Raw genomic sequence first — 57079 nt, 5'->3', positions numbered from 1 at the left:
AGACGGTGATTTGACGCAAGATGATATCACTGTCAAATCAAAGGATGAAATCAAAGATTTGGCGATGGCTTTCAATAGAATGAAACAGAATTTGCAATCGTTGATCGGCAGCATTTCAAATAATGTAATCCATGTTACTGCCTCTGCTGAAGAATTATCTGCCAGCACGGAAGAAGTGGCAAGAACATCTCAAGAGATGAACAGCAATATGGATATGATTTCTGCCGGTGCCCGGACATCTGCAGTGTCTGCGAGAGAAAGCTCACTTGCGATGGAAGAAACCGCACTTGGTGTTCATCGAATAGCTGAATCTACACAACTTCTGAATGAGAGTGCAGCGGATACAGAAGAATTAGCGCGAGATCGAGGTGAAGCCGTTAAGCTCGCAAGCGATCAGATGGCTATCATCTACGAATCGTCCAACTTAACAAGCGAACTCATCAAACGGTTAAGTGAACAAACGATTGAAATTGAAAAAATGACAAACATCATTACCGATATAACTGAACAAACGAATCTCCTTGCACTAAATGCGGCAATTGAAGCGGCTCGGGCAGGTGAACATGGCAAAGGCTTTGCGGTTGTTGCAGACGAAGTGCGGAAACTGGCGGAGCAATCAAAAGCATCCGCCAATCAAATTGTTACGCTCACTGCAGGCATCCAAGGCGATACGAAAAATGTGGAACAAGCTGTTTCAGACAGCTTAAAAAACGTAGAGCAGGGTGTCAAGGTTATCGATGAAGCGGGAGACGCCTTCAATTCTATTATTGAAGCGGTTCAGTCAATGAGCGCACAAATCGAAGATATTTCTGCTGCGACTGAAGAAATCTCTGCGAGCGCCGAACAAGTTTCAGCGTCCATCCAAGAAATTGCAACAAGTGCTGGTGAAGCATCCGGCCAGACAGGACAAAGCTCCGCAGCTGTGCAAGAACAACTGGCAACCATTGAAGAAATCGACAAGGTTGCTCACGAATTAAGCCGACAAGCGATGAGCTTGCAAGAGACGATACAAGAATTTAAAGTGTGAAAAACAAAGGAAAGCCTGTCGAATAACTAGTCGACAGGCTTTTAAAATTGTAAGAATGACTTATCTATCAACAGGACCTAAAAAGGAGCGTGGAATCACAACTCCCTTAGCTCCTCATTCAATTTTGCGGCCTGTTTCCTGAAATACATATAAAAAGAGCACCAAATTACCGTGTAGAATACGAGAAATACACCAAGCATTCCGATAAACCCTTTCATCGTGAACGGAATCCATCCGATGACGAAAGCAACGATGAAATAAAGTATGGCGACACTTAGGAAATGCAAAGTCGTTTGCACGGGCAATGTCAGTTTTTCATTTTCAAACAGTAATGGGGTCACCGTAAAGAACCAGCCGCAGAAAATGGTTCCAATAATATTTTTCATAAGTATTGCGGAGTCGAGCGTTTCGCTCTTACCGAAATAAATAACCGCTATAATCGTAACAACTGCGAGGAAAGAGCCAAAAAAGATGCCTAGTATACTTCTTGTCAAAAACGTTTTCACCCGTTTTTCCTCCTATTCATTTTCAATGCTTCTTTGATGCCGCTCACGTACGTGCGCGACACATACTCCTTCACCCCTGATTTGAAGTGGACGACGAGCGTACCATTGAAAGACGCTTCGAATCGACTTAGTTCATGCAAGTTGGCGATAACCGATTTCGAAAGTCGGATGAATTTCGCAGAAGACAGTATTTCTTCAAGCTCATACAGCTTTTCCTTCAATGAATAGGAGCCTTCAGCAGTTACCGCAATGACGCCTTCCTTCTCGGTATGAAAATAATGAATCTCATCAGGCTTCAAAATATGCTGCATCTCGCCATCTCTTCCAACGAGAAACTCTGTCTTCTTCCCTTTCAAAAAATCAAGGATCTCTTTTATTGAATCATCCACTTCATTACAATGGATGGTCACTTTCGTCTCTACATAATCGCTATCAATGTCCAACGTTACTTTCATTTTGTCCATCCCTCCTGTCCATATAGTACCATTGGAGGCAGCTTACTTTCTTGCTTTATTCAGAAAACGGAGGACGAATAGTGATACGAGCACACAACCGATAATAAAACCAATCGACTGTAAAGTACTGTTATCTATTTGAAACTGGCCGTTCCAGACGGCAATGAATAGTTGATTCATATGATAGAGTGGATTGAAATCCGCAATGACCTGAACGAACTTCGGCATCATGTCGATCGGCATTGTGAATCCGCCAGTGAACATAACGACTTGAAAAATGACGATGGAGAAAACGAGCGCCCCATTCATGCTTGTGAATAACGAGTAGATCGCTGAAGAAATGACGAGCAATGCCGCATTGAATCCTATGAATGTCACAAATGCAAAGATGAAATTAAACGGTTGGAATGAAAGGTCATACGCAATCATCCCGATGAAAAACACTAGGAAATACCCGAAGCTTGTAATGATGATAGACCTTAATATATTTGAGACAAGCAATGTTCTTTTCGAAACGGGCGATAAATTGATCCGCTTTTCTACACCTGTCGTGCGGTTCATCACTTGGTCGAATCCGAATGCGAAAAAGATGACCCCGAATGTGATAAGGAGAATGAAAGAAGGAGTGTACGTTTCAGCATAACTGAGATTTCCAGCGTACATAGCATCTCCAAAAAGTTGCCCCATGAATAAGTAGGTCATCGGGGGAACGATGATGGTAAACACCATATAAAAGATTTCCCGTGAGAACATCAGTAAATCGTACTTCAATTGAGTCGCGAACATTTGAATTCCTCCTTATATGGATACTTTTGAAAGATAAAAGTCATTGATTGATTTATAGCCAGTGGATAAAATTCCTTCTATCGTATCGAAAACTTCGTTGATGCCTTCATTCAAAAGCATCACTTTATTGCAATACAGTTCGACTTCATCCATATTATGTGTCGTCAAAATGACCGTCCCACCTGTGCGTTTGTTGTATTCGGTAATATACGTCCAAAGCAGATTCCGCATATGCGGATCGAGACCGGTCGTCGGTTCATCCAAAATGAGCATTTTCGGCTCGGATAAGAAGGCAATTGCCAAACTGACAATTTGCTTCCAGCCACCGGACAGCTTATCGAAATATTTTTTTCGATGCGGTTGTAAGTTAAAGTCTGTAATGATCTGCTCGATTGGGACCTGGGAGTTATAATACGCTTTGAATAGTTTCAGGAGTTCGACGACTTTCAATGTTTTATAAAAATGTGTTGGCTGCAGGACAACTGAGATGTCTTTTCTCGTATCCTCAAGCTGACCCGTGGATAAATCAGTAAGTTCTTTATTGAACAATAAAACATTCCCATTGTCATATGGTTTCAATGTCATTAAGATTTCTAGAAATGTCGATTTGCCCGCACCATTTTTACCGATGACCCCGATAATTTCACCGGCTTGCGCTTTGAAATCGATGCCTCGTAAGACTTGATTTTCCCCGTATGCCTTTTGAAGATTAGAGACTTGAATAATTTCCATCTGGCTTCCCTCCGATGTTTTTCTTATTACGTTTACTATATCCGGAGAAACGCAGACAGTCCGCCGTTTCTCGATGACCGGCAGTATTTCTACTGTCAGTTGCAGAAAAACGGTGGTATGTTGCATCCGACTGCTGCTATTTTGTACAAAGGTTCATTCTTTCACGGAAGGAGCCAGTAATGAAGGAGAATAGAGAAACTTTGTTGAATTAAGATTAGGTTGGAGGTGGATTTATGGTTTCACTAAAACCGATCAGACGAAGCAAACTAAGGATATTGATAGGGAAAAAAGTATATAGATTAAAACGCTATAGTGAATGGTTGTTTGACGGAAAAAAATATGCGCAAAAAAGGCTCGATGAAAAATTGCCCTATTGTATCAAAAAACATCGGACCCCTTTGCTAAGACGATTGAAAGACGTCGATATGCAATTGCAAAGGAATAAAATAAAAAATCTTCAACTCGCCGCAAAACGATTGCATCATATCGTCATCGAGCCAGGGGAAACTTTTTCATACTGGCGACTCATCGGCAGTACGACGAAGCGGAAAGGGTATGTGGACGGCATGATTCTTCATTACGGAAAAGTAACTGTTGGAACAGGCGGTGGGCTTTGCCAATTGTCGAACCTCATCTATTGGATCACGGTACATACGCCATTGACCGTGACGGAGCGCTATCGTCATAGCTATGACGTCTTCCCCGATTCCAATCGCAGTCAACCATTCGGCAGCGGGGCGACATGTGCTTATAACTATTTGGATTTGCAAATTAAGAACGAAACCCACACGCCGTATCAATTGATGATCTATTTAACGGATACACATCTCAACGGCGAATGGCGTTCAATTGCGCCAGCGACACGAACATATGAAATTTACGAAAAAGAGCATCATTTCACGAGGGAGTTATGGGGTGGATATATCCGCCATAATTTGATTTTTCGGAAAGTGTTTGACGCCGAAGGGAACCAGGTCGATGATGAATTCGTCACAGAGAATCATGCGATAACAATGTATGAGCCATTTCTTACATATGAGGGGGACGGGAAATGATTGTCATGATCAATGGGGCATTTGGTGTCGGAAAGACGTCTGTGGCGAATGAATTACTTCGTAAGCTTGATGGGGCGATGCTATTTGATCCGGAAGAGGTTGGTTTTATGCAAAAGCATATCGTACCGGAAGACGTGAAATTGAAACACGAGCGAACTGGGGATTTTCAGGATTTGGATATGTGGAAGCCATTGACGGTCTACGTTGCTAAACAGATTCGTGAGACTTACGGCAAGGACTTGATCGTGCCAATGACGATTTATAATAAGGATTACTTTAAGACAATCTATAATGGGTTTTTACAAGTGGACCCTGAAACATATCATTTTTGTTTAACCGCAAAAAAGGAAACAATCCATCAGCGGCTCATCGAACGCGGTGAAGAGGAAGGTAATTGGTGCTTCGCGCAGACGGATAAATGTCTAGCAGGATTTGAAAGTTCACGATTTGCACAATTCATTTCCACGGAAGGTGTCTGTGTCGATGAGATTGTGGAATTCATTTGCAACGAAATCGGGGTGAAATCAAAGTGTTAGGTTTGAATAAAGACGTAGTCGCACTATCTTCATATCGCCAAGAATGGAAGGAGCTTTTCTCACACGAGAAAGCTTTGTTGGAATCACTGATTGGCGAGTATGTGGTGGACATTCAGCATATCGGAAGCACTGCAATTGAGGGGATTGCAGCAAAGCCTATGCTTGATATTTTGATTGGCCTCAGGTCAATGGATGATGTAAAGAAATTCGATAAATATAAATTGAAAGATGCAGATATTTATCATTTAGGAAGGGTGGAAATCGAAGGAAAGGCAGTGTTTGCCAAGTTCTCTGATTTGGAGGAATTAACGAAGACGCATGTTTATCATGTTGTGGAATACGGGGGAGATTGGTGGAAACAGCATACACTTTTTAGGGATTACTTGAATGCACATTCCGACGTTGCAAGAGAATACGAGACATTGAAGAAGGAGCTGGCAGTCAAATATCCTACGAATGAGCGTAATTATGCTGACGCGAAAAAGAAGTTTGTGGATGAAGTGTTGAGCTTAGCGGATTGCAACATTGAATCCGGGAAAAACAAAAAACTTTGAGCCTTGTTTGTAATCTTAACAAACACTTTACATCATACTTTATCCCTATGACCTATAATCGTAATTGACTATAGATCATTAAGGGGATGCTATGATTTGAAAATGACAGTCGGGAAAAAGTTATGGGTTGGTTTTTTAGCGATTCTAGCAATTGTGCTGCTAGTTGGAGCATCCGGATTATGGGGTCTCACCAAATTGGATGCGGAATACCGTTACTTAATTGACGACAAAATTAACAATGTCGTGCTGCTGGAACAATTGTTATCAGCCCAACATGCCGATGCGAAAAACATCCGAGGCTATATCATTTACAAAGACCAATCCTATGTCGAACAGCGACAAGATATTGTGGATGCTGTTAAGGAGAAAATAAAAGCACTAGATACGTCGATACATACGCCAACAGCACGTGAGATTATGAAAGACGTGAAAGAAACATCTAAAAGTGCCGAACAAATTAGTGAACTGATTATTCGGGATGTACAGGCAGGCAATATAGAAAGCGCAATGGACTTGGCGAATGAAGTCTCGTTTTATCAAGATGAGGTATCAGCAAATCTTCAGCAGCTTATTCAACTACAAGAAATAGAACAGAAAAATACTGAAGAACAGCTCCAAAACGTTTTGAATTGGATATATGTATGTATTGGAGGCTTAATCGTTATTGCGATTGTAACAAGTATCCTTATTGCTCAAATCATTAGCCGTAGTATCGCCCAGCCAGTTAGGAAGATGACAGCTTCCCTTGCACAAATAGCAAATGGCGATTTCATAGCGGGGCCGATTATTGTACGAAACAAAGATGAAATTGGAGAAATGGCGGATGCTTTGAATGGAATGACGGAGGATTTAAGAGGAATTCTTTCAATCGTCAAAGAATCCGCTGTTCAACTTGCAACCCATGCTGAAGAATTATCCGCAAGCTCGGAAGAAAGTCTTGCCGCCTCGGAAACCGTTGCAGAAATAACAGAACGGAATTTAATGGCGAGTGATGCACAAGTTTCGAAAGTGGATGAATCCAATCGTTCTTTGAATGAAGTGCTGAAAGGAGTTAATAAAATCAGCAATGATAATGAGAGAATGCAACATGCATCTACAGAAGTGACTGACCTTGTTAATCAAGGAGCGACACGGATGAAAGAAGTGACAGAACAAATGGGGAAAATCAGCTTGTCTATTCTGAAGTCATCCAATACAATTGGCCAACTGGCGACACATTCAGAAAGAATCCGTGAAGTGACGTCGGTCATTACGAGGATGGCGGAGCAGACGAACTTATTGGCGTTGAATGCTGCAATTGAAGCGGCACGAGCGGGGGAACATGGCAAAGGATTCGCTGTAGTGGCAGAAGAGGTTCGTCAACTTGCAGACCAATCGAAGCGGTCTGCAGGACATATTGGCAAAATGATCGATGAGATGGTGCAGAACGTTGAGAGAACGATCGTGACTGCAGAAGAAGGCAATTTATTTATTGCAAGAGGCAGGGAATTGGCGGGAAGTACAGGGGATGTGTTTAAGCAGATTGAAAGTGCAACAGGAATGATGAACAGTGCCATGAATGCTGTCTCCGAAACTATTATGGAAGTTCGGTCAATGACTGATATCATATCCGCAGAATCGCAAAGCGTACAAGACTTTGCTATGCAAACTTCAGCAGAAGCCCAATCAGCAAGTGCCGCAACAGAAGAACAGCTTTCCGCAAATGCAGAAATATCCTTGAATGCGCAGACGTTAGCAAGTCTAGCGGATCGTCTGCTTGGAGATGTGAATCGGTTTAGGATCACTGAGTGATAAGACATAGAGGGAGTTAATGTGATACTTGATTGATTTGTTCACATGTTCTGTAGACAGTTATTAATAAACTAGTAGTGTTAGGAGAATGATTATGGCCATAGATCTACATGCATTCATCCCTCATTTGAATGATGAAATCTTGTCCGGCTTCTGGCCGGATTTTCAGGTTGGCGCGTATGCGTTATATACAAATGAAACTGTGTATTTGTTTCATCATCCTGCATTTCCAGAGACCAAAAACTCCTTTCTACAGCTTCCCTGGAGTAAGGAGTTTGCTGGGAATACCTCGATTTTGTTTCACGATTACCCGACTGCGATTGTCCAACTGGATAGCGGTTTAGATGCAGACCGCCTGTACTCAGTGCTTGCGCATGAATTATTCCATGGATTGCAGTATATGAAAGGGGAATCAAGATTCCCTGATGAAGTGTTAGGGATCACGTATCCGATTATTGCTGAAAACGTGGAGTTGCGCGAACAGGAGCGGCTGCATTTATACAACGCTGTGATGGCTGTAGATGCTACCACGAAAAAACAGCATCTGAACCAATTCATCCTATATCGGGAGAAAAGATCATCGGTTATTGGTCCATTTATAAAGTATGAACAGTTGATCGAGACGGTTGAGGGGCCAGCATTTTATATTGAATTGAATGCGTATACTGTAAAAAGCGATTCGCGAAAGGATGAGGAAATCCAGTCCTATGGGGAACCGTTGCTTGATATAGCAGATTCTACGAGACATTTACGCAGAAGTTGTTACAGTGCAGGATTGTTCCTTTGTTCACTGTTGGATGAACTTTCTCCAGGATGGCAAGTGGATTTCATGCAAACCAAGAAGACGTTATATGAGTATTTCAGAGAGTTTACCGAACCCATACAGGAACAGCCAATAGTGTTTGATTCATTGGTAAATGCCAATGAGCTCGTCCATTCTATAACGAACGAGCGAGATAAAAAGATCGAAGAAGCTTTCCGACAGGCAAAATATGTACTCAACATTCAGGGAGATATCAAAGTTGCAGGTATTGACCCGATGAATATCATCGCAAGCGGAGATAAATTGTTGCATCAGAATTTCGTTCGTTTAAAGATGAATGAACAGGATTATCTATTTCAGCAACCAGTCATTGTTTTGGGTAAAGGAAGCGTTTTCCAGTGCAAACATGTTCAAGTCCTGTTGAACGAAAAGCCGAGCATGAAAGAAACTCAAATTTTCATTCCCAATATTGGGATGATTGAAGGCCGATTTGATGAAGTGGAATCGACTTTATGGTTATAGAAAAGCCGGTTTGCGTGTCTGGCACGAAATAGCCAAGCGCATATTCCACCACCAGTAGAATCCGTATTCAACCAATAGTTGATAGGCGCGTTGAAGGCAGTATGCTACGCTAAACGTACAGTGCGCGCTGAAACTATTTGGGGAGGTTGTTTGGATGTTAGATACATTGAAGGTTGGGAGTTTTATTTCAAAGCTTCGAAAAGAAAAAGACTGGACGCAAATGGGATTGGCGGATCGCCTAAACGTAAGTCATCAAGCTGTTTCGAAATGGGAGCGTGGCGATTCGTTGCCGGATATTGGAACATTGATGCAGATCGGGCAAGTTTTTGGAGTCTCAGTGGATGAATTGATGAATGGCGGAGCCGATAAGGAAAGCTCGACTTATATCCATAATCTTGGCCAAATCATGACGGGAATTTCAGAAAATCGTCGAGAGGAAGTTGCTGAAATGATCAATACAGGGGAAGCGGATATGGAAGGGCTCATTGAAGTGGCGCCTTTACTAAAGGCGAGCGAGTTGGCAGATGTGACGGAACGGGTCGACAAGCGGTTGTTCAATCAGGATTTAATTGTGCGGTTGGCTCCGTTTGTGGAAACCGACTTATTGGATGGATTGGTGACAGGATCGATGGGAGACAATGTCGATATGAAATTTGTTCAAAGACTTGCACCGTTCGTCAGCAGGGAAACGTTACGGCGTTTAGTTGATAAAGCGAATAAAGATGGAATGGATTTGAATGTTGTTGTTCGATTGGCGCCGTTTATTGGGAAGGAAACGGTGGATGAATTGATTGAACAAGCAATAGATGAAGGGATTGAATGGAAGCTCATTGTCCGCTTGGCACCGTTTTGCACCAAAGGAAAATTAAGTAGTTTAGCAGATCGGGCAATGGATGACGAGTTGGATTCAAGATGCCTAGTATCACTTGCACCTTTTCTTGGAAGGGAGTACTTGAAACGGCTTGTTGATGAAAAGGAAATCGGCAATCTGGACCCAGAGACAATTGCGCGGCTAGCACCTTTTGTTGACAAGGCGACGCTGAGCGGATGGATTCAAGCATTATTGGTAAAGTGAGAGGTGAAGCAGCACTGTCAAACGGTGCTGTTTTTTGCATTGTCGGAGTATGAATTATCTGGTAAGTGAGAACAAATGTATAGTATAATGTTAGAATAATAGCATAGTTTTCAAGGGCGGTCAGCATCCCGAACATTCCAGTCTTTTTCACAGACGGAAGGGGTGCTGTAAAGTGACTACATTACAAGCAATCATCGTCATGATTAGTTTTTCCACACTAATCGTAGCAGTAATTGCACTAGTATTGTCACAAAAGAAATAATCCACCCTTGAGTTTTAGCCGACTCGGGTGGATTATTCACCGTGGACGCTGATTCCAGTAATGGAAACCATGTCTATTGAAGTTCCGCAATGATGCTCCAACATCGTTGCGGTCCTTTTTACTATATCCCAATTTATATAAACTATAACAAATCGGAATTACAAGGTCTATTAATTGAAAATAATCAAAGAGGTGTATAGATGTTTATTCAACATGATCGTGTGGCTATTCGGGAACTGATTGTTGACGATAAAATACTAATGGCCAAATGGCTGTCCGATCCTGAGGTTCTCCAGTTTTATGAGGGACGGGATCGTCCATTGGATTTAGCGCAAGTTGAAGAGGATTTTTACGGGGATGCGGATGATGAAACAAGGTGTCTCATTCAGTACGATGAATTGCCAATTGGCTATGTGCAGTTTTATCCAGTTGGGGATGAGGAAAGAAGAGCCTATGGATATTCCGATCCGTCAGAGGTCATTTACGGCATGGATCAGTTCATCGGCGAACCAGTCTATTGGAATAAAGGAATCGGTACACAACTTGTCGAAATGGTTGCTACCTATTTATTGAACGAAAGGAAAGCGGACCGCATCGTCATGGATCCTCAAACGTGGAATGAGCGGGCGATACGTTGCTATGAGAAATGCGGGTTCAAGAAAGTGAAGCTTTTGCCGAAGCATGAATGGCATGAAGGGGAGTACCGGGACTGCTGGTTGATTGAATATGTTAGGACATGAAGGCGTGAATCGAAGAAATCGAGGGTCCGCGGTACTTATTAATGAGGACAAGGTTGCCCTCATTAAGAGAACACGTGATGGAGAGGAATATTACGTCTTTCCAGGCGGCGGAATTGAAAAGGGGGAAAGCCCTGAACAAGCAACAATTCGGGAAGCGTTCGAGGAGTTAGGTGTGAAGATTGATATAAAAGAGCAACTTGGAATTGTTGAATTCAAGGGAGAGCAACACTATTTTATTGCAGAGATGGTTGGTGGAATATTTGGAACAGGAGAAGGCGAGGAATATGGAAAAGATCGTAACCGTGGCCGGTATGAACCGATGTGGATTCCGGTTGCGAAGCTCGACTCATTAGACGTTCGACCTATGGAAATTGCGAAAAGATTGATTGAAAGAATGGAAATCTGAAAAGTAGTTGGAGGAACCAGGAATGAAACGAATGAAAAGAATGAAAGCACCATTTGCAGCCAAACGATTTGTCGATGAATACTTCCCTCATTGCCAAGCTGCGCTTCTTGCGGGAAGTGTCATTAGAGGGGAAGATACTTCTACATCAGATCTGGATATTGTAATTTTTGATAGTCGAATCGAAATAGCCTATCGTGAAACCCATATCGAAAACGGATGGCCAATCGAAGTATTTGTACATTCTTTAACCTCCTACAAAACCTACTTTCGAAGTGATGCTGAAAGAGCACGTCCTTCTTTGCCCCGCATGGTGGCGGAAGGAATCGTATTAAAAGATTCTGGAGTCCTTTCAATCATTAAAAACGAAGCCGTGGGACTGTTAAAAGAAGGGCCGGCTCCTTGGTCGGAACAGACTTTAATGACAAAACGGTATATGCTGACAGACGCGCTTGGGGACTTGATAGGCACTCAAAACGAGGCGGAAGCGTTATTCATCGCCAATACACTTGCCGAAGCAATTCATGAATTTGTACTGCGGACGAATGGGCAGTGGATTGGTGCTTCTAAATGGATTGTGCGGGCGCTGAAACAATACGATGAGGACTTTGCAGATAGATTTGTGACGGCCTTTCAATCATTTTATAAGACTGGCAATCGGGAAGGGATCATAACAATTACAGATGAAGTGCTGGCTCCATTTGGCGGAAGATTATTTGAAGGGTATTCCATGGGGAAATGAGGGATGGATGATGGCGGGAATATACGTAGATTGGGGCGGCCATAAACTGAAGCTAACATGGATGGAGGAGGTAATGCCTGAACGGGAATTGATCACAAGCGTTCATGCGTTTTGTTTCCATGAGGGCCAGCTGCTCATGGTTAACTTGAATGATCGTGGTTGGGATTTTCCGGGAGGGCATATTGAGACTGGTGAAACAGTGGAAGCATGTGTCTGCCGCGAAGTGATGGAAGAAGCTTATGTAATGGGCGACTGTACGTTGCTTGGCGCCATTGAAGTAAATCATGAAGAAAATCCGTTATGGAATCCATCCAGCCCCTATCCAGAAGTGGGCTATCAAGTGTTTTACCGGATGGACATTACGGAATTTCTGCCGTTTGACGCAGCATTCGAATCGTCGGAGCGGATGTTGATCCGGCCAGAAGAAGCAGCTCACTATCATAAGGGATGGCAGAAGGGCTTTGATGAAATTATGGAGACAGCACTTCGTGTTCGTGGGCTATCTATAAGAAAATTGCAACCTCAAGAAACACCGCCTTATGATCTGCTTCTACTTGCCGATCCTTCACGTGAACTCGTGAATGCATACATAGCAGAAGGAGAATGTTATATCGCAGAGGAACAGAATGACAGTATCGGAGTATTTGTTATGGTACCGCTGACTAACGGAACAGTGGAGATTAAAAACATTGCAGTCCGTGAAGACAAGCAAGGGCACGGGATTGGCAGGAAGTTGCTACAAGAGGCAATCGAGATTGCAAAAAGCAATGGCTATAAAAGTATTGAAATTGGAACAGGGAATTCAAGCATAGATCAGCTTGCGCTCTATCAAAAATGTGGATTTCGCATTTCGGATATTATCAAAGACTTCTTTGTGCAATATTATGATGAGGTTATCATGGAAAACGGCATTCAATGCAAAGATATGATTCTGCTTCGAATGGAAATTTAGCAAACGAAAGAAGGAAAAAATGATGAGAATACCAGAGAAGTTAAAACAGGGAGATGAAATCCGGATCATTGCACCAAGTCGAAGTGCAAGCATTTTATCCGAAGAAGGTGTTCAAACTGCAAAAGAACGGTTAGAGGATTTAGGTTTTGTTGTTTCATTTGGCAAACATGTTTTCGACAAAGACCTTCAAAATTCCACTTCCATTCAGCAAAGGGTGGAGGATCTGCATGAGGCATTTACTGATGAAAATGTAAAAGGCATTTTAACGGTCATCGGCGGGTTCAATTCGAATGAACTCTTGCCCTATATCGATTATGGATTACTAAAAAAGAATCCGAAAGTTTTCTGTGGATACAGCGATATTACAGCAATCGGAACGGCAATTTCAACGCAAACCGGAATAGTTACCTACTCAGGGCCGCATTTCTCGAGCTTTCAAATGAAAAAGGCGCAGGAATATCAGACTCATTTCTTTACGCAATGTCTTATGCAAAGTGATCCATTTGAGTTGAAGCCATCTGAACAATGGAGCGATGATGCTTGGTATTTGGATCAGGAAGACCGCGTATTTGAGAAGACGGTTTGGAAGACGTATAACGAAGGGACGGTAAGCGGCAAGCTATGGGGAGGCAATTTGTGTACATTGAATTTGCTGCAAGGAACAAAGTACATGCCAAGTATCAATAATGCAATTCTTTTTATCGAAGATGATGAAATGACGATTCCTGAAACGTTCGCAAGAGATTTGACGTCTTTGTTGCAAAATGCACAGTTCGTAAAGGCTCTCGTCATTGGAAGATTTCAAAGAGCGTCTAAAATGACCGAAGAGCAATTGCTGTTCATTCTTGATAAACATCCATCATTGAAGGAGATTCCAGTTCTATACGACGTGGATTTCGGTCATACGCAGCCGATGTTTACATTTCCGCTAGGTGGAGAGGTGCAAGTGGACGCTTCGAGGGGGGTACTGAAACTGGAGAAGTTTTAAGGGAGTAAGGGGGCGTGTTATTGAATATAAATAAATGGTCATTTATAGGTGCATTGATTTGTATTCCTTTATTTTTATTTACGATATTTACTCCTGCTCTCTTTAAATTTTTTCAAATGACAGGCGCTCATCCATTACATATCATATTTGGTGTAACATTGCTGGTCTTTGTCCTAAATTTCATAGGCTTGAAAGATGTGAGTGAATGGAAATCAATGACGAGAAGTATAACGTCACTCATCCTTACGGGGGTACTGATGGTGGTAATTGGCTTTATTGTGATTGTTGGCAGCTTGCTAAGTTAACTGGAACGACCTTTCGTTTTCCAATTGTCACAAATACTCCATTCGACTTTGTACAGTTTTCCTATTACGCTAAAGGTAACTAATGTGAAGTTTCCGTGAGGGGGTTGCTGTGGTGAAGCGAATGTTACTACCGATGCTGCTGTTTGCCGCTGTGATAATGACGGGTTGTGCGTATGAATATGTGGAAGAGGACGGCTATCGGATGGCGGTCATCAATGAAGGCTTTCCGGTCCCCAAAAATGCTTATGAATTGAAGCCGGAAGACTGTACGACGGAGATTGCAAAGTCAGCGAAGTACAAGTTGAAAGGAATCGGGGATGAAGAGGGTACTCCACCTGAAGACTATTTGGAGGAAATTCAAAGTTGGGGATGGACGGAGCTGGAAGAGAAGCGGGTCGGCCATGTTCATTACTTTGAAAAAGAGGGGAAAATCATGTCGCTCATCATTCAGAAAAATGTGTTTGATGTGTTTGAGATGAGTGATGGTTTAGAGTTGTAATAAAAAACATCCCTATACCTTCCGAGCGGATGGTATTAGTGTTATGATATACATACAAAGGAAGGGGATGGTAGGGATGGCTGAATCGGAAAAGATGACAATCAATATGAACGTTGTTGATTTGGGGAAAGTTGATTTGTTGGTGGAGCAAGGGTTTTATTCGAACAGGACGGATTTCATCCGAACTGCAATTCGCAGTCAATTAGAGGCGCATTCAGATGAAGTCAAGGAAATTGTCATCAGGAAGTCGTATGTTGTAGGGGTAGTCCGATATGGAAGGAAAGAGTTAGAAAAACTTCGTGATTCCAGGACGAAAATTGATGTGAAAGTTGTGGGACTGCTAGTGTTTGCTGAGGATGTCGATGCGGAACTTGTAAAACAAACAGTGGCTTCAGCGCAAATCAGGGGTGTGTTGAAAGCGAATGCTGAGGTGAAATTAGCTATACAGGCATTATGAGAAACGCCTCCCAGTGATATGTGGAACTGGGAGGCGTTTCTTTGTCATTCAAATAAAGCAACCTCAGGGTCTTTCCCAACACAATGCACAAGCATGGCATGCAGCTGACCGCGGTGGTGATAGAGGTGGGAAGAAATTTCTAACAGCCATTCAAACCGTGTATAGGAAACGCCCCAGTATGAAGTTGTCGTTTGCATTAGTTCTTCCTTGGTATATTCCAGATAACGATTTTCCAATAAATTATAATTGGCCAGCAAAGTTTCTTTCATTTCAAGTATGGTTTGAAGATGGTTAGAGGAATAAAAGATGCTCATCTGTTCCTCAGAGGCTTCGTTTGAAATGAGTAAATCTGCCTGGCATATCAATGATAAATGGGCTGCCAACTGTCCGATGGAAAGCTTGTTTTCCGTTGGCTGGATAGCTAAATCGCTCGTCTCTAATTTGTCCATAATGTCGATGGTCGAGTTTACAGCAATATGAATTTGGTTCAAAACACTTTTTATATATTCATTCATTCCAACACCTCAATTAAAATTCCCTTAATACCCTTAAATTATCAAGCGTCAGCACACCGCTCCATTCCTGCTTTGCGGTTTCCCAAACGTCTTCATATCTCCCCCATGACCATGCTGGCTTCCAGCTGCCGTCTTCCGCTTGGGAAGCTGAGAGATGCTTGATGTTAGCAGGGATAATTTCTTTAAAGTCTTCATAAAGAAAAGACGCTGGGGAAGAGATGACTTGAAGGGGCAGCAGGCAATAGCCATGCCATTTTTCCTGATCTGTCGTCACACTATTAAGAGCGATTTCACGCACTCTAGCATTGATCTGTTCCGCCTTCTCTGCAGGCAATTCTTTTATTAACTTCACCAAACATTGTACTTCATGGAAATCATTTGTCGCCTCTTCATTGATATAGAAAAACGCATGGGTTGTCAGCTTTTCCAGAAATTCTTCCGGAACAAGTTCTTTGTAATGATGAAGCAATCCGGTCATTTCAGCGCTCGGATTTCCCCAAGGCCAATCGCCACCGTAGTTCCACCAAATCGCACGCGGCGCGGTCTCCACTTCCTCCGGCACGATTTCCCAACCCATCTTTTCTGCGTTAAATGTATCGAGTACATATTGAATCGCTTTTTGCACCATGGTCTCCGATTCATCCGTCCCGATGCGGATTAAATGCTGCAGTCCGATTGATGTCGCCAATGCTGAAGAAGCCTCGCATCTGAAATCAGGCTCCAATCCGTTGCCGAAACCACCGTCTTCATTTTGAAAAACTTGGAGCTCTTCTAAAACCCGCTCACGGTTTCCATCTTCAAACTCGAATTCATAAAGAGCCTTCTCCAATGGGCGGGCTTTGCTTTTCAGAAATTCTACTGCGTTTTGACGTTGTTCCGCCAATAACTTTTCCATTTGAATCCCCACTTTCAATAGAATGATTGCTATAGATGTATTCGCTTTTTGCATCAGGGAATCCTTTTGAGAATCGCGATATTTTATTTTCTTGAAAAGCAAATTGGAAGTAAATAAAAAAGATGAAGGAGCAACAACATCCTTCATCCTTATCATTTCATTAAAACTCATATTCCGCGAGTGCTTTCGCAATCGCGTCTTCAATTGGCGTTACAGGTCCGGTGACATAATTATTGATAAGCATCGAAAAGATCAATTCCGTGCCGTCTTTTGCAGTGACGTATCCTGAAAGGGTGGAAACGCCTGTGATCGAGCCGGTTTTCGCTTTTACATTTCCGGCAGCCGAGCTATCGCCCATCCGGTTGCGCAGTGTACCACCGATCATCCGCTCAGGGTTTCCTGCAATTGGCAATGACGCTTCAAAAGCAGGGAACCAGCTTTTCCCCTGGATATTGTACAGTAAAGTCGTAAATTCATCTGCGGAAACAAGGTTTTTATGCGACATGCCGGAGCCGTCGCGAAGAACGACAGTGTCGGTGTTGACACCGAATTCCTTCAATTTTTCCTTCATGACTGCCAACCCTGCGTCCCAACTACCTTCTCCACGTTGAACTTTTCCCATTTCCTTCACCAATGTTTCCGCGTGTCCGTTGTTGCTTAATTTCATGAATGGAATGAAAAGCTCGCTTAGCGGCATTGATTTTTTTGATGTGAGGACAGTTGCATTGCTTGGTGTAACGCCGATTTTCATCCCACCATTACCGACAATTTTGATACCTTCCGCTTTAAGCGATCTATGAAACACATCAAGCGCCAACATGGAAGGATCCCAAACAGCTGACCATGACTGGGAACGTGTGCCGTCGAGCGGTATTTTTCCTTCAATGATGATCCGGTTTGTTCCATGTTCACGTTCGATTGAGATGCTCTTCGCTGCACCTTTTGCTATAGTCGTTGCGTTATTGACGATTTCAACAGAGCTTGTTTCCGGAGTGAGTGTCACTTTCGGGAGATCGCCGGTTTTATTGCCAGGATTCACTTCGACAATGACGGTGCCCGCATCATAGTCCTCGTTTGGAGACAGGGTCAACGCAGAAACTTGCGCACCGACATAATTATGCTCATCCGACCAGTTCAAATCCTGTGAATAGCGGACATCATCATACCAACTGTCATCGGCGATCAGGTTGCCGTTGATTTTATCGATCCCTTTCGCTTTCAAGTCTTTTGCGAATTGGTCTAAATCCTTTTTCAGTAACGTCGGGTCGCCTTTACCTTTCAGATAAAGATTACCGTGAACCATTTTTCCTTTCACTTGTCCGTCGGTCAGCACTTCAGTTAAAAACTGATACTCCGGTCCCAATATGTCCATTGCTGTCGAACCCGTCAGCAACTTCATATTGGATGCAGGGCGGAGGCGGATGTCTCCGTGGTTGGAGTAAATCCTTTCACCGGTATCCGCTTTCCGTACGCTTACTCCAGTAATTCCTCCTTGGAGCTTAGGGTCTTTCAAAATGGAGTCTATTTTCTGCTCTAGAGTTGTCGATTCAGTGGATGCTACGGGAGTTGTTTCCCCGGATGCGGCGACAGATGAATACGTTGCTTCATTTGTAACCGGAAATAAGGCGATTAAAGCAACGACCATTGTTAGCGCTGCCCTCTTGAAAATGAACTGCTGTTTCATAGACTTGCTCACATCCTTTCATCCTTTTGCCTGATTGTACTTCAAAATGTGTAGAGTGAATAGGTCAAGATACAGAAAATTGGCAATTGAAACGTTATACCTAGCACAAGCAGTAGGCTTTCCATAATAGCTTATGCGGTAATTTTTACTTCATTCAAAGGGATTGTAAAAGATCCGGTTACTTATGAACGAGATTCCTGAAGTTTCGGTAAGGGCTCGTTCTTTTGCACAAGGGCTCGTTTATTTCGAGAACGGCTCATTCTTTTGCACAAGGGCTCGTTTATTTCAAGAACGGCTCATTCTTTCGCACAAGGGCTCATTTACTATTAATCTTTACAAAAATAATTTGTAGTTGGTTGCTAATCAGGTAGTTTGCGGTAAAATAATGTATATTCTTAAGACTCAGTAAGGAAGTGTCGGCATGAAATATACATTGTCACCTCTTGGCGATCAAGCAGTCATGATTGAAGTCGATACAATCATCAATCCTTCGGCACAGCGAAAGGTGAAGGCGATTGTTGCTCGACTGGATGAAGTCGCTCCTTCGTGGATGGTCGAATGTATACCGGCTTATACGACAGTAACGGTTGTTTATGCGGTCCGTGCTTTCAGTGGTAAAGGCTCGCCGTTTGAACAGGTTTGTCAGCGGATTCAAGAAATGCTCCTGTGTGTGAATGAAGTGGCAGGTACGGAGCAACGAATTGTGAGGATTCCCGTTTTATATGGTGGTGAATTTGGACCGGATTTGGCTTTTGTCGCGGAGCATAACGGTTTAACACCTGATGAGGTAATTGCAATCCATACGTTGGAAAGTTATACAGTACATATGATTGGCTTCGCACCAGGCTTTCCATTCATTGGCGGGATGTCTGAGAAGATCAGTACACCGCGAAGAGAAACCCCGCGATTAAAGATTCCTGCAAGGTCGGTTGGCATCGCGGGCATGCAAACTGGGGTTTATCCAATTGAAACACCAGGGGGCTGGCAATTGATTGGTCGGACTCCGATTGAGCTATTTCTCCCGGACGAACATCCACCAAGCTTGCTGGCACCCGGGGATAAAATTTATTTTTATGAGATAACGAATGAGGAGTATGAAGACTTGCGAGGTGATGTTGAATGATATCAGTCACGAAACCAGGTCTTCATGACACGGTTCAGGATTTAGGAAGGTATGGATATCAAAAACACGGAGTTGTAGCGGGGGGCGCAATGGATTCGTTCTCACATCGGATTGCAAATATGCTCGTTGGGAATGACGAGACAGCGGCAACATTAGAAATAACACTCATCGGTCCAAGTCTTTTGTTTGAGGAAGATGCAGTGATCGCAATTGGCGGTGGAGATTTGTTGCCGATGATGGCGGACATGCTTGTGCCAATGTGGAGACCGGTATTTATTCGCAAAGGTTGTGAACTGCGGTTTGGAGCAGCAAGAACGGGTTGCCGGGCGTATTTGGCGGTTGCAGGCGGGTTCGCTGTGCCGGTTGTGCTAGGCAGTCGGTCAACGTATGTTAAGGCTGGGCTTGGCGGCGTGGAAGGAAGGGCGCTCAAGAAAGGGGATGTCCTTCATGTAGGAAAGGAAACCAGCTTGGTAAAGAAGTTGAAGAAGAGGCTGCCGTCCAAGGAACCGATATATGCGGCCGGTTGGGGAATTGCTGAGAAGCATCTGCCGGTTTTATCTACCCCCTACGAAATCCGAGTCATGCAAGGCAAGCAATATGAGTGGTTTGATGAGGAAAGCAAGCATCGTTTTTGGAATGAATCGTTTATTGTCAGCTCCCAGTCGGATCGGATGGGTTACCGGATCAATGGACCTTTGCTCAAGTTGAATGAGCCGAGGGAATTGATTTCTGAAGCAGTCACATACGGGTCTATCCAAATTCCGTCGGACGGGAATCCGATTGTCCTCGCAGCGGATCGGCAGACGACGGGAGGTTATCCGAAGATTGGGCAGTTGTCGTCTGTTGATTTCATGAAACTGGCTCAGGCGAAGGCGGGGGATCGACTTTCATTCAAGGAAGTAACGGTTGAGGAATCACAGCGGCTTTTTGAAAAGCGGGAAAGGGATTTAAAGATGCTGCGTGCAGCTATCCGGGTAAGATTAAGATAGGGGTGGATGGAGTGGGATTGGGTGTCGATTTGAATTGTGATATGGGAGAAAGCTTTGGATCGTATACGATGGGCAATGATGAAGCGATTTTGGAGACGATTACGTCGGCCAACATTGCTTGCGGCTTCCATGCGGGAGATCCGGCGACAATGCGGAGGACGGTACGAATGGCGCTGGAGAAAAACGTTGGCATCGGCGTCCATCCGGGATTGCAGGATCTAGTCGGTTTCGGACGCCGAGAAATGGCGATTTCCGCTGAAGAAGCGTTTGATCTAATTGTTTATCAAATAGGTGCTTTGTCTGGATTTGTTAGGGCGGAAGGCGGGCGACTCCAGCATGTGAAGCCGCACGGCGCGCTCTATAATATGGCCGCCGTGAACCGCGGATTATCCGAAGCGATTGCTGAGGCGGTATACAAAGTGAATCCAGAATTGATTCTGTTCGGGCTTGCGGGCAGCGAGTTAGTCAAGTCAGGGGAACGGATTGGGTTGAAAGTGGCGCATGAAGTGTTCGCCGATCGGACTTATCAGGCTGACGGAACATTGACGTCACGTCGGGAGCAAAATGCTTTGATAACCGACCATGATGTAGCCATCAAGCAAATCGTCCGGATGGTCAAGGTAGGAAAAGTGTATGCGACTGACGGTACGGATGTTGCGATTAAAGCTGATACGATTTGTATTCACGGGGATGGAAAGACGGCTGTGGAATTTGCGAGAGTGATACCGGGGGCATTGGAGCGGGAAGGAATTAAAGTAAGAAAGATTCGTTAAAAAAAGGACAAAACATAGAAGTCATATGTTTTGTCCTTTATAAATTTATTTATTCACCTAAATCGACATTGTGATAAACTTGCTGAACGTCTTCTAAGTCATCCAATGCGTCAATCATTTTCTCAAATTGTGCTTGAGCGTCTGCATCTAGTGAGATATCATTTTGTGCCAGCATTGTCAATTCAGCTACAGAGAATTCCGTGATTCCGGCATTTTTTAGTGCTTCTTGGACAGCATGGAATTGGTCAGGTTCTGCATAAACGATGACTGTTTCTTCTTCATCTAAAATGTCACGGACTTCGATGTCTGCTTCCATTAGAAGTTCTAACACTTCATCCGCAGTTTTGTCTTCCAATCCGAATACAGCAGTCGCATCGAACATGTACGCAACGGAACCGCTGACGCCCATGTTACCGCCGTTTTTCCCGAATGCTGCGCGTACTTCAGAAGCGGTACGGTTAACGTTATTTGTCAGTGCATCAACGATAACCATGGAGCCGTTCGGTCCGAAGCCTTCGTAGCGAAGCTCGTCATAATTTTCTTCGGCGCCACCTTTTGCTTTCTCGATTGCACGGTCGATGATGGCTCTTGGCACATTGTATGTCTTCGCGCGTTCAACAACCATTTTCAACGTTTGGTTCAGCTCGGGATCCGGTTCACCTTGTTTTGCTGCCACATATAATTCACGGCCGAACTTTGCGTAAATACGGCTTGTATTCGCATCCTTCGAAGCCTTTTTTTCTTTAATGTTATTCCATTTACGGCCCATTCTCATTCACTCTCTTTCAGTCTGAGCATTAATTTCATCAAGCAATTATACACCCGTTGCATGAATGCTGACAAGTGAAAACCCTGAAAATGGAATAGGAATGAACTTGGAAAGTTCTCATTCTTGAACGAAGAGTTCTCATTGATCCCGGGGGAGTTCTCATTCCTGCGTGTAAAGTTCTCATTGTTTTAGGAGAGTTCTCATTCATCCTGGGACAGTTCTCAATCCCGCTCCATGAGTTCTCATTGTTTCCAGAAGAGTTCTCATTCATCCGAAAAAAGTGCTTACATCTCCCTTAAACAAGCAACAATGCATCCATGTCTAAAATCTCAATCTCCCGTTGGCTCAATTGTCGGATCCATCCAGCTTCTTCGAATTCTGTGAGCTTCCGGCTGATTGTTTCGGGAGAAGTGCCAATATGTGACGCTAAATCTTTCCGGGTCATCGGTAGTTTGACCTGGCTCGAATTTTCCTCCTCCGATAAATCGGCTAGGTACATGGCAATCCGTGTATCGGTCGTTTCCATGGCGATCCGGGCGGCTTGCTTTTCTGTTTTCGCAAGCCGGTTAGAAAATTCACCGAGCACTTTGAGGGAAATGGCAGGGTATTTCACTAAAAACGACTGGAAATCGTCCCGATTCATGACGCAAAGTTCTACTTTTCCCATCGCTTCCGCATACGCATCATGCACCGTTTCATTGAATAAAGAAAGTTCCCCTGTGAAATCACCAGGTTCCAGGATCCTCACCAATTGCTCTTTGCCATTTTCCGAAAGGCGATAGATTTTCACGCGGCCTTTGTGAACGATGTACAAACCGTCCGAAGTATCTCCTTCATGATAGATCGTGTGGCCTCGCGGGTGGCTCACTGAGTTTGTATGTTTAACGATTTCATTCATTTCCGAAGGCTCTAAATGGTTGAAGATCGGAACGATGGAGATGCACATTTTCTGCATCTCGGTCGTTTCCTTGCCATGTCCGCAATGTCCGTTATCTGTCATCCTCATTCACTCCTTATTCCGGTAGTAGTTCCCGTTCCAAGTTTTGCCGTTTTACTGGCTTTCTCTTAGTATAGCGGATTAGCCGAATGGCGTTCAAAATAACGAGCAGGACGCTTAATTCGTGAATTAACATACCGGAAGCGAGGAACACTTTGCCGAGCAGCACGCCAGCGAGCAGCAATGCGACTGTGCCGACTGCGAAGAATGTGTTTTGTTTCATATTGCGGACAGTTGCTTTTGCGAGAGAAAAAGCATGTGAGAACTGGTCAAGACGGTCCGCCATGAGGACGACGTCAGCGGTTTCCATCGAAATGTCGGTACCGCCTTCACCCATTGCGAGGCCGATATCCGCAGTCGCGATTGCCGGAGCATCATTGATGCCGTCGCCTGCCATTGCTACGCGGTGTCCGGTGTCTTTCAGTTTTTGGATCATGGCAACTTTATCTTCTGGTAATAATTCAGCATGGACTTGGTCCAGTCTTAATTGTGCGCCGACAAGTTCCGCTGTATGTCGGTTGTCGCCTGTTAGCATGATGATTTGTTTCACACCGCTTGCCCGTAATTCGCGGAGCGCATCATTCGCTTCAGGACGAATCCGGTCCGCGATTGACAGAACTCCAGCAATCTTGCCGTTGATGCTTGCGAAGATTGCGGTGTTTCCAGCTTTCTCGCGATTAATGGCGTAGTCTTCAATTTCATTAGCAATTTGAATTCCTTCAGCGGTCATCAGTTTCCGATTGCCGATTGCGAGCAGTTTTCCTTCGATTGTTGCACGGATGCCGTTTCCTTTGATCACTTCAGTGTTTTCGGGTTCATTGCGCAGCTCTAGTCCTTGGCTTTTCGCTTCCTTGACGATTGTCTGGCCGAGGTGATGCTCTGAAATCATCTCGGCTTCCGCGACGAGACGAAGAAGATTCGTCTTATCAATACCGATTGCATGGATGTCTGTCACTTCAGGTTTCCCGCGTGTCAATGTGCCGGTCTTGTCAAAGACGACCGTATCGATTTTTGCGAGCTTTTCCATAATATCTCCGCCTTTAATCAAAACACCGTGGCGGGCGCCGTTCCCAATGCCTGCAACAATCGAAACAGGAGCCGAGATGACGAGAGCTCCGGGACAGGCGATGACGAGGAATGTGAGTGTCATTTCGATATTTCTTGTGAATAAATAAACGAGAACAGAAAGCACGACGATTGCAGGTGTGTAAATATTAGCGAAGCGGTCGAGGAATTTCTCTGTTTTCGATTGGGATTCCTGCGCTTCTTCCACAAGTTCGATGATGCGGGCGAATGTCGTGTCATCCCCGACACGCTCCGCAACTACTTCGATGAATCCGTTATCGACGATTGTCCCGCTGAAGACACGGTCGTCAACCGCTTTTGAAGCCGGGACGGATTCGCCTGTAATTGCCGCTTCGTTCAATGTCGCATTCCCTGTCACGATTCTGCCGTCGATGGCGACTTTTTCACCTGACCGGATGATGACGCGGTCGCCTTCTTCAACGTCGTCGACCGAAATTGTCATCGTTTCGCCGTCACGAACGACTGTCGCTTCGAGTGGAGCCATGTCAACAAGCGCTTTAAGCGAAGAACGAGTTTTTTCAAGCGTACGTGCTTCGAGATACGCACCGAATAAAAATAGGAAAGTCACTGCAGCGGATTCAACGTATTCTCCGATGAATAATGCACCTACGACAGCGATTGTCACGAGCAGTTCAATGCTGAATGCTTTCATTTTCAATGCTTTGAACGCTTTATAGGCGATCGGGATGCCGGCAAGGACGGTTGCTGTGATGAGCAAGATTTGCCGCCATTCATGGAATCCTGTTACATGAAGCCCGATTGCCGCTGCGAGCAATAGGCCAGTCGCGGCGGTAATCCGGGAAGTCTGTTTCGCATTCATTTTCCTTCACCCCTTTCATGAAACTTTTTGTGAAATGATCGGATAGCCGAGGCCAGAAACTGTTTTCGCAATCTGCTCAGCCTCGATTTTTTCTTCATCAAATTGCGCGCGTACTTTTCCGGAATTGAACATTACTTTCGCTTGCTCGACGCCGTCTAATTTCTTCAAAGCGCCTTCGATTTTCTTAATGCAAGATGGGCAAGTCAACGGCTCCAAGTTCAATACGATTTTCCTCATTTTCCTCTACCTCCATGTAGTTGTTTTGTTCTTCTTGACTACATCATAAGGCGTTTTCTGGAATGAAACCTTGACCCCCGTCAAGTTTTCGCTTTTTATACGGGGGAAAGTGCCTTATACTATAAGTGAACAAAGAGCTTTGCTAAGACCCTGGACTGAGCGCAGCGAGGGAGATTAAAGGCCGCCTTAATTTCTGCGAAAAACGCAGAAATATGGCAAATCGAACTCTTCGTGGTTCGATTCACTACATTTTCGAATAGAGAGGAAACGTGGGCATGGAACTTGTTTATAAAGGAAAGACGAAAGACGTTTATAAATTGGAAGACGGCAATGTTTTATTGACATTCAAAGATGATGTGACCGGGGAAGACGGCGTGTTCGATCCGGGCGCGAATACAGTAGGATTGACGATTGAAGGCGCGGGACAATCAGGCTTGCGTATGACGAAATTCTTTTTTGAGAAATTGGCAGTTAAAGAGATTCCGACACATTATATGGATGCGGATATTGAGAGCGCGACAATGACTGTGAAGCCGGCAACGGTATTCGGAAAAGGCTTGGAAGTCATTTGCCGTTTCCGTGCGGTCGGAAGTTTCTTGCGTCGGTATGGCGCTTATTGCGAAGAAGGACAACCGTTGGATGCATTTGTTGAAGTGACTATTAAAGACGACGACCGCAATGACCCGCCGATCACGAAAGATGCTTTAGCGCAGCTCGGCATTTTGACGGAGGACGAGTATACGGTTTTAGTGAAATTGACGAAGGAAATCTCTACGGTTGTGAAGGAGGAGCTTGCAGCGAAGGGGCTTGAACTTTACGACATCAAGCTTGAATTCGGACGGGATCCTGAAGGAAACATCATGCTGATCGATGAAATTTCCGGCGGCAATATGCGGGTTTATCAAGATGGTGTTTATGTAACGCCGCTTGATCTTGAGAAATTGGTGTTAGCTTAAATAGGCGAAACCGCCGTTCATTCCAAAGAGGGTAATGGGCGGCGGTTTTTTGTATGTACGGCTACTACAGGGAGTGATGCCGCGTTGCGGTCCACGCTCATAGGCCATGATCCGCGCTCATGGCCCTCTCATCCATACTCATAATTCAATCTTCGCTCAAACCGGGAAAAGTTACCATACATAAAATTCCTCCAACTGGGCATGCTTGGCAAGAGTAAATGTCGAGGAGGAATGTATGTGAACAAAAAAGTAGTCATCTTATTGCTAATGAGCGCCATTCTAGTCGTTGCGGGTTGTAGCAAGTCAAAGAAAACGATGCCTGTCAGCGGTGAACAGATGGAGACCATCATTACGCCTTTGTTGAATACGGAAGGAAATAAAATTGGTGAAGTCACATTGGTCCAAGAGACGGAAGGTGTGATGATCAATGTCGAGGCGAAAGATTTGAAACCCGGATTGCACGGCATTCATATCCACGAAACTGGAGTTTGCACAGCACCTGATTTCACGTCCGCTGGCGCGCATTTCAATCCGACCGGCAAAGAACACGGCTTTGACAATCCGAAAGGCTTCCATTTAGGAGATTTGCCGAATATTGAGGTCCCTGAAGATGGAAAAGTTACGATGAAAATGACGACGGGTGAAATTACATTAAAACCAGGGCAGGAAAACTCCATTTTGGATGGAGACGGCGTTGCACTGGTCATTCATTCAGATCCAGATGACTATAAGACGGATCCAGCTGGAAATTCCGGGGATCGCGTCGCTTGTGCGGCAATCACTTCAAAAAAAGCAAAGAAATAAATGAAACCGGCTCATCATAATGGGCCGGTTTTCACATTTACGGTTTTAAAATCACTTTTATACATTCATCCTCATGCTCATAAAAGTGGTGATAAGCATCTGCTGCTTTCTCAATCGGGACGACATGTGAAATGATTTCGGTCGGATTGAATTCGCCTTTAACAATTTTGTCAAATAGCATCGGCATATAATGGATGACTGGTGCTTGTCCCATTTTCAGCGTGATGTTCCGTTCAAACAAATTACCAAGTGGAAATAGATTGTACAATGAGCCATAAACACCTGTCAGGTGAATCGTCCCGAACTTGCGGACAGCTTGGTGACCGATTTCAAAAGCGCTCAATGTTCCGCCTTGCATCTTCAATTTTTGGCCCACCTTCTCCGCAATATTCTTTTTCCCATCCATTCCGACACAATCAATGACAATGTCAACGCCGCCACTTGTCAACTCTTTAAGATGCGCCCCCATATTGTCATAGTCATCGAAATTAAAGGCCTCCACCTTATTCATCTTCTCAGCATGTTTGAGCCGATAAGGGACATGGTCGATCGCTATAACGCGCTTCGCGCCCTTCATCCAGGCGAATTTCTGCGCCATCAATCCGACAGGTCCGCATCCGAGAACGGCCACAGTATCCCCTTTTTTCACGCCGGAATTTTCGACGCTCCAATAGGCAGTCGGTAGAACGTCCGATAAAAACAACAAAGCCTCGTCAGGAAGCTCGCAAGACTCCGGGACGACAAACGGGGTGAAATTGCCATAAGGAACCCGTAAATATTCTGCCTGTCCGCCGGGATAATCCCCGTATCGTTCAGTGAATCCGAAATAGCCACCCGTATCGACATGCGGATTTCGGTTAGAATGATCACATTGGCTCTCCATCTCATGCTCGCAATAAAAACATTGGCCGCATGAAATATTAAACGGGATGATTACACGATCCCCTTTTTTTACCTTCGTCACATTTGGACCGATTTCCTCGACAATTCCCATCGGTTCATGGCCGATGACATATCCTTTATGTGTCGGCAGTGCACCCAAATAGATATGCAAGTCGGATCCGCAAATGGCGGTAGACGTCACTTTGACGATAATATCATCGGGCTTCTCTATTTTTGGCGCTTCAACTTTCTTCACTTGAATGTCTTTCACACCTTGAAATGTTACAGCTTTCATCGAATCCCTCCTAATCTGTCCAGTTTATATTCCCCTGAATGAACAGATATAGTCCTCTAGGATTCATTTCAAATAGAAATTTTCCGTATAATACGGTTGTGACTTGTCATTGAACGCAACGCCGATGCCGAGGTGACTATAATCATCAACCAAAATATTATCCCGATGCCCTTTTGAATTCATCAGCCCTTCATGTGCAAAAATACTGCTCGACTGGCCGTATGCCAAATTCTCACCAGCTTTGCTGAACTTGATTTGATCCGCTTTCATCCGGTCGAAAGGCGACAATCCTTCTAAATTTTCGTGATTGAAATAATCATTGATGGCCATATCTAAACTATGCTTGCGGGCGGTTTCTGAAATCGCATCATCCCATCTTAAAATTGAGCGTCCATGCCGGACACGGGCGGCGTTCGTCAAATCGAAAAGCTGCTGCTCGAACCCGTTGCGCAGAGAGACATCCCCGCCTGCGTACATCCCGGATTTCCGATGTTCGAGTGCGGTCGTAATGAGCTGGACCGCAGTGACGGTCGTGTTCTGATGAACATCGTAAAACACATACATATACACATCTCCGACTTTAAATAGATCCATGCCCTCGCCATCTTGCAAAACGTAAATATTCAAACCTTTGCGGAGCTCTTTCAATGGTTCGCCATACGCTTTTCGGACTTCCGCTTTTTCGGTGCCATACTGGACACCGGCTTTTGAGGAAATGAGATCATCGTTCGTATAGATTGCATTCACCTTCCATTTTTCATCATATGAAATCATGACGTAATTCTGGTAATCCTCATGGTAGGTGAACCATTCCGTACCATACTCATTCAAAGAATGACTTTGCGGCTCGCCAAGCTCCGCCTTCACCTGTTCTTCTGTAGCGCCAAGTTCTATATTATGAATGGACATTGCGGAATTGTCGGGTGTTGCGAGTTTCGGCTTCGCGACCTTCTCCGGAATCAATCGTTCCATTTCTGATGATTTTGATGAGATGAAAAAGAATACTTTATCAGCTGTATTTTTAATAGAACTCATAGCTGACGTGACCGAATCATTCTCAAGTACGGTTTCAATCTTTTCATCTACCGGATTGAGAAAAGAAAGGTCGATATATTTCGAAACAGGCTCTTCCCATAAAGGTTTTGCAACATAGAGTGCAACGATGAAAATAATAAATAGGAAAATCCGCTTCACGGAAATCGCCTCCTTTCTACCATTGTACCCGCAGAAGGTGAGATAGATACAGTGGAAACCATTCATAGTTTGAGTACAAGTGGAAAGACGGTATACTGATAGAACAACAATGGAACGGAGCAGTGGAAATGAAATTATCGAAGAAAATGCAAAGTGCACAGCTGATGGAAAGGACCGCAGGATTATTCAAATGTCCGATTTGTTCTACGGGAATGGAAATGGTAGAACAGGCGAAGCTCGTTTGTGAGAACATGCACTCGTTTGACTTGGCGAAAAGCGGCTACGTCAATTTAGCGCCGCAAGCGCACACAACGAAATACGATAAATCGCTATTTGAAGCAAGGACAAAAGTGATGGCTAGCGGATTTTTCAAGCCTGTTCTGGACAAGCTTTCGTCTTTAGTCAATGATCATCTCGACGAAAGTGATGAGTCGGTGCTATTGGATGCGGGGTGCGGAGAAGGTACTCATTTAAAGGCCATTCATTCCCGCCTGTCAATGGAAACAGTCGGCATCGGCATCGGCATCGATCTTGCGAAGGAAGGAATTGCAGCCGCGTCGAAGGCTTACCCGGGTTTCATCTGGAGTGTTGCTGATTTGGCCGCGATGCCGTTTCAAGACGATGCGGTTGACGTCATCTTGAATGTTTTATCACCCGCGAATTATGCGGAATTCAACAGACTGCTGAAACAAGGCGGAATCGTAGTAAAAGTCGTGCCGGAAAGCGGGTATTTACAAGAGTTGCGGGAAGCTTTTTACAACGGGAAGCAGCAGAAAGAGGAAACAGATCCAGTGGAACGTTTCAGTGAACATTTTGATGATGTCAAGTCGGAGCGAGTGACGTATATGTTCACTTTACCGGATGGTTTGCTCGCACCATTGATTCGTATGACGCCACTTACTTGGGGTGCGAGTGAGGAACGGGTTCGGGAAGTGCAACAGGAAGGAATGAAGGGGATTTCGATTGATTTGCGGGTGATTGTTGGCGTGAGTCGTTGAAATAAGAGTTGTTAATAACCTTATTGTGAGTGTCAGGAATGTTGAATGATTGTGGATAACTTATTTTTAATTGTTAATAAAATGGATTACTATGTTTATAACTATGTTACTAATGTTGATAAGTTTCCTTTGTTTGTTGATAACTATCGGTGATAAATCGTTATGGAAGGAGAGATTGTGGATGTTTGGCGGACTGAGCGTAATCCCAAGTTGGTTTTATATATTAGCGATTGGTGTTGTTGTATTGCTCGTCATTATTATTGAATGGAAGACGCGATAGGGGGAAATTGAATTGTCAAAGAAAAAAGATAAGCGGGTGAAGCCGAAATTGTCGGCGGAGCATGCGTTAATGCGTCCCGCAGACATTTGGAGCCAGGATGGGTTTATTGCAAAAGCGAGCTTTCAAGGTGGGTCGATGTTAGGTGCAGATGGAGAGCGCATCGTGTTCGATGATTGCGTGTTCAAAGATATATCATTTGCGAACAGTGATTGGAAAGGTGTGGAATTCGTCGATGTTTTGTTCACGGCATGTGATTTTTCAAATGCGCAATTGGAAAATGCAATGTTCCACCGGTGCGAGATTATTAATTCGAAGTTGACCGGCGCTGATCTGGCGAATTCCAAATTGGGGCATTTACTTGTGAAAGAAAGTGATGTTCGCTATGCCAATTTCAATTTTTCGGGCATGAAAGAAGTGGAGTTCGCGGGTTGCAACTTGGTCGATAGCGATTTTTATGAATGCGATTTCAAACAAGTTCGTTTTGAAGAATGCAAGATGGACAATATCAATTTCTCGGAAACGGATTTGAATGGCGTCGATTTATCCAATAATACATATGATCGGATTGAAGTGACGTTGCCAAAGATTGCAGGCTGTATCGTGTCAAAGGAGCAGGCGGTCGGATTTGCGCGTGTGCTGGGCTTAACGGTGAAGGAAGAATAATGTTATACTGGAAAGACATTTGACAAAGAAAGTGTGGCAAAAACATGCTAACATTCGAACAAAAACAACAAATCATTGAGACATTCCCTGAATTGACGCGAAAAGAAGTGTCGATGAAACGGCTCAATTATCATTACGAGGACAGCTTGTATGAAAAGTCGGTTGTTGTGCAGCATTTACATCCGAACGGCAATGGGTTTGTTTACGTCGAAGGAATTCCGGGCTATGAGACGGATGATCGCGGACTTATCAACATCCGTGAAGCAACGGAAGATGAATTGAAGAAAACGATTCGCGATGCCATCCAAGCGCTTGCGACCGAAGAGGCGGAAGTGGAAGAAGAGTCGATTGAAGAATTGTGGATGAATGAGGAAGGGCAGAAACTCACTTTACTTGAGGAAGAGGGCTTTTTCAACATTTACCACGGCTACAATTTGGAAGAGGGCTTCGGCGATTATCAGGAAGCCGTCGACTATTTGAAAGAGGAGAAATTCAAACTAAGCAAGGGGTGACGCCGAATGAAGGGTAGGACACTTGTCATCGGGCTCGTCGTGTTCGTTCTAATTATAGTTGCGGTCATCTACTTTGCGATGACGGCGCAGTTTGAGAAAGATCAGCGGGAAGGCACGCAAGTAGAGATTATTGAGAAAAACTAAAACTGCCTGGACAAACGGGAAATCCGTTGTTCAGGCAGTTTTTTCATCCAGCTCCGGTCGGCAGCCTCTCGGGTCGTTTCGATCTTGAAAGAAAAGGCAAAGACCGCCTTTTTTTCAAGCCCTCCAACGCCTGTCGAGGCTAAACGCCGCCCTCCGCTTTTGTTGTCATCCAGCTCCGGTCGGCAGAGGCTCGGGTCATAAGTCAAAGCTGCTATGTGGCAAAGAGCGCCACTTCGCATCTTCGCCTTATGCCTGTCGCCTCTAAACGCCGCCCTTCGCTTTTGTTTAATGCCAATTTCCAGCCTTATATTTACCTTTTCTAAACGGCATCCACCAGTTCCATTTGCCGAATAACTTCATCAAACTCGGCACTAGCAATAAACGGATAATCGTCGCGTCAATGGCTACCGCGATTGCGATTCCAACACCGATTTGTTTCACCGGCATAACATCCGTGAACGCAAATGCACCAGTCAGAACAATCATGATCAGCGCGGCGGACGTAATGATTTTGCTTGTCGTCGCAAGTCCTTCCACCGTTGAATGATCATTATCGAATGTCTTCGCATACTCCTCCTGCATCCGCGAAATGAGGAACACTTCGTAGTCCATGCTCAATCCGAAGACGAGGCTAAAGACAATGACCGGAATAATAAGGGCAATCGTGCCTGGATGCAATCCGAGATGCCCATATTGGAAGATATAGACGAGAATTCCGAACGTCGCCGACAGCCCGACAATGTTCATCACAATTGCCTTTAGTGGAATCAAGATCGACCGGAATGCAATCATCAAAATAATAAATGTTGATAGAAGGATGATAGCTAGCACAAGCCCGATGTTATCGGCAATCTCATCGAAGATTTCCTGATTGAACTTCGGTTGCCCGCCGACGAGTAGGTTCCATTCTGTCTGATCCGACCAATCCCGCGCCCATTGCTGCGCCCCGTCGGATGTACCTTTTGCCTGGAGCGTTACAGGAATTAATAATTGATCATCCTTCACGAATGAATCAAGTACCGGTTCTAGCTGTGCCTTCATTTCTGGGACTTGCATGGCTTGTTCCCATTCATCGGCAGATTCGACGCCGCTAGTCGTAAAAATCGTCGTCAAACCATTCACTAAGGGATCATCCGACAACTCATCTTCCAATGCTTTCATCGCATTCAAACCATCCGCATCGGACCAACCGCCAACCCGTTCCGCGACAACATACACATTCGACTCATCACCAAGACCGAATGTATCATCCATTAATTCATAGGACGCACGTGTATCATAAGAGGCCGGCAATGAATCGATCTGTGGAATCGTCAAATCCATATTTTTCACAGGAATCACTGCGATGCCCAGTAAAATGAGCGCAACAATCGTAATTAGAATCGGCCGTTTAATGACTCCATTCGCGAATTGCCTCCAACGATCAGAGCCATTTTCCTTCACTTTCAGCACGCGTCCTTTATTCAAACGGTCACCGAGTGCTATTAAAACCGATGGCAATAAAGTAACCGAACTAAGCACCGCCATGCCGACAACAATCATCCCGCCAAGCGCAATATTCTGGAAGATTTCCACTTTAATAATGAACATTGCACCGAGACCGATGAACACACAAAATGCCGAAAAAATAACAGAACGTCCCGCCGTGCGAATCGTCGTCGCGACAGCTTCCAACACCTCGGTTTTCAAACGTTCCTCCCGATATCGGCTAATGAAAAGTAAAGAAAAGTCGATACTCAAGGCAAGCCCTAGCATCGGCACAATATTCAACACGAAAATCGATAAATCGGTTTGCCCACCGACCAGGGCCAAAACTCCAAGCGCAGAAATGACCGTCGCCACACCGACAAGTAACGGTACAACCGAAGCAACGACAGACCCGAATGCAAATAAGAGAACGATGATCGCAATAGGCAACCCGATCGCCTCCGCCTTCACTAAATCACGCTGGCTTGCGGTATTAATATCTTTTGTAATGGCGGATTGTCCCGTCAATACAATTCCTTTTTCGTCACCAATCGCATCACGAATATCCGATACAACTTCAGACATATCCTTCCCGTTCTCCTCAAAATGCAGCAAAGCGTAGGATACATCTTTCGTGTACTGTTCCTCATGATCAAGCGGTGAAACGATTTCTGAAGTAAGGCCAAGCTTCTCAATCTTCGCCAACGTGGAAGCAATTGTTTCATCGTCAGCCTTGTCAAAAACCACAAACATCGTTTCCGCCGGCAAATCAAATTTCTCCGATGCAATCTTCATCACTTGTTCATGCTCCGCATCCATCCTGAAGCCGTCACCTTCCAGTAATCCGGGCAGGCGGATTGCAAAAACGGCCATGACAATGAATATAACAATCCAAGCAATGATAATCGCTTTATAACCTTTTGTAACAAAGCGCGCAAGTGTGCGCATAGCATCGACCTCCCAATGAATCTCCATCTATTCTCTTATCATAACGAAGATGCATAGGATTGTCCTTTTCGAAGTGATGGTTTTGAAGAATCGCGTCATAGGGAGTGAAATGGGTTCCTAGGCGAGTTTACCGCGTCCAACGCACTCAAGGATGTGATGGACGCGCTCAAAGAATCGGGTGCCGCGCTCAAAGAATCGGGTGCCGCGCTCAAGGAATCGGGTTTCGCGCTCAAGGAATCGGGTTTCGCGCTCAAGGAATCGGGTTTCGCGCTCAAGGAATCGGGTCCCGTGCTCAAGGAATCGGGTGCCGCGCTCAAGGAAGCCGGTCCCGCGCTCAAGGAATCGGGTATCTCGCTCAAGGAAGCGGATGCCGCGCTCAAGGAATCGGGTATCTCGCTCAAGGAATCGGGCCCCGCGCTCAAGGAAGTGAGATCCGCGCTCAAGAAAGCGATACCCACGCTCAAACAAGCGTCCATCGCCCTCAAATCCTTTCACAAAATGAAAAAAACCACTCCCCGAAGGAAGTGGTTTTGAAGGGTTAATTCAAATTAGTTTTTTTCAACGTTTGTTGCTTGAAGTCCGCGTTGACCTTGTTCGATTTCGAAAGTCACGTCTTGGCCTTCTTCAAGAGTCTTGAAGCCATCACCTTGGATAGCTGAGAAGTGTACGAATACATCGTCGCCATCTTCACGTTCGATGAAGCCATAACCTTTTTCTGCGTTAAACCATTTTACTTTACCTTGTTCCATGTTTGTTTCCTCCTCGTGTGCCAGGCACACTTGTGTTACTATCCTTGCTCAAGTCTTGAAGCGGTCAAACATAACTGTGACCATCATGCCGAACAAAAATAATTCTCCTTTATCATAACAGAGCCTGTTTGGCAATGCAAGTGAAAGAATTTATTTAGAAGAACAAATTCAAAAATTGATAAATAATCGCAGCCATCGTTGCGGAGATCGGCAAAGTGATGACCCATGTGATGACAATTTTTTTGGCGACTCCCCATTTTACGCCTTTGACGCGTTGCGCAGATCCGACCCCCATGATGGAAGACGAGATGACATGAGTCGTGCTGACTGGCAAGTGAATAAGCGTCGCGCCAAAAATGATTGCGGCGGAGCTCAAATCAGCTGCAATCCCATTGACGGGCCGTATTTTCATAATTTTACCGCCGACTGTCTTAATAATTTTATAACCGCCAATTGATGTCCCAAGACCCATCGCAGTAGCTGCGGCAATCCGGACCCACAGTTGGATGTCATCGCTTGTTTGCAATTCTGCAGCAATTAAAGCCATCGTTATGATACCCATCGCTTTTTGGGCATCGTTTGTACCATGTGTGAACGATTGCAATGCGGCGGTTCCGATTTGCATGTAACGAATCCGTTTATTCGCTTTGAAGAGATTTCGATTTTTTAAAATCACCTTAAATAGCGACATGACGAGAAACCCGCCCGCGATAGCGATGAATGGCGAAAGGATGAGCGCTTCCATAATTTTAAGGAACCCGCCATAATTCAATATGCCGAACCCTGCCGCGGAAATGGCTGCGCCCGCAATCGAGCCGATCAGCGCATGTGATGAACTGGACGGAATGCCGTAATACCATGTGATCAAGTTCCAGGCTATGGCGGAAAGAAGAGCCGCTAAAATAACGACAGAGCCTTTGTCCAACATGAAAGGATCGACAATATCCTTGGAAATCGTCTTTGCAACGCCCGTGAATGTCAATGCGCCAAGGAAGTTCATCGCTGCTGCCATGTAAACAGCGGTCCGCGGCTTCAATGCACGTGTCGAAACTGATGTTGCAATCGCATTGGCCGTGTCATGAAATCCGTTAATGAAGTCAAATGCCAAGGCAAAAACAACGACTCCTATAGTGAGAACTAATACCGTGTCCATAAATTTACCCCTTACGCGTTGCGCATGATGATTGTTTCGAGTGTGTTTGCGACATCTTGGCAATGGTCAGCGATATCTTCGAGTAATTCATAAATGTCTTTGAACTGAATGATGCGAATCGGATCTTTTTCACGCAAGAACAGTTGCTTGATCGATGTACGAAGCACTTCATCGCAAATCCGTTCATATTCCTTAATTAAAACAGCGTGGTCTCGCATTTGAACGAGTTTCTTTTTCGATAACAGTCCCATTGCTTTCACGATTTCATCAGAACTTTTCACGATATTGTCCATGAACTTCTGTACATATTCATCGATATCCGTGAGCGAGAACATTTCAAGGTTTGCTGAGAAATGTTCAATGCCATCCAAAATGTCATCCATTTTAATGGCTAATTGTAAAATATCCTCCCGTTCAATCGGTGTCATGAAAGAGATGTTAAGCTTCGCAATGAGATCATGGATCATGTCGTCTCCCTGCGTCTCATATTCCTTTAACTTGATACTAACCTCTTTTAAGTCCGCAACGGACGTCACTTTAAAATCATTTGCATAATGCATCGCTTTTTGTACATGCTCGGCAATCTCCAAAAGAGCTGCGAAAAAAGGATCTGTTTTTCGTGGACTGAACATCTTTAAGCCTCCATCCGTTTCCGGAATCATTTTATAGTATTCCTATCATAGCAAAAAACATTTAAAATAAGTACAAATTTAGACACAGTTCGTCATGGAAAAGTGACAAATTTTTATCGTTTTTAGTTGGTTAAGAAGAAAACTGCCGATATGAAAAGCTTGAATTTATTTCAAAGAATATTGAAACTTTGTTCCTGGCCGTCCGTATATATAGTAGAATTCAATTAGGAGTTGGGGGTGAGAGGATGGAATTGTTCGGAATGCCGGTTCTCAATGTATATTTGACGGTGCTTATCATCGCGGGATTGGCGACTATTTTGTACTTATTTTTTAGTGATATTGCTGAGGGCGTCGGTGAAGCAAGCCCGCTACTAGATCCAGCTGTCATCCTTGCGTTCATTACATTCACGTCTGCAGTCGGTTATATTTTGGAATTGTCAACGGGATGGAACCATATGCTGATCTTGATAATTGCACTAGCCACGGCAGTCGGATTGGACTTCCTTCTATATTTCTTCGTGCTCCTTCCATTGAAATCTGCGGAAGTGTCACTTGCTTACACAGACGAATCGCTCACAGGTCAAGTTGGCAAAGTGATCGTTCCAGTACCGGTTGACGGCTTTGGTGAAATTGTCATTGAAACGGTAAACGGCATCATTTCGAAAAGGGCTGCCGGATACGAAAATAAGCCGATCGATTACGGAAAAGAGGTTCTAATCATTGAAGTGAAAGAAGGAACGTTCATCGTTAAGGAGTATGAGCCTTTCCGCTTCAAATGAATCAATAAAATTAATTAAGGGGGAATCAGAATGCCAGGAACACTCATCATTATTGGTATTGTTGTGTTCATCCTGCTTGCTGTCATACTCGTCTACATTTCGAAGTATAAGACAGTCGGTCCGGATGAAGCGCTAATCGTCACAGGAAGTTATTTAGGATCAAAAAACGTACATACGGATGACTCGGGCAACCGAATCAAAATCATCCGTGGCGGAGGTACTTTCGTCTTCCCGGTGTTCCAGCAATCAGAGCCGCTCAGCTTGCTTTCAAGCAAATTGGAAGTAACGACGCCTGAAGTGTACACGGAACAAGGTGTTCCCGTCATGGCCGACGGAACCGCCATCATTAAAATTGGAGGATCGATTTCTGAAATCGCGACAGCAGCGGAGCAGTTTCTAGGGAAATCGAAAGCCGACCGCGAAAATGAAGCGAAAGAAGTGCTGGAAGGGCATTTGCGCTCCATTCTAGGATCCATGACAGTTGAAGAGATTTATAAGAATCGTGATAAGTTCTCCCAGGAAGTGCAACGTGTCGCTTCGCAGGATCTCGCTAAAATGGGCCTTGTCATCGTTTCATTCACAATTAAAGATGTTCGCGATAAAAATGGATACTTGGATTCACTCGGTAAACCGCGTATCGCCCAAGTGAAACGCGACGCCGACATTGCAACAGTTGAAGCTGAAAAAGAAACACGTATTAAGAATGCCGAAGCATCGAAGGAAGCGCAAAAAGCGGAAATCGAACGTGCGACGGAAATTGCGGAAGCGGAAAAGGAAAATCAGTTGAAAGTCGCTGACTACCGTCGCGAGCAAGATATCGCAAAAGCGCGCGCCGACCAAGCATATGAACTTGAATCCGCGCGTGCGAAGCAGGAAGTTACAGAGCAAGAGATGCAAGTCCGCATCATCGAGCGTCAAAAGCAGATCGAGTTGGAAGAGAAAGAGATTTTGCGTCGAGAAAAGCAATATGACTCTGAAGTTAAGAAGAAAGCCGACGCGGATCGTTATGCGATTGAGCAAAACGCGGCAGCGGATAAGTCCCGCCAAATGGCAGAAGCGGAAGCAGAGAAATACCGTATTGAAGCTAGAGCGGCAGCGGAAGCTGAAAAAATCCGTCTTGACGGTTTAGCAAAAGCCGATGCGCAGCGTGCGCAAGGTGAATCGGAAGCAGACGTCATCCGCCTAAAAGGTCTCGCGGAAGCCGAAGCGAAACGCAAAATTGCAGAAGCGTTCGAACAATACGGGCAGGCAGCTGTGCTTGACATGATCGTCAAAATGATTCCTGAATACGCGAAACAAATCGCTAGCCCGCTTTCGAATATCGATAAGATTACGGTTGTCGATACAGGTGGCGGTGAAGGTGGAGGCGGTGCCAATAAAGTGACATCGTACGCAACGAACCTAATGTCCACATTGCAAGAATCATTGAAAGCTTCGTCAGGCATCGACGTGAAGGAAATGATGGAAAGCTACGTCGGAAAAAACAATCTCCGACCAAGCATCGACAACTTGGTGGAAGAAATGCGCTCCAGCAAACCGGTAGCTGTTAAACCGGTTGAAGAAGAATAAAGAATGCACTGAAAACACCCGAACCGCCTAGCGGTCGGGTGTTTTCTATGTGTTCACTAGATTAAGCTTAAGGAATTTTTCCGCGCTCAAGGAAGTGCGTCTCGCGCTCAAGGAAGTGCGTCTCGCGCTCAAGGAAGTGCGTCTCGCGCTCAAGGAAGTGCTTCCCGCGCTCAAGAAAGTTCCTCCTATGCTTATGGAAATGCCTTCCACAAACAAAGATTCTTCTATTTCGCCCCACTATATATGAAATCGGTGTTCCTCAAGAAAAACTCCTATCTTAAAACGAAAAAAGTATGGATTCCAAGAAATTGAATTAGATTACGCTTTTTCCATACTTAATTAAATTATCTGCTGGAAAACAGCAACATAATCAAATTATTGTCCATTTGGTAAAACTTATGTGAACTGTTACAATGCACTCGAGGTGATGGGAATGCTATACAAAAAACGGAATGAACCACTGTCGTTGCTAGGTTTACAATCACTAATCAATAGACTATCAACTAACCATAAGCACTATGCAAGAATCGAAGAGGATTTAAGAAAAAGGAAAGCAGGTTTTAGTGGAGAAACTAATTTTGATAGGCATATTTTGGAGTTCCGCCCAACGTATCCAATAGGTTTATTACACGATCTATGCCTAATTTATAAAGGTATTTACTTTCAAATGGACTCCCTATTAATTAAACCCGACGGCATCATAATATTCGAAGTTAAAAACTTGGCAGGAAAAATAACGGTTAAAGCAAAACCAACACAATTTATTCAAGAAAATAAGGAAGGGAGAAGAATTATTCAAAGTCCAATTACTGAATTGGAACGTAAAAAGATATTATTGGATGGATGGCTAAATGAGCGTGGAATGACACTTCCTATTAAGGGAATCATCGGCCTTGCGTATACTAATGAATTATATATTGAAGACGAAAGCAGCACAGAGATTTCATTCAATCAAGAAATTCCAATTAGACTATACAATATCCCTGTTGAACAGGAATTATTAAGCCATAGTCAAATCCGTGAAATCGCACATGACATGGCAAACTCACATCAAGAGTACAATCCATTCCCTTTAACAAAAACGATGGGGATAGCCCCAGAAGATATAATGCCAGGAGTCATTTGCCCAAACTGTCAATATAGGGGAATGAAATGGCACCTGAAAAAATGGAATTGCCTCGAATGTACTCACTTTTCTTCTGATAGTCATCATGATTTATTGACTGATTGGTTTTATCTTATGGACAACAAGATCACCAATCGTCAATTCCGTTCATTTTCAAAAATCGGAGACCGCTCTGTTGCAAAAAGATTATTAATTAAATCGGGTTTAAACATGAAAGGAAAACGCAGCACCTCCTTCTATACAAGGTGACAAATCCTTCAACAGCAATAAATCGTTTGTGAGAATCGCGCAATAGAGACCATGATACAGAATTTACATTCCCCGCATACCCAATGGTGTCTCGTGCTCAAAGAAGGTCGCCCCGCGCTCAAGGAAGTACTCCCCGCGCTCAAAGAAGTGCTTCCCGCGCCCAAGGAAGTGCCTCCCGCGCTCAAGAAAGTGATTTCCGCGCTCAAGGAAATGCTTCCCGCGCTCAAGGAAGTGCCTCCCGCGCTCAAGGAAGTGCTTCCCGCGCTCAAAGAAGTGCGCCCCGCGCTCAAGGAATTCCGCCCCGCGCTCAAGGAAATGCTTCCCGCGCTCAAGAAAGTGCGCTCCGCGCTCAAGAAAGTGCCACCCGCACTCAAAAATCACAACATCTTAAGAATTTCTTCATTATTCCCCTCACTCTCCCTTAAGATTCTCCCCGTACAATGGGGAATAGTTAAGGAGTTGGAGGGAAATTTATGATACAGGTTCAAGAGTTATCGCATTCATTCAAGATTGGCAAGAAAGGCAAGGAAAGACAAGTGCCGGTTTTAAAGGGGTTGTCTTTTTCAATTCAAGAAGGTGAAATTGTGTCGATTGTCGGGCGTAGCGGGTCGGGGAAATCTACGCTGTTGCATATATTGGCGGGCTTCCTAAAACCAGACACGGGAATTATTGAGATCGACAACGTCCGCACATCTGTATTCAACGAGACGGAGAGTGCAAAATATCGTCTGGCGCATTTCGGTTTCATCTTTCAAAATTTCCAGCTGATGCCGGGTCTTACGGTTTTCGAAAATATTGAGTTGCCTTTGAAGCTTAGTGGAGTGATGGAGAAGGAGCGCCGGCAAAAAGTTCAGGAACTGTTGCAACTTGTCGGTCTGACTGAGGTGCAGGATCATTATCCGAATGAGTTGTCGGGAGGACAACAGCAACGGGTCAGTATCGCACGTGCACTAATAACCGATCCGCCGATTATTTTTGCGGATGAGCCGACAGGTAGTCTTGATTCTGAAACGGAGCAAGACATTTTATTGCTCATTCAATCGTTGAACAGGTCGCGAGGCATTACGTTTGTCATTATAACGCACGACGATACGGTCGCGGAGACCGCGCACAGGATATATCGGATGCATGATGGAGAATTGATTGAAGGAGGCGCAAGTCATGCGATTTAAAGACCAGATCGATTTTGTCAGACAGCATATTCGAAAGAATAAACTTCGCGTTTTCATGACGATCCTGGCCGCAACGATGGGGACAGCTTTTCTTATTGTACTAGCGTCCGTAGGGTTCGGCATTCAAGATACAATTCGCGACGAAATGTTGAGCAATCGCTTAATTACGGAGATTGATGTGTTTTCAGGTGATATGGATGCTCCGACAATTGAAGGATTGAAGCAACGGGAGCATGTGAAGGCGGTAGTGAACCGGCAGTCGGTAAGCATTCGTCAGGAAACGGGCATGAATGGCTACATAGGCGGGCAAAGCTTAATCGTTACTGATTTTGGTGAAGAGGCGAAAGTGGAATTCGCACTAAAAGAAGGCCGTCTCCCGCAAAATGAGCATGAAGTTGTGGTTGGCAGCCATTTTGCGGAAGGAATGATTGACCCTGAAAAATTAGATGCAGAAGGGGAACCTGTAACATACAATGGAAAACTTTTAGGTGAGGAATTTACATATAAGTTTGGCTTATATGAGAATGACGAGCTGTTCGAAGAAGAAATTCCATTGACGATCGTTGGGATCGCGAAGGAGCCGTCAAAAGATTGGGTGCACGACATGAAAGTCTATGGGGATGCATCGATCATGCCGAAGGTGAAACAAATTTTCATTTCCAATGTGGAAGATGCAGAAGTGACAGATTTATTTTACAGTGATGTAAAAATGTACGCTGATAATCTGGAAAATGTGAAGTCCGTCAGCGAGGCGATGAAAGAGGATGGATTTGATGTCTATTCGATTTCTGATGAATTAGAGCGAATGGATGTATTTTTCCTTGTGTTGAAAGCGGGACTCATCTTTGTCGGCACAATTGCTATTTTAATCGCTTCGATCGGCATATTTAACACGATGACAATGGCGGTAACTGAGCGTACAAGGGAAATCGGTGTTATGAAAGCCATTGGGGCAAGCCCGAAATTGATACAACGATTATTCCTAATGGAAAGCGCATGGATTGGCATCATTGGTACATTCATTGCAATTGTTCTATCGTACGGAATTAGCTATATTGCGAATTTACTATTGCCGATTATCGTGGCGAGTGCATTAGGTGAAGAGGATTTAGGAAGTTTAAGCGTGACATTCTCCATTATTCCTTGGCAACTTGTCCTTATCGCATCGGTCATCAGCATTACAGTTGCAATGATCTCGGGATGGCGTCCAGCACGTAAAGCAACGAAGATAGACGTTATCCAAGCGTTAAGACAAGAGTTATAAGAAATCCACCTTAACTTAGTGTCTAAAAGTATAAATAGATTGATTTCTCTGTCAATATTCGCTATAATTGTAGATATTACAAGAAAAAAGTCGAAACCTATACGGAGGACGCCAATGGAAGTAAATCCGAACCGAACGTATCGGAAAAATGGCCAATATCCAGTTTTACGTATGACTTCTGGATTCATAACACTTTTAGGGCGATGGAATGGCATAGCGGAAGCCCTCTTTTCGTTAAATGAAAACAGTTCTTTCTGCGCCCAGTACAACCCGGATAATTCGATTGTTGAAACGTACACATTATTGGACGGAGAAGTTGAAATCGAACATATAGGTGAACGAAGAAAGTTTGAAGTCGGGGAAACGATTGACGCATCAACATTCGAAAAGGTCGTTACGTTATATGCAACATCGAATGCAGAAATTCTCATGAAAATGGAAGCCGATTTCTATGAACAACTATTCTTTGAAACACAGATGCTTCAAATTGAAATGGATGCGGTCGCCCGCGTTGACGGCTATACGTACCATCATTGCGATCGAATTAAACAATACGCCATCGAAGTGTGGAAGCGAATGGATCGCCCGAAACACACATTGAGACTAATGCGATGGGGTGCCTTCTTCCATGACATCGGAAAGCTTACAATTCCACTCGAAATTTTAAATAAACCCGGAAAACTCACACCGGAAGAATGGGAAACGATGAAAACACATTCGCGGGTCGGCGCTAACCTCTTGCGCGCTCATCCGGTCGATTGGTTGAAAGAGGCTGCATTCATCGTCGAGCAGCACCATGAACGTTACGACGGTAAAGGCTATCCTTATGGGCTGAAAGGGGACGAGATTTCCCTTGAAGCGGCAATCGTTTCTGTCGTGGACGCGTATGACGCTATGACAACAGAGCGCGTTTACAAGCAAGCATTATCGACAGAAGAAGCGATTGCAGAATTGAAAAAAGGCAGAGGGACTCAATTTCATCCTGACGTGGTGGATCATTTTATAGAAGTGCTTGGAACAAAAGTAAAGAACGCATTTTAACAAGACTCGGGAAACCGGGTCTTTTCATTTTATTTCATTTCAGAAAAGGTGCATGATAGGAGAAGAGGTTTTATTATTCAATTGTGAAAGGCGGAGGGAACATGGACTATCGTATTGAGCATGACACATTTGGAGAAATACAGGTACCCGCGGATAAACTGTGGGGTGCACAAACACAGCGGAGCAAGCAGAACTTCAAAATTGGGGGAGAACGAATCCCGCTTGGCGTCATTCGTGCGTTCGCCCACCTGAAGAAATCGGCAGCCATTGCAAGCAACTCATTTGGCAATCTATCAGACGCGAAAATGAAAGCGATTGCCGCGGCCGCAGAAGAAGTAATTGAAGGCAAATGGGACGATCATTTCCCGCTTGTCGTCTGGCAAACGGGCAGTGGTACACAATCGAATATGAATATGAACGAAGTGTTAGCAAACCGCGGAAATCAGCTGCTTGAAGAGTGGGGAGAGACAGATCGCCTGCACCCGAACGACGATGTGAATAAATCACAAAGCTCCAACGACACCTTCCCGACAGCATTGCACGTTGCAGGCGTCATTGAAGTGGAACGTGAATTGCTGCCATCGCTTCAAGAGTTGAAAAAAACGCTTAGTCATAAATCCGAAGAATTCATGGATATCATCAAAATCGGGCGTACACATCTACAGGACGCAACACCGCTCACATTAGGTCAAGAAATTAGCGGATGGCACCGAATGCTTGAAAAGACGGAAAAGATGTTGAACGACAGTGTCCAATCGATGAAAGAACTGGCCATCGGCGGAACCGCGGTCGGCACTGGTCTGAATGCTCCGAAAGGGTTCGGAGAGAAAGTCGCGGAAGAAATCTCGAAATCGGTTGGCATTGATTTCACATCCGCTTCTAATAAATTCCACGCTCTCACAAGCTACGATGAAGTCGTCTATACGCATGGCGCGATGAAAGCCCTTGCGGCGGATTTGATGAAAATCGCGAACGATGTCAGATGGTTAGCGAGCGGTCCGCGTTCAGGGATTGGCGAAATTACCATTCCTGAAAATGAACCGGGCAGCTCCATTATGCCTGGTAAAGTAAATCCGACGCAAAGTGAAGCACTCACAATGGTCGTTGCACAAGTGATGGGGAATGACGCGACAATCGGGTTTGCTGCGAGTCAAGGGAATTTCGAATTGAACGTCTTCAAGCCGGTCATCATTTACAACTTCCTGCAATCTGCGAAACTACTAGCGGACGGTATGCGTAGCTTCAATGAGAATTGCGCGGTCGGCATTGAACCGAATCGTGAGGAGATTGACAATAAAGTGAAGAATTCACTTATGCTTGTCACTGCATTGAACCCACATATCGGTTATGAAAATGCAGCGAAAATCGCGAAGACGGCGCATAAGGAAGGCACGACGTTGAAGGAAGCGGCGCTTAAAACCGGTTTATTAACAGAAGAACAGTTTGACGAATATGTCGATCCTTCCAAGATGATCGGACGATAAGATGGAGAATTGCCCATACTGTAATTTAACCGCGGATCCGGAACAGCAAATCATCTTCGAAACGGAGACCTGTGCGTATATCCAAAAGCTTTCCGAGCAAAAAGTGCTGGAAGGCAGTGGGCTGATTGTGCCGAAAAGGCATGCAGTTGATGTGTTTTCATTAACATCTGCTGAGTGGCAGGATACACAGGAGCTATTGTTGAAGGCAAAAGCTTATTTGGATGAACGATACGACCATGAAGGCTACACAGTCGGATGGAATACAGGTGAAGTGGGCGGACAATCCATCCCACACGCCCATCTCCATGTCATCCCGCGGTTTTCAAATGAACCGCTAGCTGGAAAAGGCATCCGCTATTGGATTAAACAGAAGGAAAATCAACGAAGCACTTTGTCCACAAAGTTGTAACCCTAATTTAAGGTGTTATCCGCTATGATGGAAGGACAATGACAACTAAAGGAGTAGACATGAATGATGAAGAAACTCATGCCTGTCATGCTAATTGTAATCCTTGTCCTTTCTGCATGCGGAGAAAAGGCACAACACGATGGGGATAAAGACGAACATTTAGCAGTAGGTCACGAAAAACATCTTCCGAACGGGGACTTGCAGGAAGTGACTGAATCGGCCGCGGTGTTGCCCAAGTTTTTGGATGACAAACCTGAAGATATGCGTCTCATATACCAGGTGGCAGCTTCAGCTTCTGATATTCTCGCGTATATGCCATGCTACTGTGGTTGCGGCGAGAGCGCAGGCCATGGCAACAACTTGAATTGCTTCGTCGACGAAATTCGTGAAGACGGTTCCGTCGTCTGGGACGACCACGGCACCCGCTGCCTTGTGTGCCTCGAAATTGCCGTTCAATCTGTGCAAATGAAACAAGAAGGCAAGTCGATGAAAGAAATCCGCGAATTCATCGATGACACATACAAAGAAGGTTACGCAAAACCAACGGACACACCGATGCCAGCTTAATAAGTATGAAGACAGCAGATGAATCTTGACTGCTGTCTTTTTATTTTGGAATCGCGTCCAAAGCAAGTGGTCGCGCGTCCAAAGCGAGCCTCTCCGCGTCCAAAGCCACCTGTCGCACATCAAACGAGTATCGTCTCCCGTCCAAAACAACCGATAAAATACCATTCATTAGTTCCCCGACAACAATTTTGCCACAAACGACATTTTATTTTTCTGAATATGTATATAGGACTTTAAATTTCCGACGAAAGAGCGTATGCTGTGAAATTGATAGGATATCCATAGTTCATTCAATGAAATGAAGGAGAATAAATAGAATGGTTTTTGAAGGCAATAATAAAATCCGAACAAAGATTTATCAAGTGATCGATGGATTGACGGATGAAGAGTTCAATAGGAAACCATCAGCGCATGATTGGTCCCCGAAGCAAATTTTGGAGCATCTTGCCTTGATGGAAACATATATAGCTGCAAAGATAGCAGCAGAGTTGAAGAATCCGGAAAGCCCGCGTGCTTCAAAGAAAATTATACTCCTTTCCGGAAGCTTGAAGGTGAAAGGTGAATTACCGAAAGCAACAAAGCCGACAGACGGTTTCAAAACAGTATCGGAAATGAAAGAGGAACTTCATAGCTCTCGGATTTATTTGCTCGATATCTATGACGGCAGCTGTAAGGATCTGTTGCGCGAGAAATCGTTCGAGCATCCGAACCTTGGTTTAATGCCATTGGAGCAATGGTTCCCGGTCGTCGGCATGTATGAAAAATGTCATTTGAAGGCGTTGAAGAAGACAATCATCAAATTAAGGATCCATGGTCTCGCCTCCGAAATCAAATCAGACGCCCAGTAAAATCCCCAAGCCCTGTGCTAGGGGATTTTATATTCCTTAAAACCCTGATTGCCACGCAATGATAATGAAAGTTGTCCATAACAAAACCCCGCACGCCATGTGCGGGGTACAATTCAATCAACGAATGTAAACATCACTTACTAACAAATCTTTCACAACTTCAGTCGGGATTTCAAATGTCACAACACCCATATAGCCTGGGGCAACTTCGTATTTGTCAAAGGAGATGACAAGCTTTTGATCATCCGTAATATAGAAGTTCTGATCAGGTCTAATTGTCGTGAAGCCTTCGCCATATTCATTTTCAGTGAAATAAGAGATCATCTCATCCGCGGCCATTTGCCGTTCCATCTCGCTTTCAATATAAGTATTGATAGCATCAATGTATGAATCATCTTTGAAAAGACTTGGCAATGTAATCAAAACGCTATCGACTTTATCGATTGTATCGTATCTCATTGTCGTCGATGAAGAACCGACAATATTGACTTGATAGCGCATAATCGAAAGGATCCGTTCGTTATCTGTAAGCACTTCATAGCCAGCATCCACTCCAAGATGGCCGCCGCCAGCTTCTTTAAGCTCTGCAATTTCACTTTCGAATTGTTCGAAAAGCTCCTTATTCTCTTTCATATACTTTTCATTCAATGCAGCTTGCAATTCTTCATTCTCCAGTCCAGAGATGACCGGTGTGGAAACATCCGCCTGATACGTACCTTCATCTACAACCAATTGTTGGACAGTCAATACCTCCACGATAGAACCTAAAACCGGAACATTCACCATCGTTTTGGCAAATGCAGGACTGACATTGATGCTGCCGACAAATATTGCAGCGGCGGCAGCGACACCGAGCATACTGTTTCTAAAAACGGGTCGTTTTTTTCTTCGCTCCCTTTTAGCCTCATTAATTGAAGCTCTCACTACACCATCCAACTCTTTAGGAATCTCAATGTTTTCATAGTCCTTCTTTACTTTATCCATTTTGCTCATTTTGTTGCTCCTCTCCCATTTCGACACGTAATTTCCTCAGAGCCGCATACAACCTTGTTTTTACTGTATTAACGTTGTCTCCCATAATTTCTGCGATCTCCTCGATCTTCAAATCCTCGAAAAAACGGAGGATGATAATAGTTTTATAATTCGACGGGAGATGGTCAACCGCTTCCTGTAAATCAAAATCAGTTATTTCATTTTCGGAAGTCGGTAAATGGCTTTCCAAAATATCGTCTTCCATAATGGACATCCGTTGATGTTTTCGGATGAAATCAATGGCAGTATTGACGATGATCCGGTAAAACCAGGTTTTCATATACTTCACTTCATCCAGCCGGTCAATCGAACGAAGTGCCTTCAGGATGGATTCCTGAACAATGTCGAGTGCATTTTCCTTATTTTTAACATAGCTGAACGCTAGCCGATAGTAGGCTTGCTGGTTTTCTATAATGAACTTTTCCACCAACTGAAATTTTTCGTCTCTTGTCATGACAATCGGGTCACCTTCTTTAGAAATAACGTATCGCGATCACGTCTCATAAGTATGGACGGACTGTCTTCATAAAAAGTTTTGAGGGATTGGAAAAACCATGAAACGATTATGATATGCTTAATTCAAAATCTGTTATGAGGATGTGTCAATTAATGAGAAATAAACCATTTGTCGCCTCTTGGAGTGGTGGAAAAGACTCGGCATTGGCGTACTACCGAGCGCTTCAGTCAGGTGGCGTTCCAAAACGGGTATGGACGATGTTTGAAGAGGATAAAGAACGTTCGAAATCGCATGCATTGCCGATTGAAATCGTCCGGGCCCAAGCTGACAGTCTCGATGTTCCATTGATGATTAGAGGGGCGGACTGGAATGGTTATGAAGCCAAGTTTTTGGATGCAATGAGGGAATGCGTAGAGGCAGGCATCCCAAATGGCGTTTTTGGCGATATCGATTTAGAGGATCATTTGACTTGGGTGCAAACGGCGTGTGCCAAAGTTGGTATGGACGCAATTCACCCGTTATGGATGGAACCGCGCCGGAAGTTATTAGAGGAATTCGTAAACGCAGGCTTTGAGGCATATATTATTGTCGTAAATACGAAAATGATGCCTGCTGAATTTATCGGACGTAAATTCACGATTGAATTAATGGACGAATTGGACGCGCTCGGCATTGATTCGTGTGGTGAGTCGGGAGAATTCCATACCGTTGTCGTCGATGGGCCGATATTTAAGAATCGTGTTCCGATCGTGTTTGAAGAGCAGCATGAGCGTAATGGGTATGTGTTTGTGTCTGTCGGGTTGGAAGGGCAATCGTTGGAGAGAGCAGTCCAATTATTTGAGGAAGACAGATTTGAAGAGGCTGAAAAGATTTTTCACGAGCGGTTATTAAAGGTGTCGGATGAACAGGAAGAACAATATATTTTGCATTGGCTCGGGTTCACGCTTGCGATGAAAGGCGTCTATACTGAAGCACGGGATTGTTATGAAAGACTGTTGTTGACGGCGAAGGAAGAGGAGGACCTTTTTGACGAAGCTATCGCTTTGCACCAACTCGGCATGGTGTATCGGTTGGAGAAAAACTATCAGAAGTCCCTGGATTTATTCACACAAGAGAAAGAGCTGTGGGAAAAGGAAATGCCAAATCATCATGTGGGCTTTTCCGCCAATGCGTATGAACTTGGCCTGATCGCGCTTCTAGAGAATCGACTGGATGATAGCAGTCGGCATTTTGACGAAGCGTTGCGGCGAGCAGAGCTTGCAGATGACTGGATGTGCATTGGATGCGCAATGAGAGGGAAGGGGCAATATTTTGAAGCAGTCAAGGAGTTGGAAAAGGCGAAGCGTGCCTTCCTCGGAAGCATCGAAGCGTTTGAAAAAGTCGGAGAAACGAAAGGGGCTAGGGAGGTAAGGGGAATGGTGGCGCCATATCTATGAAAACTTGGCCCGTCGGTCAGATTTGCTTCCTCATACATTGAAGAGCCGTAAAGAACCCTAGTTAGCAAGTTGGCTAAATTTTAGCAATTTCGTAGATATTGGGATAAATCTATTGCGTCTCCCATGTTATTTTTATATAATGAAAAAGCTGTGTGAGAAATTGATTTGAATCTATCTTAACAATGAAGGAAGTTATGAAAAAAGAATGAGAGCTACTATGACCGAGTCGCAGATTGTCGCTTTAATCGAATCGACTATCCGTGATGTAAATATGAACGTCGAGCTAAAGCTGGAGCGTACCGGGGTTAACATGATGTATGACTTCATTAAAAATGAAGTGATTGTCGATATCGATCGTGTCCAAAAAGCTTGTAATGAGCTGCCCGAACCGATGGCGCTTGAAACGTATCTTCGCATATTGACCATCCATGAATTGGGGCACGCGATGGATCGCAAAGCATTGCTCGAATCACTGGACCGGACGAAAGAAGTCATCACGTTGAAAAAACAAGCAGCTGCTGAAAAACGGCCTACCGATCTGCCGTTCATGAAGATGATCATTGAAGAGCATGAATCGGACATCGTTTTTGAAGAAACCGCGTGGGCGAACGCCGGGATTTTGAACAGCTTTTTGGGGATTGTGGATGGAGATAGCTTTGAGAAAGTAAAGTCGCATAGCCTTGAGACGTATCGGAAGTTGTATGAGGGTGACTTGGCAATCTATCAGGCACTGCAAGAAGAAACTTTACTTGTATAATAGTTGGACTTATTTATTCATACAAAAACCGCCACCGGTGAAGCTACGGTGGCGGTTTTATTTATGCATTAAGTAAGCAAAGGAAATTTTGTTAAGCTTAAACCCCATAATGTATTATATACTTTTTTTCGTCTGTCGCCTGTTTAATCTTCGAAGCCAATTCAGCAAGCTCGCTAGATTCCTTGAAGAATATAGAGGACGTAACTATATCGAAAAACAATGATAATGATTCAGGTGGAATAATTGTGATGCCACAATAGGCCAATCCATATTCGGGACGGTCCAATGAATGAAAAAAAGTTTTCATTATTGATAAAGATTCATACAAACTATTGATTAGATCATCATCCACGGAAATGCAATTGTATTTTCGCGGAGTATACCCTTCAAAATTATTCTGGTTGCCGATTTCGTCAATCAATCCGAATTCATGAACACAAGGCATAGTATTATCCTTTCGATTAGTCAAAATGACTTAGCTTAAATATCCAGCATCTTTCAATGCCCGCTCTAAAAACGGTTTCGCATTCAACAGATCCCGGAATGCTTCGTACTTTCCAATGGCTTCTGCGGAAGGGCTCTTGCCAGTTTTAAAGCCGCGTATCAAAATATTTTTCGGTGTATGCTCCATATCGATGAACTCAAGCAGTTGCGCGTCATAGCCGACAAGAGTCAGTAACTCCGCTCGAATGGAGTCTGTTGCAAGTGCTGAAAAACGCTCTTTAATAAGTCCGTGCTGAAGCATGACGTCCAATGCAGGTGATTGGACTTGGGAAAATAATTCATGTTGACAGCAAGGGACGCTCAATATGACTTCCGCCCCCCACTTAACGGCTCGTGCTAAAGCCATGTCGGTTGCAACATCGCAAGCATGCAGTGTAACGACCATGTCGACAGCGGTTTCATCATTATAATCATTGATGTCGCCGACAAGGAATTCGAGTTGATCATAACCGAGATCTTTTGCGATTACATTGCATTCTTCAATGACTTCCTTTTTTAAATCAAGGCCAGTAACTCTAATATCCAACCCCTTTTCGATATGCAAATAGTGATAAAGCGCGAACGTCAAATACGATTTGCCGGAGCCGAAGTCCAAAATGCGGACAGGTCTATCTTTCGGCAGATGGACGAGCGCGTCATCAATGAATTCAACGAAACGATTGATCTGCCGGAATTTATCATATTTCTGCTTCTTTACTTTACCCTCCGCCGATTGCACGCCGAGACGAATTAGGAAAGGGTAAGGGGTGGCGTCATCCAATAAGTAATTCTTTTTCCGGTTATGTGATAAATCGACTGTTTTTGTTGAAGTCGCCTTTTCTGCCTTCCAGGAAACTTTGAATTTTTTCGTTAACTGGATATGTGCTTTTTCGTCGGTGAACTCCGCCTGCATCTGCTTGAACTGCTCCAGTAATTGCTGGAGTGCAGGCTGAATATCTGCAACTTTAATATTTTCATGTTTCAAAATGCGTTCGTAGTGATATTCAAATTGAATATGGACTTCTTTTTTAATTTCCACTGGCTTGAGTTTCACTTTCTGAAGGCCCTCTGATTTGTAACGGGGCTGGCTGATCGTCCCTTGGATGAATGTGCCTTCTTGCATCCGATGGACAAGTTTTTCTACGAGTTCTTCAAATTGCATGTTGTTTGGACCTCTTTTCGGGCGAGTTATTACATATAAGAATAGCAAAATGGATTAGAAAGATATGCTTCAGAGGCTTCGCTTTTACTAATCCCTGGGATGCTGCGTGTATATTTGCATTTCTGCGTGCTTATCCTGATGTAGAAGCTTTTCGGTTTAATTAAACGTAAATCCCTGCTTCGCAAGGAATTCTTTCATATATGTCCGCCTTGGTTGTGCTAAAAAGTCCGCCATCTGCTCCGACCATGCTGTGTCTTTTTGGTTGGATCCGCGATTGAGGTAATAATCATGCATCGTTTGATCGTAGGCTGGAAGGAGCTCTTTATATTTCGCTGCGTCATAGCTGTTTTCGTGAATGATCGATTCGACCGGCAATCTCGGTTTCACCTCATTCGCCTCGTCTGGTACGCCGATTGACATCGCAAACATTGGCACAACACCTTTTGGCAATTTTAACAGCTCACTAATTTCAGCTGGGGAGTTACGAATCCCACCGATATAGCAGATGCCGTATCCTTTCGATTCGGCTGCGATGGCGACATTTTGGGCGAAGAGCGCGACGTCAACTGCACCGACGAGCATGTTCTCTGCATGGGAGTAGTCGATCTCCTCTCCATGCAACGCGGCGGCTTCTGCTAATCTGCAGTAATCTGCGCAGAAGATAAGGACTGCTCCCGCCGTTAGAAATTGTCTTTTGTTACTTGCAAGCTCGGCAAGCTGTTCCCGTTTTTCCTGATCGGTGACGTGGATGACGGAGTAGGCTTGCACGAAATGGGAGCTCGCTGCATGCTGTCCCGCGCGGATGAGTTCGTGGACGTCTGCCTTCGACAGGGGAATGTCCTTGTATTTTCGTACCGATGCGTGTGATGTCAATAATTCGATGACCATATGTATCCCTCCAGAAATTTTGTTAATCTATATTGATTGAATATACCATGTACACTACAATTAACGCTTGGAAAAGGGGTGTCGTAATGAGTTGGTTAGATGGTATTTCATTGACAACAACATTGCTTATACTTGTTTTAGTCGTTATTCCTATATCCTTTGCTGTTTTTCTTTATTTCTATGACAGAAGACAAAAGCAGCATGCTATTTTGCGGAACTATCCGGTTTTGGGGCGGATGCGTTATATGCTGGAAAAGACAGGGCCGGAGCTGCGGCAGTATTTGTTCAACGCTGACCATGAAGGGAAGCCTTTCAACCGCGAAGAGTACTTGCAGATGGTTCTGCCAGGAAAGTACTTGAACAGCATAATCGGTTTCGGTTCAAAACGTAATTTTGAAGAACCTGGCTATTATCTTCGAAACGCTTTCTTCACGAAACAGAACGAGGAAATGCGAGTCGATAATGGGGAGCTCATTACAACGATGCGCTACCGTGTCGATGAGGATAATTTATTCTCCCGGAAAGAGCATCGTGAGGAACTTCATACATTGCCTTGGCTATTGCCAGAAGAGGATGCGATTGTCATTGGTCCGAATTGTGAACATCCTTTTCATGTCCGCAGTCTATTGGGCCAATCGGGTATGAGTTACGGCGCACTAGGCGAACATGCGATTACTGCCTTGTCTAAAGGGATCGGGATGGCAAAAGAAGCTTGGATGAATACCGGAGAAGGTGGACTTTCTCCCTATCATTTGGCTGGAGATGCCCATATCATTGCCCAAATCGGTTCAGGACTATTCGGTTTCAGAACGGAAGAAGGGGAATTCAGCTGGGAAAGGCTTCGTGAAAAGGCGGAAATCCCACAAGTGAAGGCTTTTGAAATCAAGTTGGCTCAAGGTGCAAAGATGCGGGGAGGGCATGTTGAAGGGGAAAAGGTGACAGAGGAAATTGCGAAAATCCGAAATGTCGTGCCGTACACGACCATTAACAGTCCGAATCGCTTCAAGCAGTTCTCCGATTATCCGACGCTATTTGATTTTATTGAAAAGATCAGAGACCGGGGAGGGAAGCCAGTTGGCATTAAGATTGTCATCGGTGGCAAGGAGGATGCGGAGGAACTCGCCTCATTCATGCATGAAACGGGTAAAGGACCTGATTTCATTTCTCTAGATGGAGCAGAGGGCGGCTCGGGAGCTACGTATCGGGATTTAGCGGATAGTGTTGGGTTACCGCTTAAATCGGCGCTTGTCTTGTTGGATGATGCATTAAGGAAATATGAAGTGCGAGATGAAGTGAAAATCATTGCCTCAGGGAAAATTACGACTCCCGATAAAGCTGCAATCGCTTTGGCGATGGGGGCGGACCTTGTCCAAGTTGCCCGCGGCTTCATGATTTCCGTCGGCTGCATTATGGCTGAACGATGCCATACGAATGAGTGTCCCGCAGGTGTGGCAACGACAGATAAGAATTTGCAAAGAGGACTTGTCGTGGAAGAGAAGAAATACCGCGTAACGAACTATATTTTGACGATGCGTGAAGGATTATTTAGAATCGCGGCAGCAGCAGGAATTGATTCGCCGACAAAATTCGAACGTCATCATGTTGTTTACAAAGATGAACGGGGACGTGTTTTTCCAATAGAATAGCTAGATTAAGCCGTTTTTCCTTCTTGGGAAAATGGCTTTTTGATATATAATGCCTACGACAACATCTGAATCTTGTGATAATATGTAAATAATTATAGTTTTATAGAGAGGGGTTTGGTGGATGTCTTTGTTGAATAGTACAGTTGGCGGTATCGTAAGGGATTGGGCTAAATTACGACCGGAGCAGGAGGCCTATGTTTATCCGGAACATGGGATTAGAAAAACATATGATGAGTTTGACCGAGAGACAGACGAGTTGGCGAAGGCATTCATCGGGATGGGGATTAAGCGTGGCGAGCATGTTGCCATTTGGTCTGACAATAAACCGCAATGGCTTTTAAGTCAGTTCGCTACGGGGAAAATGGGGGCCGTCCTTGTTACGGTGAATACGAATTATCAGTCGAAAGAGCTCGAATATTTGTTGAAGCAATCGGATGCCACTACATTGATACTCGATGAGGGCTTTAAGGGTACGAGCTATATCGACATCATCCGCACGATCTGTCCGGAACTTCAGGATAGTAAGGATGGAGTAGTGAATAGCGGAAAATTACCGAAATTGAAAAGAATCATCCTAATGACGGATAGTGAAGAATCCGGAATATATAAATGGTCTGAGTTTCTGCACCATGCAGAAGGAATAACGGACGCCGACCTTGCGGAACGGGAAAAGACAATGTCGCCCGAAGATGTCATTAATATCCAATACACATCGGGAACGACTGGATTCCCTAAAGGTGTCATGTTGACACACCACAATATTGTGAACAACGGCAGGCTGATCGGGGATTATATGAAACTGACGGAAGAAGACCGGGTTTGTATACCCGTACCATTTTTCCATTGTTTTGGATGTGTGCTCGGTAATATGGCTGCAGTGACGCACGGATCGACAATGGTCATTGTGGAGCAGTTCGATCCGCTTCGCGTACTTGAAGCTGTCCATGAGGAGAGATGCACTGCGCTTCATGGCGTGCCGACAATGTTCATTGCCGAATTGAATCATCCCGATTTCAAGAAGTTCGATACTTCCTCGCTCCGAACGGGCATTATGGCAGGTTCAACTTGCCCAATCGAAGTTATGAAGCAAGTGATCAATGATATGGGTGCAAGTGAAATTACAATTTGCTACGGGCAGACGGAATCATCGCCAGTTATTACACAAACGCGGACAGATGATCCAATTGAAAAGCGCGTGTCCACTGTTGGACAGCCTCATCCGCATGTCGAGGTAAAGATAATCGATCCTGCTACGGGTATGGAGATGCCTGTCGGGGTACCGGGTGAACTATGTACAAGAGGGTATCATGTCATGAAAGGATATTATAATAACGAAGAAGCATCGCGGGAAGTGATTGATGAAGATGGATGGCTGCACACCGGGGATATCGCCATTATGGACAATGATGGCTATATCGATATTACGGGTCGTATAAAGGATGTTATTATTCGCGGGGGTGAAAATATTTATCCGCGGGAAGTGGAGGAATTCCTTTATACCCATCCGGGAATTTCAGATGTACAGATTGTCGGTGTTCCTGATCCGAAGTATGGGGAAGAGCTCATGGCATGGATCATTCCGAAAAAGAATGTAATTATCGATGAGGAATCTGTCCGATCATTTTGCCGAGGAAATATATCGCATCATAAAATCCCAAGATATATTAAGTTCACGGACGCATATCCGATGACAGCATCAGGGAAAATACAGAAATTCAAACTACGTGAAATGTCGATTGAAGAATCTTTAAGTCATCAATAAAACAGGGAAGACTGCAGCCATAGTAAAGGCAAGCAGTCTTTTTGATGTATGGATTGAACGGGAGAGAACATCTTAATGAGTGTTGTAGCATAACCTATTTGTAAATTACCCGCTTATGTACAAGTCAAACCTGGTTTAGTCGAATTTGATTTCTTTTATGTCGAAACTTGTTCATTTCCCGGGAAATTCAGAGAAAGAAGTAGAAATTTATGTTTTTTTCTTTAAGTTAATGA

The 57079-nt window shown here is 44.4% G+C and carries 63 protein-coding genes and 1 pseudogene (1 of these 64 cut by a window edge); 42 read left to right on the top strand and 22 right to left on the bottom strand.

Annotation, left to right across the window (positions count from 1 at the left end; all coding sequences use genetic code 11):
* A protein-coding gene (locus tag SLU01_RS08565) for a methyl-accepting chemotaxis protein (RefSeq protein WP_147057291.1) crosses the window boundary here: on the top strand, positions 1-1027 show its 3' portion. Its footprint begins 659 nt before the window's first position; the window shows 1027 of its 1686 coding nt (coding positions 660-1686); its start codon lies beyond the left edge, outside the window; its stop codon occupies positions 1025-1027.
* 95 nt (positions 1028-1122) lie between these two features.
* Here the strand turns inward: SLU01_RS08565 and SLU01_RS08560 are convergent, their stop codons facing one another.
* The 4 genes from SLU01_RS08560 to SLU01_RS08545 are packed head-to-tail and all read right to left on the bottom strand — an operon-like array spanning position 1123 to position 3506.
* Entirely contained in the window at positions 1123-1533 is a 411-nt protein-coding gene (locus SLU01_RS08560) for a DUF3021 domain-containing protein (RefSeq protein ID WP_147057289.1), read from the bottom strand.
* Positions 1530-1988, bottom strand: coding sequence for a LytTR family DNA-binding domain-containing protein (locus SLU01_RS08555; RefSeq protein ID WP_147057287.1), 459 nt, complete (start codon positions 1986-1988; stop codon positions 1530-1532). Before SLU01_RS08555 ends, SLU01_RS08560 begins: the two co-directional genes overlap by 4 nt.
* A 42-nt stretch (positions 1989-2030) precedes the next feature.
* Complete coding sequence (locus SLU01_RS08550; RefSeq protein ID WP_147057285.1) at positions 2031-2774, bottom strand: ABC transporter permease; 744 nt, start codon at positions 2772-2774, stop codon at positions 2031-2033.
* A gap of 12 nt (positions 2775-2786) precedes the next feature.
* A complete protein-coding gene (locus tag SLU01_RS08545) occupies positions 2787-3506 on the bottom strand; it encodes an ABC transporter ATP-binding protein (protein WP_147057283.1) in 720 nt (239 codons plus the stop codon).
* 233 nt (positions 3507-3739) lie between these two features.
* On the opposite strand from SLU01_RS08545, the gene SLU01_RS08540 reads away from it, so the two are divergent.
* The 16 genes and pseudogenes from SLU01_RS08540 to SLU01_RS08475 all read left to right on the top strand — a co-directional run bounded on the left by SLU01_RS08540 (position 3740) and on the right by SLU01_RS08475 (position 15150).
* The gene (locus tag SLU01_RS08540) at positions 3740-4561 is read left to right on the top strand and encodes a VanW family protein (protein ID WP_147057281.1); all 822 of its coding nucleotides are present in this window, start codon (positions 3740-3742) and stop codon (positions 4559-4561) included.
* Positions 4558-5097 carry an AAA family ATPase gene (locus tag SLU01_RS08535; protein ID WP_147057279.1) on the top strand — a complete coding sequence of 180 codons (540 nt, stop codon included), beginning with the start codon at positions 4558-4560 and terminating at the stop codon, positions 5095-5097. The genes SLU01_RS08540 and SLU01_RS08535 overlap by 4 nt, the downstream gene beginning before the upstream one ends.
* Positions 5064-5651: a GrpB family protein gene (locus tag SLU01_RS08530; RefSeq protein WP_246110935.1), complete on the top strand. Its 588-nt coding sequence runs from the start codon at positions 5064-5066 to the stop codon at positions 5649-5651. The genes SLU01_RS08535 and SLU01_RS08530 overlap by 34 nt, the downstream gene beginning before the upstream one ends.
* Before the next feature lie 102 nt (positions 5652-5753).
* The gene (locus SLU01_RS08525) at positions 5754-7442 is read left to right on the top strand and encodes a methyl-accepting chemotaxis protein (RefSeq protein ID WP_246110937.1); all 1689 of its coding nucleotides are present in this window, start codon (positions 5754-5756) and stop codon (positions 7440-7442) included.
* 94 nt (positions 7443-7536) lie between these two features.
* Complete coding sequence (locus tag SLU01_RS08520) at positions 7537-8727, top strand: peptide ABC transporter permease (RefSeq protein WP_147057275.1); 1191 nt, start codon at positions 7537-7539, stop codon at positions 8725-8727.
* 154 nt (positions 8728-8881) lie between these two features.
* Positions 8882-9802, top strand: coding sequence for a helix-turn-helix domain-containing protein (locus SLU01_RS08515; RefSeq protein WP_147057273.1), 921 nt, complete (start codon positions 8882-8884; stop codon positions 9800-9802).
* Between the two features lie 172 nt (positions 9803-9974).
* A complete protein-coding gene (locus SLU01_RS18240) occupies positions 9975-10064 on the top strand; it encodes a putative holin-like toxin (protein ID WP_246110934.1) in 90 nt (29 codons plus the stop codon).
* A 200-nt stretch (positions 10065-10264) separates the two neighbouring features.
* Positions 10265-10804 (top strand): GNAT family N-acetyltransferase, encoded by a 540-nt coding sequence (locus tag SLU01_RS08510; protein ID WP_147057271.1) that lies wholly within the window; start codon positions 10265-10267, stop codon positions 10802-10804.
* Complete coding sequence (locus SLU01_RS08505) at positions 10791-11210, top strand: NUDIX hydrolase (protein ID WP_147057269.1); 420 nt, start codon at positions 10791-10793, stop codon at positions 11208-11210. The genes SLU01_RS08510 and SLU01_RS08505 overlap by 14 nt, the downstream gene beginning before the upstream one ends.
* A 22-nt stretch (positions 11211-11232) precedes the next feature.
* Positions 11233-11949 carry a nucleotidyltransferase domain-containing protein gene (locus tag SLU01_RS08500; RefSeq protein WP_147057267.1) on the top strand — a complete coding sequence of 239 codons (717 nt, stop codon included), beginning with the start codon at positions 11233-11235 and terminating at the stop codon, positions 11947-11949.
* Between the two features lie 10 nt (positions 11950-11959).
* A pseudogene (locus tag SLU01_RS18100) lies at positions 11960-12445 on the top strand (NUDIX hydrolase); the annotation flags it as partial.
* Positions 12422-12901: a GNAT family N-acetyltransferase gene (locus SLU01_RS18095; RefSeq protein ID WP_174842636.1), complete on the top strand. Its 480-nt coding sequence runs from the start codon at positions 12422-12424 to the stop codon at positions 12899-12901. The pseudogene SLU01_RS18100 and the gene SLU01_RS18095, both read left to right, overlap by 24 nt.
* A gap of 22 nt (positions 12902-12923) precedes the next feature.
* Positions 12924-13889 carry a S66 family peptidase gene (locus SLU01_RS08490; protein WP_147057265.1) on the top strand — a complete coding sequence of 322 codons (966 nt, stop codon included), beginning with the start codon at positions 12924-12926 and terminating at the stop codon, positions 13887-13889.
* 20 nt (positions 13890-13909) lie between these two features.
* Positions 13910-14194 (top strand): hypothetical protein, encoded by a 285-nt coding sequence (locus tag SLU01_RS08485; RefSeq protein ID WP_147057263.1) that lies wholly within the window; start codon positions 13910-13912, stop codon positions 14192-14194.
* 112 nt (positions 14195-14306) lie between these two features.
* The gene (locus tag SLU01_RS08480; protein ID WP_147057261.1) at positions 14307-14693 is read left to right on the top strand and encodes a hypothetical protein; all 387 of its coding nucleotides are present in this window, start codon (positions 14307-14309) and stop codon (positions 14691-14693) included.
* Positions 14694-14769: 76 nt separating this feature from the next.
* Positions 14770-15150 (top strand): ribbon-helix-helix domain-containing protein, encoded by a 381-nt coding sequence (locus SLU01_RS08475; RefSeq protein WP_147057259.1) that lies wholly within the window; start codon positions 14770-14772, stop codon positions 15148-15150.
* A gap of 44 nt (positions 15151-15194) precedes the next feature.
* Here SLU01_RS08475 and SLU01_RS08470 read toward each other — a convergent pair whose 3' ends face one another.
* From SLU01_RS08470 to dacB, 3 genes are all read right to left on the bottom strand, one after another.
* Positions 15195-15665, bottom strand: a complete 471-nt coding sequence (locus tag SLU01_RS08470) for a DinB family protein (protein WP_147057257.1) — start codon at positions 15663-15665, stop codon at positions 15195-15197.
* A 13-nt stretch (positions 15666-15678) separates the two neighbouring features.
* Positions 15679-16614 (bottom strand): hypothetical protein, encoded by a 936-nt coding sequence (locus SLU01_RS08465; protein ID WP_246110933.1) that lies wholly within the window; start codon positions 16612-16614, stop codon positions 15679-15681.
* 106 nt (positions 16615-16720) lie between these two features.
* Positions 16721-18256: a D-alanyl-D-alanine carboxypeptidase/D-alanyl-D-alanine endopeptidase gene (gene dacB, locus SLU01_RS08460; protein ID WP_308507721.1), complete on the bottom strand. Its 1536-nt coding sequence runs from the start codon at positions 18254-18256 to the stop codon at positions 16721-16723.
* Positions 18257-18665: 409 nt separating this feature from the next.
* On the opposite strand from dacB, the gene pxpB reads away from it, so the two are divergent.
* From pxpB to SLU01_RS08445, 3 genes are read left to right on the top strand one after another with little or no spacing between them, the layout of a single operon-like run.
* Positions 18666-19367, top strand: coding sequence for a 5-oxoprolinase subunit PxpB (gene pxpB, locus SLU01_RS08455; protein ID WP_147057255.1), 702 nt, complete (start codon positions 18666-18668; stop codon positions 19365-19367).
* Complete coding sequence (locus SLU01_RS08450) at positions 19364-20356, top strand: 5-oxoprolinase subunit C family protein (protein ID WP_147057253.1); 993 nt, start codon at positions 19364-19366, stop codon at positions 20354-20356. The genes pxpB and SLU01_RS08450 overlap by 4 nt, the downstream gene beginning before the upstream one ends.
* A gap of 11 nt (positions 20357-20367) precedes the next feature.
* Positions 20368-21129, top strand: a complete 762-nt coding sequence (locus tag SLU01_RS08445) for a LamB/YcsF family protein (protein WP_147057251.1) — start codon at positions 20368-20370, stop codon at positions 21127-21129.
* A gap of 49 nt (positions 21130-21178) precedes the next feature.
* On the opposite strand, the gene SLU01_RS08440 is transcribed toward SLU01_RS08445, so the two are convergent.
* From SLU01_RS08440 to SLU01_RS08425, 4 genes are all read right to left on the bottom strand, one after another.
* Positions 21179-21898, bottom strand: a complete 720-nt coding sequence (locus tag SLU01_RS08440) for a YebC/PmpR family DNA-binding transcriptional regulator (protein WP_147057249.1) — start codon at positions 21896-21898, stop codon at positions 21179-21181.
* 295 nt (positions 21899-22193) lie between these two features.
* The gene (locus SLU01_RS08435; protein ID WP_147057247.1) at positions 22194-22898 is read right to left on the bottom strand and encodes a Crp/Fnr family transcriptional regulator; all 705 of its coding nucleotides are present in this window, start codon (positions 22896-22898) and stop codon (positions 22194-22196) included.
* 13 nt (positions 22899-22911) lie between these two features.
* Positions 22912-24801, bottom strand: coding sequence for a heavy metal translocating P-type ATPase (locus SLU01_RS08430; RefSeq protein ID WP_147057245.1), 1890 nt, complete (start codon positions 24799-24801; stop codon positions 22912-22914).
* Positions 24802-24816: 15 nt separating this feature from the next.
* The gene (locus tag SLU01_RS08425) at positions 24817-25038 is read right to left on the bottom strand and encodes a heavy-metal-associated domain-containing protein (protein ID WP_147057244.1); all 222 of its coding nucleotides are present in this window, start codon (positions 25036-25038) and stop codon (positions 24817-24819) included.
* Between the two features lie 275 nt (positions 25039-25313).
* Between SLU01_RS08425 and SLU01_RS08420 the strand changes: the two genes are divergently transcribed.
* Both SLU01_RS08420 and SLU01_RS08415 read left to right on the top strand, forming a co-directional pair.
* A complete protein-coding gene (locus tag SLU01_RS08420) occupies positions 25314-25994 on the top strand; it encodes a phosphoribosylaminoimidazolesuccinocarboxamide synthase (protein ID WP_147057242.1) in 681 nt (226 codons plus the stop codon).
* Between the two features lie 237 nt (positions 25995-26231).
* Complete coding sequence (locus SLU01_RS08415; protein ID WP_246110932.1) at positions 26232-26798, top strand: superoxide dismutase family protein; 567 nt, start codon at positions 26232-26234, stop codon at positions 26796-26798.
* Positions 26799-26835: 37 nt separating this feature from the next.
* Here SLU01_RS08415 and SLU01_RS08410 read toward each other — a convergent pair whose 3' ends face one another.
* Both SLU01_RS08410 and SLU01_RS08405 read right to left on the bottom strand, forming a co-directional pair.
* Entirely contained in the window at positions 26836-27975 is a 1140-nt protein-coding gene (locus SLU01_RS08410) for a zinc-dependent alcohol dehydrogenase (protein ID WP_147057239.1), read from the bottom strand.
* Positions 27976-28038: 63 nt separating this feature from the next.
* Complete coding sequence (locus SLU01_RS08405) at positions 28039-29169, bottom strand: CAP domain-containing protein (RefSeq protein WP_246110931.1); 1131 nt, start codon at positions 29167-29169, stop codon at positions 28039-28041.
* A gap of 128 nt (positions 29170-29297) precedes the next feature.
* On the opposite strand from SLU01_RS08405, the gene SLU01_RS08400 reads away from it, so the two are divergent.
* The 4 genes from SLU01_RS08400 (at position 29298) to SLU01_RS17945 (ending at position 31766) form a co-directional block, all read left to right on the top strand.
* Positions 29298-30167 (top strand): putative RNA methyltransferase, encoded by an 870-nt coding sequence (locus SLU01_RS08400; protein ID WP_147057235.1) that lies wholly within the window; start codon positions 29298-29300, stop codon positions 30165-30167.
* Between the two features lie 292 nt (positions 30168-30459).
* Positions 30460-31110: a pentapeptide repeat-containing protein gene (locus SLU01_RS08395; protein ID WP_147057233.1), complete on the top strand. Its 651-nt coding sequence runs from the start codon at positions 30460-30462 to the stop codon at positions 31108-31110.
* A gap of 44 nt (positions 31111-31154) precedes the next feature.
* Positions 31155-31622: a hypothetical protein gene (locus tag SLU01_RS08390; protein WP_147057231.1), complete on the top strand. Its 468-nt coding sequence runs from the start codon at positions 31155-31157 to the stop codon at positions 31620-31622.
* Between the two features lie 6 nt (positions 31623-31628).
* Positions 31629-31766, top strand: a complete 138-nt coding sequence (locus SLU01_RS17945; RefSeq protein ID WP_170232640.1) for a hypothetical protein — start codon at positions 31629-31631, stop codon at positions 31764-31766.
* Between the two features lie 285 nt (positions 31767-32051).
* Here the strand turns inward: SLU01_RS17945 and SLU01_RS08380 are convergent, their stop codons facing one another.
* A complete protein-coding gene (locus tag SLU01_RS08380; protein WP_147057227.1) occupies positions 32052-34181 on the bottom strand; it encodes an MMPL family transporter in 2130 nt (709 codons plus the stop codon).
* A 156-nt stretch (positions 34182-34337) separates the two neighbouring features.
* On the opposite strand from SLU01_RS08380, the gene SLU01_RS17940 reads away from it, so the two are divergent.
* Positions 34338-34715 (top strand): hypothetical protein, encoded by a 378-nt coding sequence (locus tag SLU01_RS17940; RefSeq protein WP_170232639.1) that lies wholly within the window; start codon positions 34338-34340, stop codon positions 34713-34715.
* Between the two features lie 14 nt (positions 34716-34729).
* On the opposite strand, the gene SLU01_RS08370 is transcribed toward SLU01_RS17940, so the two are convergent.
* The 3 genes from SLU01_RS08370 to SLU01_RS08360 form a co-directional block, all read right to left on the bottom strand.
* Complete coding sequence (locus SLU01_RS08370) at positions 34730-34930, bottom strand: cold-shock protein (RefSeq protein ID WP_060205704.1); 201 nt, start codon at positions 34928-34930, stop codon at positions 34730-34732.
* 154 nt (positions 34931-35084) lie between these two features.
* A complete protein-coding gene (locus tag SLU01_RS08365; protein ID WP_147057225.1) occupies positions 35085-36083 on the bottom strand; it encodes an inorganic phosphate transporter in 999 nt (332 codons plus the stop codon).
* Positions 36084-36094: 11 nt separating this feature from the next.
* Entirely contained in the window at positions 36095-36715 is a 621-nt protein-coding gene (locus SLU01_RS08360) for a DUF47 domain-containing protein (protein WP_147057223.1), read from the bottom strand.
* Positions 36716-36960: 245 nt separating this feature from the next.
* On the opposite strand from SLU01_RS08360, the gene SLU01_RS08355 reads away from it, so the two are divergent.
* From SLU01_RS08355 to SLU01_RS08300, 11 genes are all read left to right on the top strand, one after another.
* The gene (locus SLU01_RS08355) at positions 36961-37494 is read left to right on the top strand and encodes an NfeD family membrane protein (protein ID WP_174842633.1); all 534 of its coding nucleotides are present in this window, start codon (positions 36961-36963) and stop codon (positions 37492-37494) included.
* A 30-nt stretch (positions 37495-37524) separates the two neighbouring features.
* Complete coding sequence (gene floT / locus SLU01_RS08350; RefSeq protein WP_147057221.1) at positions 37525-39063, top strand: flotillin lipid rafts scaffold protein FloT; 1539 nt, start codon at positions 37525-37527, stop codon at positions 39061-39063.
* Between the two features lie 433 nt (positions 39064-39496).
* Positions 39497-40438, top strand: a complete 942-nt coding sequence (locus SLU01_RS08340) for a nuclease-related domain-containing protein (protein ID WP_170232638.1) — start codon at positions 39497-39499, stop codon at positions 40436-40438.
* Positions 40439-40531: 93 nt separating this feature from the next.
* Complete coding sequence (locus SLU01_RS08335; RefSeq protein WP_170232637.1) at positions 40532-40915, top strand: hypothetical protein; 384 nt, start codon at positions 40532-40534, stop codon at positions 40913-40915.
* On the top strand, positions 40912-41610 hold the full coding sequence (locus SLU01_RS08330; protein WP_147057213.1) for an ABC transporter ATP-binding protein: 699 nt from the start codon (positions 40912-40914) through the stop codon (positions 41608-41610). The genes SLU01_RS08335 and SLU01_RS08330 overlap by 4 nt, the downstream gene beginning before the upstream one ends.
* The gene (locus SLU01_RS08325; RefSeq protein ID WP_147057211.1) at positions 41600-42874 is read left to right on the top strand and encodes an ABC transporter permease; all 1275 of its coding nucleotides are present in this window, start codon (positions 41600-41602) and stop codon (positions 42872-42874) included. The genes SLU01_RS08330 and SLU01_RS08325 overlap by 11 nt, the downstream gene beginning before the upstream one ends.
* Positions 42875-42988: 114 nt before the next feature.
* A complete protein-coding gene (locus SLU01_RS08320) occupies positions 42989-43915 on the top strand; it encodes an HD-GYP domain-containing protein (RefSeq protein ID WP_147057209.1) in 927 nt (308 codons plus the stop codon).
* A gap of 101 nt (positions 43916-44016) precedes the next feature.
* Entirely contained in the window at positions 44017-45399 is a 1383-nt protein-coding gene (gene fumC / locus SLU01_RS08315; RefSeq protein WP_147057207.1) for a class II fumarate hydratase, read from the top strand.
* 1 nt (position 45400) lies between these two features.
* On the top strand, positions 45401-45808 hold the full coding sequence (locus tag SLU01_RS08310) for an HIT family protein (RefSeq protein WP_147057205.1): 408 nt from the start codon (positions 45401-45403) through the stop codon (positions 45806-45808).
* 63 nt (positions 45809-45871) lie between these two features.
* A complete protein-coding gene (locus SLU01_RS08305) occupies positions 45872-46375 on the top strand; it encodes a PCYCGC motif-containing (lipo)protein (RefSeq protein WP_147057203.1) in 504 nt (167 codons plus the stop codon).
* A 317-nt stretch (positions 46376-46692) separates the two neighbouring features.
* Positions 46693-47223 (top strand): DinB family protein, encoded by a 531-nt coding sequence (locus tag SLU01_RS08300; RefSeq protein WP_147057201.1) that lies wholly within the window; start codon positions 46693-46695, stop codon positions 47221-47223.
* Positions 47224-47340: 117 nt separating this feature from the next.
* Here SLU01_RS08300 and rsiV read toward each other — a convergent pair whose 3' ends face one another.
* Both rsiV and sigV read right to left on the bottom strand, forming a co-directional pair.
* A complete protein-coding gene (gene rsiV, locus SLU01_RS08295; RefSeq protein WP_147057200.1) occupies positions 47341-48216 on the bottom strand; it encodes an anti-sigma-V factor RsiV in 876 nt (291 codons plus the stop codon).
* Complete coding sequence (gene sigV, locus SLU01_RS08290) at positions 48200-48709, bottom strand: RNA polymerase sigma factor SigV (protein WP_147057198.1); 510 nt, start codon at positions 48707-48709, stop codon at positions 48200-48202. The genes rsiV and sigV overlap by 17 nt, the downstream gene beginning before the upstream one ends.
* Positions 48710-48864: 155 nt before the next feature.
* On the opposite strand from sigV, the gene SLU01_RS08285 reads away from it, so the two are divergent.
* Positions 48865-50148, top strand: coding sequence for a Dph6-related ATP pyrophosphatase (locus SLU01_RS08285; RefSeq protein ID WP_147057196.1), 1284 nt, complete (start codon positions 48865-48867; stop codon positions 50146-50148).
* Between the two features lie 205 nt (positions 50149-50353).
* Complete coding sequence (locus SLU01_RS08280; protein WP_147057194.1) at positions 50354-50905, top strand: integrase; 552 nt, start codon at positions 50354-50356, stop codon at positions 50903-50905.
* A 97-nt stretch (positions 50906-51002) separates the two neighbouring features.
* On the opposite strand, the gene SLU01_RS08275 is transcribed toward SLU01_RS08280, so the two are convergent.
* The 3 genes from SLU01_RS08275 to nfsA all read right to left on the bottom strand — a co-directional run bounded on the left by SLU01_RS08275 (position 51003) and on the right by nfsA (position 53438).
* The gene (locus SLU01_RS08275) at positions 51003-51350 is read right to left on the bottom strand and encodes a short-chain dehydrogenase (protein WP_147057304.1); all 348 of its coding nucleotides are present in this window, start codon (positions 51348-51350) and stop codon (positions 51003-51005) included.
* A 30-nt stretch (positions 51351-51380) separates the two neighbouring features.
* A complete protein-coding gene (locus tag SLU01_RS08270) occupies positions 51381-52550 on the bottom strand; it encodes a class I SAM-dependent methyltransferase (RefSeq protein WP_147057193.1) in 1170 nt (389 codons plus the stop codon).
* Positions 52551-52706: 156 nt separating this feature from the next.
* Positions 52707-53438 (bottom strand): oxygen-insensitive NADPH nitroreductase, encoded by a 732-nt coding sequence (gene nfsA / locus SLU01_RS08265; protein ID WP_147057191.1) that lies wholly within the window; start codon positions 53436-53438, stop codon positions 52707-52709.
* An 86-nt stretch (positions 53439-53524) separates the two neighbouring features.
* On the opposite strand from nfsA, the gene SLU01_RS08260 reads away from it, so the two are divergent.
* Both SLU01_RS08260 and SLU01_RS08255 read left to right on the top strand, forming a co-directional pair.
* The gene (locus tag SLU01_RS08260; protein ID WP_147057189.1) at positions 53525-55084 is read left to right on the top strand and encodes an FMN-binding glutamate synthase family protein; all 1560 of its coding nucleotides are present in this window, start codon (positions 53525-53527) and stop codon (positions 55082-55084) included.
* 121 nt (positions 55085-55205) lie between these two features.
* Positions 55206-56846: an AMP-binding protein gene (locus SLU01_RS08255; RefSeq protein WP_147057187.1), complete on the top strand. Its 1641-nt coding sequence runs from the start codon at positions 55206-55208 to the stop codon at positions 56844-56846.
* Positions 56847-57079: the final 233 nt, after the last annotated feature.

Origin of the sequence: Sporosarcina luteola (assembly GCF_007991495.1) — a bacterium.
Classification (GTDB): Bacteria; Bacillota; Bacilli; order Bacillales_A; family Planococcaceae; genus Sporosarcina; species Sporosarcina luteola.
The sequence above is the reverse complement of the archived record's forward strand: the minus strand, read 5'-3'. Positions and strand labels throughout refer to the sequence as shown.

Bases quoted from the DNA above. Each gene is read 5' to 3' on its own strand.
- SLU01_RS08410 (WP_147057239.1), bottom strand. From the start codon at position 27,975: ATGAAAGCTGTAACATTTCAAGGTGTGAAAGACATTCAAGTGAAGAAA.
- SLU01_RS18095 (WP_174842636.1), top strand. From the start codon at position 12,422: ATGGAGACAGCACTTCGTGTTCGTGGGCTATCTATAAGAAAATTGCAA.
- floT (WP_147057221.1), top strand. From the start codon at position 37,525: ATGCCAGGAACACTCATCATTATTGGTATTGTTGTGTTCATCCTGCTT.
- SLU01_RS08270 (WP_147057193.1), bottom strand. From the start codon at position 52,550: ATGCAATTTGAAGAACTCGTAGAAAAACTTGTCCATCGGATGCAAGAA.
- SLU01_RS08500 (WP_147057267.1), top strand. From the start codon at position 11,233: ATGAAACGAATGAAAAGAATGAAAGCACCATTTGCAGCCAAACGATTT.
- SLU01_RS08450 (WP_147057253.1), top strand. From the start codon at position 19,364: ATGATATCAGTCACGAAACCAGGTCTTCATGACACGGTTCAGGATTTA.
- SLU01_RS08520 (WP_147057275.1), top strand. From the start codon at position 7,537: ATGGCCATAGATCTACATGCATTCATCCCTCATTTGAATGATGAAATC.
- SLU01_RS08340 (WP_170232638.1), top strand. From the start codon at position 39,497: ATGCTATACAAAAAACGGAATGAACCACTGTCGTTGCTAGGTTTACAA.
- SLU01_RS08430 (WP_147057245.1), bottom strand. From the start codon at position 24,801: ATGAATGCGAAACAGACTTCCCGGATTACCGCCGCGACTGGCCTATTG.
- sigV (WP_147057198.1), bottom strand. From the start codon at position 48,709: ATGACAAGAGACGAAAAATTTCAGTTGGTGGAAAAGTTCATTATAGAA.
- SLU01_RS08435 (WP_147057247.1), bottom strand. From the start codon at position 22,898: ATGACAGATAACGGACATTGCGGACATGGCAAGGAAACGACCGAGATG.
- SLU01_RS08255 (WP_147057187.1), top strand. From the start codon at position 55,206: ATGTCTTTGTTGAATAGTACAGTTGGCGGTATCGTAAGGGATTGGGCT.
- SLU01_RS08510 (WP_147057271.1), top strand. From the start codon at position 10,265: ATGTTTATTCAACATGATCGTGTGGCTATTCGGGAACTGATTGTTGAC.
- fumC (WP_147057207.1), top strand. From the start codon at position 44,017: ATGGACTATCGTATTGAGCATGACACATTTGGAGAAATACAGGTACCC.
- SLU01_RS08420 (WP_147057242.1), top strand. From the start codon at position 25,314: ATGGAACTTGTTTATAAAGGAAAGACGAAAGACGTTTATAAATTGGAA.
- SLU01_RS08360 (WP_147057223.1), bottom strand. From the start codon at position 36,715: ATGTTCAGTCCACGAAAAACAGATCCTTTTTTCGCAGCTCTTTTGGAG.
- SLU01_RS08285 (WP_147057196.1), top strand. From the start codon at position 48,865: ATGAGAAATAAACCATTTGTCGCCTCTTGGAGTGGTGGAAAAGACTCG.
- pxpB (WP_147057255.1), top strand. From the start codon at position 18,666: ATGAAATATACATTGTCACCTCTTGGCGATCAAGCAGTCATGATTGAA.
- SLU01_RS08535 (WP_147057279.1), top strand. From the start codon at position 4,558: ATGATTGTCATGATCAATGGGGCATTTGGTGTCGGAAAGACGTCTGTG.
- SLU01_RS08555 (WP_147057287.1), bottom strand. From the start codon at position 1,988: ATGAAAGTAACGTTGGACATTGATAGCGATTATGTAGAGACGAAAGTG.
- SLU01_RS08505 (WP_147057269.1), top strand. From the start codon at position 10,791: ATGTTAGGACATGAAGGCGTGAATCGAAGAAATCGAGGGTCCGCGGTA.
- SLU01_RS08300 (WP_147057201.1), top strand. From the start codon at position 46,693: ATGGTTTTTGAAGGCAATAATAAAATCCGAACAAAGATTTATCAAGTG.
- SLU01_RS08365 (WP_147057225.1), bottom strand. From the start codon at position 36,083: ATGGACACGGTATTAGTTCTCACTATAGGAGTCGTTGTTTTTGCCTTG.
- SLU01_RS08280 (WP_147057194.1), top strand. From the start codon at position 50,354: ATGAGAGCTACTATGACCGAGTCGCAGATTGTCGCTTTAATCGAATCG.
- SLU01_RS08465 (WP_246110933.1), bottom strand. From the start codon at position 16,614: ATGCAAAAAGCGAATACATCTATAGCAATCATTCTATTGAAAGTGGGG.
- SLU01_RS08380 (WP_147057227.1), bottom strand. From the start codon at position 34,181: ATGCGCACACTTGCGCGCTTTGTTACAAAAGGTTATAAAGCGATTATC.
- SLU01_RS08275 (WP_147057304.1), bottom strand. From the start codon at position 51,350: ATGCCTTGTGTTCATGAATTCGGATTGATTGACGAAATCGGCAACCAG.
- SLU01_RS08440 (WP_147057249.1), bottom strand. From the start codon at position 21,898: ATGGGCCGTAAATGGAATAACATTAAAGAAAAAAAGGCTTCGAAGGAT.
- SLU01_RS08425 (WP_147057244.1), bottom strand. From the start codon at position 25,038: ATGAGGAAAATCGTATTGAACTTGGAGCCGTTGACTTGCCCATCTTGC.
- SLU01_RS08400 (WP_147057235.1), top strand. From the start codon at position 29,298: ATGAAATTATCGAAGAAAATGCAAAGTGCACAGCTGATGGAAAGGACC.
- SLU01_RS08525 (WP_246110937.1), top strand. From the start codon at position 5,754: ATGACAGTCGGGAAAAAGTTATGGGTTGGTTTTTTAGCGATTCTAGCA.
- SLU01_RS08470 (WP_147057257.1), bottom strand. From the start codon at position 15,665: ATGAATGAATATATAAAAAGTGTTTTGAACCAAATTCATATTGCTGTA.
- SLU01_RS08325 (WP_147057211.1), top strand. From the start codon at position 41,600: ATGCGATTTAAAGACCAGATCGATTTTGTCAGACAGCATATTCGAAAG.
- SLU01_RS08490 (WP_147057265.1), top strand. From the start codon at position 12,924: ATGAGAATACCAGAGAAGTTAAAACAGGGAGATGAAATCCGGATCATT.
- SLU01_RS08355 (WP_174842633.1), top strand. From the start codon at position 36,961: ATGGAATTGTTCGGAATGCCGGTTCTCAATGTATATTTGACGGTGCTT.
- rsiV (WP_147057200.1), bottom strand. From the start codon at position 48,216: ATGAGCAAAATGGATAAAGTAAAGAAGGACTATGAAAACATTGAGATT.
- SLU01_RS08320 (WP_147057209.1), top strand. From the start codon at position 42,989: ATGGAAGTAAATCCGAACCGAACGTATCGGAAAAATGGCCAATATCCA.
- SLU01_RS17945 (WP_170232640.1), top strand. From the start codon at position 31,629: ATGAAGGGTAGGACACTTGTCATCGGGCTCGTCGTGTTCGTTCTAATT.
- nfsA (WP_147057191.1), bottom strand. From the start codon at position 53,438: ATGGTCATCGAATTATTGACATCACACGCATCGGTACGAAAATACAAG.
- SLU01_RS08475 (WP_147057259.1), top strand. From the start codon at position 14,770: ATGGCTGAATCGGAAAAGATGACAATCAATATGAACGTTGTTGATTTG.
- SLU01_RS08330 (WP_147057213.1), top strand. From the start codon at position 40,912: ATGATACAGGTTCAAGAGTTATCGCATTCATTCAAGATTGGCAAGAAA.
- SLU01_RS08305 (WP_147057203.1), top strand. From the start codon at position 45,872: ATGATGAAGAAACTCATGCCTGTCATGCTAATTGTAATCCTTGTCCTT.
- SLU01_RS08545 (WP_147057283.1), bottom strand. From the start codon at position 3,506: ATGGAAATTATTCAAGTCTCTAATCTTCAAAAGGCATACGGGGAAAAT.
- SLU01_RS08310 (WP_147057205.1), top strand. From the start codon at position 45,401: ATGGAGAATTGCCCATACTGTAATTTAACCGCGGATCCGGAACAGCAA.
- SLU01_RS17940 (WP_170232639.1), top strand. From the start codon at position 34,338: ATGGACGCGCTCAAAGAATCGGGTGCCGCGCTCAAAGAATCGGGTGCC.
- SLU01_RS08540 (WP_147057281.1), top strand. From the start codon at position 3,740: ATGGTTTCACTAAAACCGATCAGACGAAGCAAACTAAGGATATTGATA.
- SLU01_RS08515 (WP_147057273.1), top strand. From the start codon at position 8,882: ATGTTAGATACATTGAAGGTTGGGAGTTTTATTTCAAAGCTTCGAAAA.
- SLU01_RS08550 (WP_147057285.1), bottom strand. From the start codon at position 2,774: ATGTTCGCGACTCAATTGAAGTACGATTTACTGATGTTCTCACGGGAA.
- SLU01_RS08390 (WP_147057231.1), top strand. From the start codon at position 31,155: ATGCTAACATTCGAACAAAAACAACAAATCATTGAGACATTCCCTGAA.
- SLU01_RS08370 (WP_060205704.1), bottom strand. From the start codon at position 34,930: ATGGAACAAGGTAAAGTAAAATGGTTTAACGCAGAAAAAGGTTATGGC.
- SLU01_RS08260 (WP_147057189.1), top strand. From the start codon at position 53,525: ATGAGTTGGTTAGATGGTATTTCATTGACAACAACATTGCTTATACTT.